This is a genomic window from Vibrio gigantis (assembly GCF_024347515.1).
GTDB classification, from domain to species: domain Bacteria; phylum Pseudomonadota; class Gammaproteobacteria; order Enterobacterales; family Vibrionaceae; genus Vibrio; species Vibrio gigantis.
This window is the reverse complement of record NZ_AP025493.1, coordinates 1672469-1730139: the sequence shown is the minus strand read 5'-3', so window position 1 is coordinate 1730139 and position 57671 is coordinate 1672469. Positions and strand designations below refer to the sequence as shown.

52 protein-coding genes (2 of these 52 running past the window's edge) are annotated in these 57671 nt (G+C 44.7%); 24 read left to right on the top strand and 28 right to left on the bottom strand.

The genetic code is table 11. From position 1 onward, the window contains the following. Together OCV56_RS23690 and OCV56_RS23685 are read left to right on the top strand one after the other, a co-directional pair. Positions 1-1261, top strand: the 3' portion of a protein-coding gene (locus OCV56_RS23690; RefSeq protein WP_086712837.1) for a YjiH family protein. It extends 110 nt beyond the left edge of the window; the window shows 1261 of its 1371 coding nt (coding positions 111-1371); its start codon lies off the left edge, out of view; it ends in the stop codon at positions 1259-1261. Positions 1262-1693: 432 nt separating this feature from the next. Then, positions 1694-3565 (top strand): methyl-accepting chemotaxis protein, encoded by a 1872-nt coding sequence (locus OCV56_RS23685; RefSeq protein ID WP_086712836.1) that lies wholly within the window; start codon positions 1694-1696, stop codon positions 3563-3565. Between the two features lie 97 nt (positions 3566-3662). Here the strand turns inward: OCV56_RS23685 and OCV56_RS23680 are convergent, their stop codons facing one another. Both OCV56_RS23680 and ppiC read right to left on the bottom strand, forming a co-directional pair. Next, entirely contained in the window at positions 3663-5069 is a 1407-nt protein-coding gene (locus OCV56_RS23680; protein ID WP_086712835.1) for an alpha-amylase family protein, read from the bottom strand. A gap of 283 nt (positions 5070-5352) precedes the next feature. Further along, positions 5353-5631: a peptidylprolyl isomerase PpiC gene (ppiC, locus tag OCV56_RS23675; protein WP_017109031.1), complete on the bottom strand. Its 279-nt coding sequence runs from the start codon at positions 5629-5631 to the stop codon at positions 5353-5355. Between the two features lie 284 nt (positions 5632-5915). Here ppiC and OCV56_RS23670 point away from each other — a divergent pair, with 284 nt between their 5' ends. Next, positions 5916-6830: a chemotaxis protein gene (locus OCV56_RS23670; protein ID WP_086712834.1), complete on the top strand. Its 915-nt coding sequence runs from the start codon at positions 5916-5918 to the stop codon at positions 6828-6830. Positions 6831-6916: 86 nt separating this feature from the next. Here OCV56_RS23670 and OCV56_RS23665 read toward each other — a convergent pair whose 3' ends face one another. From OCV56_RS23665 to hutW, 4 genes are all read right to left on the bottom strand, one after another. After that, complete coding sequence (locus tag OCV56_RS23665; RefSeq protein ID WP_086712898.1) at positions 6917-7483, bottom strand: ATP:cob(I)alamin adenosyltransferase; 567 nt, start codon at positions 7481-7483, stop codon at positions 6917-6919. Between the two features lie 159 nt (positions 7484-7642). Continuing rightward, complete coding sequence (gene hutZ, locus OCV56_RS23660) at positions 7643-8173, bottom strand: heme utilization protein HutZ (protein ID WP_086712833.1); 531 nt, start codon at positions 8171-8173, stop codon at positions 7643-7645. A gap of 119 nt (positions 8174-8292) precedes the next feature. Continuing rightward, a complete protein-coding gene (gene hutX, locus OCV56_RS23655; protein WP_008215687.1) occupies positions 8293-8814 on the bottom strand; it encodes a heme utilization cystosolic carrier protein HutX in 522 nt (173 codons plus the stop codon). Positions 8815-8872: 58 nt separating this feature from the next. Further along, entirely contained in the window at positions 8873-10282 is a 1410-nt protein-coding gene (hutW, locus tag OCV56_RS23650; RefSeq protein ID WP_086712832.1) for a heme anaerobic degradation radical SAM methyltransferase ChuW/HutW, read from the bottom strand. Positions 10283-10443: 161 nt separating this feature from the next. Between hutW and OCV56_RS23645 the strand changes: the two genes are divergently transcribed. The 6 genes from OCV56_RS23645 to OCV56_RS23620 all read left to right on the top strand — a co-directional run bounded on the left by OCV56_RS23645 (position 10444) and on the right by OCV56_RS23620 (position 15325). Beyond that, positions 10444-11247 (top strand): energy transducer TonB, encoded by an 804-nt coding sequence (locus tag OCV56_RS23645; protein WP_086712831.1) that lies wholly within the window; start codon positions 10444-10446, stop codon positions 11245-11247. A 2-nt stretch (positions 11248-11249) separates the two neighbouring features. Then, a complete protein-coding gene (locus OCV56_RS23640) occupies positions 11250-11951 on the top strand; it encodes a MotA/TolQ/ExbB proton channel family protein (protein WP_086712830.1) in 702 nt (233 codons plus the stop codon). After that, positions 11948-12361 (top strand): ExbD/TolR family protein, encoded by a 414-nt coding sequence (locus OCV56_RS23635; RefSeq protein ID WP_086712829.1) that lies wholly within the window; start codon positions 11948-11950, stop codon positions 12359-12361. The genes OCV56_RS23640 and OCV56_RS23635 overlap by 4 nt, the downstream gene beginning before the upstream one ends. 149 nt (positions 12362-12510) lie before the next feature. Continuing rightward, on the top strand, positions 12511-13401 hold the full coding sequence (locus OCV56_RS23630; protein WP_086712828.1) for a heme/hemin ABC transporter substrate-binding protein: 891 nt from the start codon (positions 12511-12513) through the stop codon (positions 13399-13401). A gap of 104 nt (positions 13402-13505) precedes the next feature. Continuing rightward, positions 13506-14543, top strand: a complete 1038-nt coding sequence (locus tag OCV56_RS23625; RefSeq protein WP_086712827.1) for a FecCD family ABC transporter permease — start codon at positions 13506-13508, stop codon at positions 14541-14543. Further along, positions 14543-15325, top strand: coding sequence for a heme ABC transporter ATP-binding protein (locus OCV56_RS23620; protein ID WP_086712826.1), 783 nt, complete (start codon positions 14543-14545; stop codon positions 15323-15325). Before OCV56_RS23625 ends, OCV56_RS23620 begins: the two co-directional genes overlap by 1 nt. A 401-nt stretch (positions 15326-15726) precedes the next feature. On the opposite strand, the gene OCV56_RS23615 is transcribed toward OCV56_RS23620, so the two are convergent. Then, positions 15727-16188, bottom strand: a complete 462-nt coding sequence (locus OCV56_RS23615) for a TetR/AcrR family transcriptional regulator (RefSeq protein WP_017105619.1) — start codon at positions 16186-16188, stop codon at positions 15727-15729. A 530-nt stretch (positions 16189-16718) separates the two neighbouring features. Here OCV56_RS23615 and OCV56_RS23610 point away from each other — a divergent pair. Beyond that, positions 16719-17018 carry a YfcZ/YiiS family protein gene (locus OCV56_RS23610; RefSeq protein ID WP_017062761.1) on the top strand — a complete coding sequence of 100 codons (300 nt, stop codon included), beginning with the start codon at positions 16719-16721 and terminating at the stop codon, positions 17016-17018. 37 nt (positions 17019-17055) lie between these two features. Here OCV56_RS23610 and OCV56_RS23605 read toward each other — a convergent pair whose 3' ends face one another. Then, positions 17056-17352, bottom strand: coding sequence for a YnjH family protein (locus OCV56_RS23605; protein WP_086712825.1), 297 nt, complete (start codon positions 17350-17352; stop codon positions 17056-17058). A 103-nt stretch (positions 17353-17455) separates the two neighbouring features. On the opposite strand from OCV56_RS23605, the gene OCV56_RS23600 reads away from it, so the two are divergent. Next, entirely contained in the window at positions 17456-18055 is a 600-nt protein-coding gene (locus tag OCV56_RS23600) for a hypothetical protein (protein WP_086712824.1), read from the top strand. Between the two features lie 117 nt (positions 18056-18172). On the opposite strand, the gene OCV56_RS23595 is transcribed toward OCV56_RS23600, so the two are convergent. Continuing rightward, complete coding sequence (locus OCV56_RS23595; RefSeq protein WP_086712823.1) at positions 18173-19279, bottom strand: 1-acyl-sn-glycerol-3-phosphate acyltransferase; 1107 nt, start codon at positions 19277-19279, stop codon at positions 18173-18175. A 175-nt stretch (positions 19280-19454) separates the two neighbouring features. Between OCV56_RS23595 and OCV56_RS23590 the strand changes: the two genes are divergently transcribed. Further along, positions 19455-20081: an AraC family transcriptional regulator gene (locus OCV56_RS23590; protein WP_086712822.1), complete on the top strand. Its 627-nt coding sequence runs from the start codon at positions 19455-19457 to the stop codon at positions 20079-20081. Positions 20082-20204: 123 nt separating this feature from the next. Here the strand turns inward: OCV56_RS23590 and OCV56_RS23585 are convergent, their stop codons facing one another. Both OCV56_RS23585 and OCV56_RS23580 read right to left on the bottom strand, forming a co-directional pair. Next, positions 20205-20696 carry a hypothetical protein gene (locus OCV56_RS23585; protein ID WP_086712821.1) on the bottom strand — a complete coding sequence of 164 codons (492 nt, stop codon included), beginning with the start codon at positions 20694-20696 and terminating at the stop codon, positions 20205-20207. A 22-nt stretch (positions 20697-20718) separates the two neighbouring features. Further along, positions 20719-21240: a nicotinate-nicotinamide nucleotide adenylyltransferase gene (locus OCV56_RS23580; protein ID WP_086712820.1), complete on the bottom strand. Its 522-nt coding sequence runs from the start codon at positions 21238-21240 to the stop codon at positions 20719-20721. Positions 21241-21349: 109 nt separating this feature from the next. Here OCV56_RS23580 and nadE point away from each other — a divergent pair, with 109 nt between their 5' ends. Next, complete coding sequence (nadE, locus tag OCV56_RS23575) at positions 21350-22180, top strand: ammonia-dependent NAD(+) synthetase (RefSeq protein WP_086712819.1); 831 nt, start codon at positions 21350-21352, stop codon at positions 22178-22180. 103 nt (positions 22181-22283) lie between these two features. Here nadE and OCV56_RS23570 read toward each other — a convergent pair whose 3' ends face one another. Continuing rightward, positions 22284-24140 carry a hybrid-cluster NAD(P)-dependent oxidoreductase gene (locus OCV56_RS23570; protein ID WP_086712818.1) on the bottom strand — a complete coding sequence of 619 codons (1857 nt, stop codon included), beginning with the start codon at positions 24138-24140 and terminating at the stop codon, positions 22284-22286. 219 nt (positions 24141-24359) lie between these two features. Here OCV56_RS23570 and OCV56_RS23565 point away from each other — a divergent pair, with 219 nt between their 5' ends. Together OCV56_RS23565 and pyrC are read left to right on the top strand one after the other, a co-directional pair. Beyond that, positions 24360-24518: a YqaE/Pmp3 family membrane protein gene (locus OCV56_RS23565; protein ID WP_008215717.1), complete on the top strand. Its 159-nt coding sequence runs from the start codon at positions 24360-24362 to the stop codon at positions 24516-24518. Positions 24519-24709: 191 nt separating this feature from the next. Then, positions 24710-25738 carry a dihydroorotase gene (gene pyrC / locus OCV56_RS23560; protein WP_086712817.1) on the top strand — a complete coding sequence of 343 codons (1029 nt, stop codon included), beginning with the start codon at positions 24710-24712 and terminating at the stop codon, positions 25736-25738. Between the two features lie 136 nt (positions 25739-25874). On the opposite strand, the gene OCV56_RS23555 is transcribed toward pyrC, so the two are convergent. Further along, positions 25875-26780: a DUF808 domain-containing protein gene (locus OCV56_RS23555; RefSeq protein WP_086712816.1), complete on the bottom strand. Its 906-nt coding sequence runs from the start codon at positions 26778-26780 to the stop codon at positions 25875-25877. 175 nt (positions 26781-26955) lie between these two features. Between OCV56_RS23555 and OCV56_RS23550 the strand changes: the two genes are divergently transcribed. Continuing rightward, a complete protein-coding gene (locus OCV56_RS23550) occupies positions 26956-27882 on the top strand; it encodes a M14 family metallopeptidase (protein WP_086712815.1) in 927 nt (308 codons plus the stop codon). A gap of 205 nt (positions 27883-28087) precedes the next feature. Here OCV56_RS23550 and OCV56_RS23545 read toward each other — a convergent pair whose 3' ends face one another. The 10 genes from OCV56_RS23545 to xsc form a co-directional block, all read right to left on the bottom strand. Further along, positions 28088-29695 carry a BCCT family transporter gene (locus tag OCV56_RS23545; protein WP_086712814.1) on the bottom strand — a complete coding sequence of 536 codons (1608 nt, stop codon included), beginning with the start codon at positions 29693-29695 and terminating at the stop codon, positions 28088-28090. A 486-nt stretch (positions 29696-30181) separates the two neighbouring features. Continuing rightward, on the bottom strand, positions 30182-30754 hold the full coding sequence (locus OCV56_RS23540; protein ID WP_017059967.1) for an aldolase/citrate lyase/malate synthase family protein: 573 nt from the start codon (positions 30752-30754) through the stop codon (positions 30182-30184). Between the two features lie 236 nt (positions 30755-30990). After that, positions 30991-31911: a cache domain-containing protein gene (locus OCV56_RS23535; RefSeq protein WP_086712813.1), complete on the bottom strand. Its 921-nt coding sequence runs from the start codon at positions 31909-31911 to the stop codon at positions 30991-30993. Positions 31912-31922: 11 nt separating this feature from the next. Further along, the gene (locus OCV56_RS23530; protein WP_017064290.1) at positions 31923-33263 is read right to left on the bottom strand and encodes a TRAP transporter large permease; all 1341 of its coding nucleotides are present in this window, start codon (positions 33261-33263) and stop codon (positions 31923-31925) included. A gap of 37 nt (positions 33264-33300) precedes the next feature. Next, positions 33301-33843 carry a TRAP transporter small permease gene (locus tag OCV56_RS23525; protein ID WP_017064289.1) on the bottom strand — a complete coding sequence of 181 codons (543 nt, stop codon included), beginning with the start codon at positions 33841-33843 and terminating at the stop codon, positions 33301-33303. Between the two features lie 164 nt (positions 33844-34007). Then, complete coding sequence (locus OCV56_RS23520; protein ID WP_086712812.1) at positions 34008-35009, bottom strand: TRAP transporter substrate-binding protein; 1002 nt, start codon at positions 35007-35009, stop codon at positions 34008-34010. Positions 35010-35126: 117 nt separating this feature from the next. Then, the gene (locus OCV56_RS23515) at positions 35127-36593 is read right to left on the bottom strand and encodes an NAD(P)/FAD-dependent oxidoreductase (protein ID WP_086712811.1); all 1467 of its coding nucleotides are present in this window, start codon (positions 36591-36593) and stop codon (positions 35127-35129) included. Positions 36594-36641: 48 nt separating this feature from the next. Continuing rightward, entirely contained in the window at positions 36642-37079 is a 438-nt protein-coding gene (locus OCV56_RS23510) for a nuclear transport factor 2 family protein (protein WP_017633372.1), read from the bottom strand. 262 nt (positions 37080-37341) lie between these two features. Beyond that, positions 37342-38148, bottom strand: coding sequence for an FRG domain-containing protein (locus OCV56_RS23505; protein ID WP_086712810.1), 807 nt, complete (start codon positions 38146-38148; stop codon positions 37342-37344). A 429-nt stretch (positions 38149-38577) separates the two neighbouring features. Beyond that, positions 38578-40389, bottom strand: a complete 1812-nt coding sequence (gene xsc, locus OCV56_RS23500) for a sulfoacetaldehyde acetyltransferase (protein ID WP_050643312.1) — start codon at positions 40387-40389, stop codon at positions 38578-38580. Positions 40390-40651: 262 nt separating this feature from the next. Here xsc and OCV56_RS23495 point away from each other — a divergent pair, with 262 nt between their 5' ends. Together OCV56_RS23495 and OCV56_RS23490 are read left to right on the top strand one after the other, a co-directional pair. Next, positions 40652-41635 (top strand): AAA family ATPase, encoded by a 984-nt coding sequence (locus tag OCV56_RS23495; RefSeq protein ID WP_167373159.1) that lies wholly within the window; start codon positions 40652-40654, stop codon positions 41633-41635. A 3-nt stretch (positions 41636-41638) separates the two neighbouring features. Then, positions 41639-43360, top strand: coding sequence for a cobaltochelatase CobT-related protein (locus tag OCV56_RS23490; RefSeq protein WP_086712809.1), 1722 nt, complete (start codon positions 41639-41641; stop codon positions 43358-43360). Between the two features lie 50 nt (positions 43361-43410). Here the strand turns inward: OCV56_RS23490 and OCV56_RS23485 are convergent, their stop codons facing one another. Continuing rightward, entirely contained in the window at positions 43411-44178 is a 768-nt protein-coding gene (locus OCV56_RS23485; RefSeq protein WP_086712808.1) for a sulfite exporter TauE/SafE family protein, read from the bottom strand. A gap of 57 nt (positions 44179-44235) precedes the next feature. Then, entirely contained in the window at positions 44236-45354 is a 1119-nt protein-coding gene (gene pta / locus OCV56_RS23480) for a phosphate acetyltransferase (RefSeq protein ID WP_086712807.1), read from the bottom strand. A 154-nt stretch (positions 45355-45508) separates the two neighbouring features. Between pta and OCV56_RS23475 the strand changes: the two genes are divergently transcribed. Beyond that, the gene (locus tag OCV56_RS23475; protein WP_086712806.1) at positions 45509-46297 is read left to right on the top strand and encodes an IclR family transcriptional regulator; all 789 of its coding nucleotides are present in this window, start codon (positions 45509-45511) and stop codon (positions 46295-46297) included. A gap of 94 nt (positions 46298-46391) precedes the next feature. Beyond that, positions 46392-47819 (top strand): NAD-dependent succinate-semialdehyde dehydrogenase, encoded by a 1428-nt coding sequence (locus OCV56_RS23470; protein WP_086712805.1) that lies wholly within the window; start codon positions 46392-46394, stop codon positions 47817-47819. 246 nt (positions 47820-48065) lie between these two features. Here OCV56_RS23470 and OCV56_RS23465 read toward each other — a convergent pair whose 3' ends face one another. Both OCV56_RS23465 and OCV56_RS23460 read right to left on the bottom strand, forming a co-directional pair. Next, complete coding sequence (locus OCV56_RS23465; protein WP_086712804.1) at positions 48066-50252, bottom strand: malate synthase G; 2187 nt, start codon at positions 50250-50252, stop codon at positions 48066-48068. Positions 50253-50369: 117 nt separating this feature from the next. After that, positions 50370-51323: a LysR family transcriptional regulator gene (locus OCV56_RS23460; protein WP_061038005.1), complete on the bottom strand. Its 954-nt coding sequence runs from the start codon at positions 51321-51323 to the stop codon at positions 50370-50372. 130 nt (positions 51324-51453) lie between these two features. On the opposite strand from OCV56_RS23460, the gene OCV56_RS23455 reads away from it, so the two are divergent. Together OCV56_RS23455 and OCV56_RS23450 are read left to right on the top strand one after the other, a co-directional pair. After that, complete coding sequence (locus tag OCV56_RS23455) at positions 51454-53052, top strand: isocitrate lyase (protein WP_086712803.1); 1599 nt, start codon at positions 51454-51456, stop codon at positions 53050-53052. 214 nt (positions 53053-53266) lie between these two features. Further along, positions 53267-53845 carry a hypothetical protein gene (locus tag OCV56_RS23450; RefSeq protein ID WP_086712802.1) on the top strand — a complete coding sequence of 193 codons (579 nt, stop codon included), beginning with the start codon at positions 53267-53269 and terminating at the stop codon, positions 53843-53845. A 95-nt stretch (positions 53846-53940) separates the two neighbouring features. Here OCV56_RS23450 and OCV56_RS23445 read toward each other — a convergent pair whose 3' ends face one another. After that, on the bottom strand, positions 53941-54315 hold the full coding sequence (locus tag OCV56_RS23445) for a cystatin family protein (protein WP_086712801.1): 375 nt from the start codon (positions 54313-54315) through the stop codon (positions 53941-53943). 667 nt (positions 54316-54982) lie between these two features. On the opposite strand from OCV56_RS23445, the gene OCV56_RS23440 reads away from it, so the two are divergent. Then, positions 54983-56218, top strand: coding sequence for an acyl-homoserine-lactone synthase (locus OCV56_RS23440; protein WP_086712800.1), 1236 nt, complete (start codon positions 54983-54985; stop codon positions 56216-56218). After that, a protein-coding gene (gene luxN, locus OCV56_RS23435) for a quorum-sensing autoinducer 1 sensor kinase/phosphatase LuxN (protein ID WP_086712799.1) crosses the window boundary here: on the top strand, positions 56211-57671 show its 5' portion. Its footprint extends 1152 nt past the window's final position; 1461 of the gene's 2613 nt are visible here — the first part of the coding sequence; the start codon lies at positions 56211-56213; the stop codon falls past the right edge of the window. Before OCV56_RS23440 ends, luxN begins: the two co-directional genes overlap by 8 nt.

Below are 57671 nucleotides of genomic sequence, written 5' to 3'. Positions count from 1 at the left end.
CCAAGGTGATCTAACGATCCCTGTCGCTATTCTAGCTAAATCAATCCAAGCGGTTTTCGGTGAATATCTAGTATCTATCATCACTGCAATCGTTGCCTTTATGTCTGTAGCTTCCGTTTTAAGCACCATTTTCAAGCCTACATTCATTACATCGAATTCATTTTTAAATGGCCTATTCAACCCATCTCCACTTTGGTTATTGGTTCGTCTAATTGGTGGTGCTGCAGCAGTTATGGCTTTCTTCCAAGTAGGCCCTGAGGTTATTTGGGAAGAGAATACTGGTGGCTTAGTGTTAGAAGGTCTGCTTCCAACACTGTTCTCAGTATTTATCTTTGCGGGTTTGCTACTGCCTCTTCTGCTTAACTTCGGTCTATTAGAGCTGTTTGGTACCTTACTAAGCAAAGTAATGCGTCCAATCTTCAACCTACCTGGTCGCAGTGCTATCGACTGTATGGCTTCTTGGTTAGGTGACGGCAGCGTTGGTATCCTGCTTACAAGCAAACAGTACGAGAAGAAGTTCTACACTCAACGTGAAGCGGCCGTTGTGGGCACCACTTTCTCAGCAGTCTCTATCACATTCAGCCTTGTGGTTATTGCTCAAGTAGAGCTAGAGCACCTATTCTTACCTTTCTATGCAGCAATCTGTTTAGCGGGTATTGTGGCAGCGGTAATCATCCCTCGCCTTCCACCACTAAGTATGAAAAAAGATACCTTTATTGATGGCAGTAAGCCGCACAAAGACGCTGACGCAATCCCAGCTGGTCACTCAACATTCTCATGGGGCCTTGAGCTAGCGGTAAATAAAGCATCTCAAGTGAAGTCGGCTAAGTCTGTATTTGGTGAAGGCGTTCGTAACGCAGTCGATATGGTATTTGGTGTACTACCTGTTGTTATGGGTCTAGGTACAATGGCGCTAGTTATTGCGGAATACACATCTGTGTTCTCAATCCTAGGTCAGCCTTTCATCCCATTCCTAGAGCTACTTGGTGTACCTGAAGCCGTTGCAGCATCTGAAACCATCGTTGTTGGTTTTGCGGATATGTTCATTCCTGCGATTCTTGCCGCTTCTATCGACAACGAGATGACTCGCTTTGTTATTGCAGCAATGTCAGTAACTCAGCTGATTTACATGTCTGAAGTAGGCGCTCTGCTTCTAGGCAGTAAGATCCCAGTGAACATCTTGGAACTGTTTATTATCTTTATTCTGCGTACTCTAATTACGCTTCCAGTTATCGCTGGTGTAGCTCACCTAATATTCTAAATTAGATGCTACTTATATAAATAAGCAGATATAATTATAAGCCTCACTTTTGTGGGGCTTTTTATTTGCACAAAATATATACACATTGTTATTTAAAGTGTAATCGACACATTAGTTCTGCATATCATTTAATTTCATATCTTTTATTCACCCTTCCTCTTTTTAATAGAAAACTTAGCGCATAAGCACCCAATTAATACATTCTTAACTCCTCCTTAAACTTCGTCTAGGCTCATTCCCCAACTCATTGAACCAAATAATAAAAGTAACAAATATGTGATTTAGTGAATTTTGTATTGTTTAGGTTGTTGTATTTTTGTAGTCTATTTTGTGAAATTACATTCAAGTAAATTTCAATCTTGTCGATATATATAATTACAAAAATACGATTAACTTTAGTCTTCGCAAAGCCTGTGAGAAGGGGGAAACTCAATGAAATTTAGCCATAAGGTGGTTGCTGCATCATCAGCCTTGCTGCTAGTAACAGTATCATTGCTTTCAATACAGCAACTGTACACCGTAAGAAGTGCTGTAGAAAACCACGTCAATTCGAGCCTGAAAGAGATGGTCTCTGGCGTGAAAAATACCGTCGAATCTGAGATGAACGCCAAGAAAGCGTTGGCTCAATCGACAACTGAAGTCATCGAGATCAACCCTGAAGATCGCGCTTACGTTAAAGAAATCTTAGAAAAGCCAAAGCTTAAAAATAGCTTCCTAGCGGTTGGTTTTGGTTATGAAGCAAACGGTTTCGTTATTGAAAATGATGACGGCTGGGATGCAGGTCCAGATTACGATCCGCGAATTCGCCCTTGGTACATTGATGCTAAATCCAAAAACAGTTTAGTTGTTACCGCTCCTTATGTGGATGCATCAAGTAAGAAAGTCATCATCTCAGTGGGAACACCAGTTAAAGAGAATGGACGCTTTACTGCAGGTATGTTCTACGACCTAGAACTGACTAACCTTGCTACTTTGGTCAACCAAGTGAACTTGTTTGATGCTGGTTACTTATTCCTTGTGACGGCAGACGGCACAACGATTGCTCACCCAAATGCTAAAAACAACGGTGAAACACTTTCAAGCTACATGCCACAAGCGACTATTCGTGAAGGCTCTCAAGAAATTGAAGTCGACGGAAAAATGTTCCTAGTTAACTTCACGCACATTCCAAGTGAAGATTGGTACATCGGCGCTATCCTAGATGAAGAGATCGCTTACCAAACAGTCGAAGACTTGAAACACAGCTCAATGATCTACTCGTTGATTGCGGTTATTCTCAGCATCATTGCTCTAACAGTTCTTATCCGCGTATTAATGCGCCCACTGGATGCGCTTAACCAAGCGATTCAAGATGTAGCGAGCGGACAAGGAGACCTAACTAAACGTCTAGATACCAACACAGACAAAGAGTTCTCTGACCTAGCGAAAGGTTTCAACACCTTTACTGAAAACCTACAAAATCAAATCATTCAATCGAAAGCGATTGGTGTTGAGATTAAGCGTGGTACTGAATTCACAGTGAAAGGCGCTGGTGAATCTGCGAATGCGATGAACACGCAACTGCAAGAACTTGAGCAGCTAGCGACCGCAATGAACGAGATGGCGGTTACCGCAACAGAAGTAGCAAACAATGCTCAAGGGGCAGCTGCGGCGGCCCGTGAAGCAGACGAAGCAACGCTAGACGGTACCTCTGTAGTAAGTGAAACCACTCAAGCGATTGATAACTTATCTGAGCGTATCGACCAAGCCGTTGCTGAAGTACAAGTACTGGAATCAGCAACAGCGAATATCGAAACGATTCTGAAAGTAATCAACGATATTGCAGACCAAACTAACCTGCTAGCATTAAACGCAGCAATCGAAGCGGCACGTGCTGGTGAATCAGGGCGTGGCTTTGCTGTCGTGGCTGATGAGGTTCGAACTCTGGCGCAGCGTACTCAAGAGTCAACGACTGAAATCCGCAACATGATCGAGCAACTTCAAGCTGGCGCAAGCTCAGTATCGAACGCGATGAACCAGAGTAAAGATACTGCCACTGACGCCGTAGAACGTGCGCAGCAAGCGAACTCTTCACTTGACCGTATCCGTGATGCAATTCAACGCATCTCTGATATGAACATTCAGATTGCATCAGCAGCAGAAGAGCAAAGCTTGGTAGCAGAAGAGATCAACAACAACACAGTTAAGATCAAAGACCTTTCAACACAAGTTTCTACTGCAGCTCAAGAGGCAAATGCCGCGATGCAAGTGCAAACTGACAATGTTCATCAACAAGACGAGTTACTGAACAAGTTCACTGTTTAGTCGCCTTTCGGTTTAGTTACCGGGCAATAGCTTAAAATAAAAAGCCCCGCTTACTGATTGCCAGTAAGCGGGGCTTCTCTTTTCTAGCCTATTCGAGTTAGCTCGTAACAGACTCCAACTCATTCGTCGTCAGCATCATGCATTGGTTAGATTCCACCTTAATGGTTAAATGCTTGCCGACACTGTCGAACACTTCTCCAGACAACAAATCGGTCACTGCCCCAGTCCAATTTAATGAAGCTGTTTTGCTTCGTTTCGACTTGTTGATCACCACAATGCCTTTATCACCACGGACAAATACCAGTAAATCATCATTCGCTTCAACCACACGCATCGCTTCGCCATGAACATGGTTATGGAATTGAATCATGTTTTTCATGTAAGGCGCTTGCCAGTCGTTGAGCCAACGAGGCTGACCGCTCTTATCAAGAATACCGCTGGTACTTAGCTCACTGTATACAAGCGGCACACCGCCATCTCGACCAAGAATAAAGGCATGAGCCAATCGTTCATCCACTTCATCCATCACATGCTCCAAAAACACCTCGTTGTTTGGAATGTCATGGGTCACGGCAAAAGTGATGGCTCGCATGTTCGATAGTGCTTGACCGAAACAGTAGGGGTTGATCAGTGATTTAAAACTACCCTGCGCCGCAAACGCTTTGAAGATAGTATTAAACAGCGGGAAATCATACGCCCCTAAACGAGTGTGTTTAAGGTAAGGCTCAAGAAACAGCTCGTACTCTTCTTCTGTCGCACCGCCATCGGTAATGATCTCACCAAAGATGTGCATTTCTTCACAGATATCGTCAGTCCAGACTTTGCGTAGGTGTGACAGTGTCATGTGCTTCGCAGCATCAATGCGGAAACCTTTCACACCAATCGCTTTCAAGGCTTTTAGGTACGCTCGCTGTTGTGCAACCACATTGTCGTTGTCTAACAGCGTTGGCAAACCAGGATCGCTAGCTCCGCCAGTAATACGCCCATTCTGCACTTCCCAAGTGTCTTTCCAGTTTTTGATACCAAACGCTTCTACAAAGTCGTTTTCATCAAACAAAGGCTTAGAAAGATCACCAAACAAGCGGATCGATTCGTAATAATCAGAATCTTTTTGGTAAGACGCCATATCTTGAAGGTTCGGATACGTTAAGTCACTGCGAATGCCAGATTCGTTTGCCATGTGGTTGAACACCACGTCCACATAGGTACGCAGCCCATATTGCTTTAACGTGTCGACCATCGCAATGAAGTCTTGGGTGTCGCCAAGCTGATTATCTATCACACGATAATCTTGTGGTTGATAGCGTTGCCACCATTGAGTACCAGAATCTCGGTCGCAACCTTTAGGCCCACGTAACGATTTCATTGCCGGTGATACTAAAACAGATTTATAACCCAACTCTTGGATCAGTGGGGCGTTCTTCATTACGTCAGCGTAGCACCAGTCAAAGGCATGCAATATGACATCTGTCGCTGGGTTGCTTAACATAGCTGAACTCTCCATGTTGTTCTCCTACCAAACTCGTTTACAGCTTTCTAGACAAACACAAAGGCTAAAAGGCAAAGCTGCATAAATTTCCTTAAGAATGGCATTTATTATATGAGTTACTCAGTAAATCCCCTCCTCCTCTCACCGATTAGTCACGGCGGATAGTTAAGGGCGTAGCGTCAATTATCGCATAACGTCTGGGATGAACACTCAACCATAGTGCTTGAAAGTGCTCAAAAAAGTCACAAAAAAGGAGCGTATATACGCTCCTTTTATTCAATCTAACACATATTTATGACTAAGTTCTGTAAAGAACCTTCACCACGTGCCAGCCAAATTTCGTTTTAACAAGATGTGGTACTAGCGTCTCGCCAGAGAAACAAACCTTATCAAACTGAGGCACCATTTGACCTTTTTTGAACTCACCTAGGTCACCGCCCTTTTTACCAGATGGACAGGTTGAGTGTTTCTTCGCTAGCGTTTGAAACTTAGCGCCCTTTTTAAGCTGCGTGATGATGTCTTCTGCTAGTTCTTTATGCTTCACCAAAATATGAAGCGCTGCTGCTGTTCTTGCCATGATAATTCTCAGTTTGTTGCTGCCAGTTTAGTTACGAAGTTTGCTTAGAACATCACTAATGCCCTGACTGTTGTAAATCTGTTTGCCGCTAACGACTTATCAACATAAATTCGTCGATAGCCTGCGTTTAGCGTGATTTTAACCCAAGAACAGCTATTCTTCACTCTATAACCGAAAACAACTGCCCTAAAGAGCGTTAAATACAGCATCGTGACTTGCTGCGGCTTCCATTTCCCTTTAAATTAATCCTTATAAATTAAGCGCGTATTAAGTAGGAGCCACTTATGGCCAAACCGATCAGTAAAGCGAGTCAGTCACAGGGAATGTTGATGTTCAAGTTATCCCTCACTCAAAGTTTTGCGATTGGCACGCTTAAGGTCAGAGAAATCGTCCCTTTTCAACCGATGACTCAGATCCCATACTCCCATCATCACGTGATTGGTACAGTGACCATCCGTGACCTAACGGTTCCAGTCATTGACATGTCTGCTGCGATTGGCTTCCGCCCGATAACACCCGCTGAATACCAAGATTGTGTGCTCATCGTCACCGATTGTTTAAGAACGGTAGTAGCGTTCTTGGTTCGTTCGATTGATAAGATCATTGAATGCGATTGGAAAAGCATTGAATCGCCACCAGCAAGCGTGGGTCGAAATGTGTTTGTTACAGGTATTACGCGCTTTGAAGATCGCATCGTACAGATGCTCGACGTAGAGTTGTTGCTTTCTAAGATCTACCCGGCTTATGAGAACGCGCATATTCCAATGCTAACTGATGTCGAAAGGGAACGCCTCAAAGCGCTAAACATCTTATTAGTTGATGATTCTTTGATTGCGCGTAAACAGCTATCTGATGCCTTAGACAGCATCAACATCCCTTACAGCATTTGTAATAACGGCTTAGATGCGATTGACCTGATGCGACGCCAAGCCAGCGCAGGCAATGCAGTTGACCTTCTAGTGAGTGATATCGAGATGCCTGGGTTAGATGGTTATGAGCTTGCATTTGAAGTGCAAAACGACAGTGCTCTAAGTCATGCTTACTGTATTTTGCATACCTCACTATCAAGTGAGATCTGTGTGGATCGTGCGAATCAGGTAGGTGCCCATGAAGCGCTTGAGAAGTTCAATGCGGGTGAATTAATCGAAGCCATGCTACGCGGCGCAAAAGTCTTAAACGACGCCTCTACGGCTGCTTAGGGCTATTCACGAAGCTAAACCAACATCAAGTTCAATGGTTTAGCTTCTTTCAATTCTTAGTTTTTCATCTCTTAACCCAAATAGAGCTAATCGTTAGCCTTTCTTTTCGGCATAGAGCTTTTTGGCATCGAATAGCTCTTACTCACGAATTCCACTTCCTCTACCTCATTGACATGATTGGTGAAAGACGCCAATGCATACAGTGTGTTCGCGACTAAGTTAGCGTATTTAAAAAGAATCGGATCCGGTGACTTTTTGCTTTCATGGTGTTCAATACTCACCAAAGCTCGCACCACTTTCTTAGCCTGACAACGACACAAGTGAAGTTCGCTCGACACGCGGTTCCCACCAGGTAATACGAACCCTTTGAAGCCACCTTCTAGGTGCTCACGGATACGGTGGTAATCTTGCTTAAGCTCGACCAGTTCGGATTCAGTGATCGCTAATTTCCCACGTACGGAGCCATTCAAATGATAGATATTCGGTTGCAGGCGTTGCAGGATCTCGCGAACTTGTGGTTCCAATTCCAATGAAAGAACCAATCCAACTCGGCAGCAAAGCTCGTCCGATAGAATCTCAAAATCACAGATAGGACTGTCTTCATAAATAAACGGGTAACAGAACTCATCCCAATCTCGACTTACTGGTTTCACGTAGCGATCCTTACACATAAATATTAATCAGACGCCAATATACCAAACTCTTTGATTTAGTCTGCTTTTTCTCACATCAATGTCCTGTGTTTACAACGGTTTTTAGACGTAAAAAAACCCTCACATTGGAGGGCTTCTTAAATAATCAGTTAAACGAGATTACTCGTTAGATACTTTTTTGTGGCCTTCTTGCAGGTGAACGAAATCGACTAGGTCGTCACCCGATACTTGGTATGCCTGACCAAAGCCTTTTACGAACAGGCCGTTTTCTGCTTTAAGGTTGAACAGAGAGAAATCTTGAAGCTGGCTCAAACCATCGATGATCTCGCCGAAACGATCTTGCATCTGGCCGATCACTTGAGTCCAAAGCTCCGTTTCACGTTCTACAACACTCGCTTGCGCATCAAACGTTAGACGCTTACGTGCGTAAAGCTGCTTCGAGCTCTCTTCGTCTTCAATCATCATCAAAGACACTTGAGGGTTTGCTTTCAAGTTACGAGCATGACGAGCAATATCAGAAATTAGAACAAAGTAACCTTCTTGGTTCTGAACAAAAGGTGCGTAACTTACGTTTGGGCGACCTTCTTCATCAACCGTTGCAAGTTGAAGGGTACGGCGCTCTTGGCGAAACTCTTTAATTTCTGGACCTAGGCGACCTTGTAGACGTTCTTGTTTTACTTGCTGTTCCATGGGTAATTCCTTTATTCACTTTCTCTGATTTATTATTTTTGCTCGAGGTTGAGCGATCATTAGCGAACTAAACGATCCTCGAGCATTGATGTCTTATTAACTGTTACTGCTGATTCTGTTTAAGCTTGTGCTTTTAGCGCTTTGAAGCGTTCTACTTGGTCGGCAATAAGCTCACGCTTTTCATTGCGGCCTAGGTAGATCTTAAAAATGTTCTCGCCTGTTTCACTGAAGAAACCGAAGTAATGACTTTCACGACCCATGAACGCCTTGCTCACCAAACCGATCTGTTTAACGTTGTCGAGTTTCAGGTGACCATGCAGCTCGCCTTCTTTACCCATCAGGTTGTAGTAACCACGCGCTACTTTACCTTTAGGGAACGGTGCTTTTACTTCAAAGATTGAGCCGAATGAATGTACGATTGTGGTCACAGGGCCCCAGCCAACTAAACCTTCTAGAATCTCTTGAGCACGGCTACCATCTAGCATTACTGCCATGTCGTTTGGAAAAGCAGCAACCACTTCAACCTCTGAAACACCTAGCTTCTCAGCAATCGCAGTAGGAAGCAGTTTTGGCTCTTCTTCTAGAATGCGAGCAACACGTTGTTCTAGAGTTTCTGTCATTTCTAATGTTGTATCTGTCATTGAATATGTTTCCGTATAAACGAGTAATTTACGTAAGTTTTAAATTAATAATTCGATATTAAGCGTGCTTCAAACTTGCATGAGGGTGAACGCCCGAACCTGGCGCTTTCGGCGCAGGGTGCATCGCTTGATATTCAGCGTTAAGCACTTGAATCACACTTTGAGCCAGACTTACAGCCCAGAAGCTGCCAGCAATAGTCAGGCTCAGGTAATCTTCCGAAAGCTCAACCAAGCCATTCTTTTCCCAATGTGAGAACAGAGGCTTCAAGTAATCGAACGTGTCTTGTCCCATAAAGGTCGGCAACGTACTTCTTCTAACAACACCAGAATCAAAGCCTGCCTTTAATGTCGAGAAGATTGGCTCTAATGAGCTTTGCTTCGTCATCATGGCAATCGGCACCTGACCTTGTTTTATAGACTCCATGTAGCTGTCTAAAGTTCGGTGTTGCATCACACCATGGCCGCCAATATTGCCACCAGCACCACAACCAATTGGAAGCACTTCGGCATAGGTTTTCGCTAAGCTGTTGTAAATGCTGCGTTCACGGTTATCACGAGTCCAGTGATTAACGCTCAGTTGCTTGACCTTGTGCTTAGCCATGAATTCAACACCCGTCAGGTACATGCTCGCCTTATCAGGCGTATTGGCCGGTGGTGGGATCTTTCCTTTCTCTACAAGATTAAGCATAGGTGCATTGCCCGCAACGATCAGTTGGTAGAGGTCAATACCGTGTGCCCCAGTAGACATGTAGTCTTCTAAATCTTGTTGGAACACTTCCATAGACTGGTGCGGTAGTCCGTATAACAAATCAATAACGATTGGCGCTTGCTCTGTACGACTTAGTGAGCTGATACGTTCTAGCACAACCTCTCGGTCATCTAAGCGCTTGGCGCTGCGTCGAACTTGAGTGTTGAAACTTTGAATACCAAAGGAGAAACGGTTGAAACCACCTTCAAGCGCACGATCAAACATCTCATCGCCAAAGCGATTGATGCGCCCTTCTAAGGTCATTTCAACATCGTTTGCTAACGGGAAGTATTGGCGAATAGCCTTACCTAATTGCTCTACTTGTTGAGGCGATAGGTCGGTAGGTGTTCCGCCACCAATGTAGACGGCGTGAAATAATCCAGACTGAGCCCAAGGCGTTTTGGCTTTTTGCTTCAACTCAACCATCAGAGCATCAAAGTACTCATCCACTAATTTGCGACTTGCGGCATTTTGGAAGAAGTTACAGAAGGTACAGCGCACTCGGCAGAAAGGAATATGGATATACAAGCAACGCTTATCCTGTTTCTTTCCTTCGCTTAGCATCAGTTCATCAAAGAGCTCCAACTTCTTGCTCGGGTCGACCGGAATTGAACTTCCTCCGGCATGTGCAGAATGCTTTTTCGCAAACGCAAAACGAAGCGGATCAGGGCTAGAAACACCCAAGATTGATTCGTCAAATTTATAAATATTAAGGCTCATATAATCTCTCTAAACACTTACATAGCAAAGTCTGGAAGACTATTCGCTAAAAACTGAGAGAATCATAAATAGAGCCAAATGATAATGCAATTGATAATTGATCTTATTTAGATTCTAAGCAATAATCCGATACAGAATTTTGATTTGGTAAAGGATTGATTGTGAACGTTCCTAGATATGTTATTGCAGGCGGTGCATCGTTGGTGATTCATGCGGCGCTATTGTTTGTCGCTCAAGAATCCAAAGTATTTGCGATGCCTGCAGGTAGCCAATCGAACACGGTATCGATCAACTTCACGCCTAAAAGTGCTCCTTCTCAAGCTCAACAAAAAACGGTTACAGAACCCGTTGAACCAAAACCAATTGAGGAAACTGTCTCACAAGCTGAACCTAAACCTGCTGAACCGAAAGCAGTTGAGCCAAAGCAAGCCAAACCGACACCAAAGAAAAAAGCGATCACCAATAAGCCTCAACCGAAGAAAGTAGAGAAAAAGGTTGTTGAAAAGAAAGTCGAGAAGAAGCCGGTTCAAAAAAAACCTGTGACTGAGAAAAAGGTCGTGAAGAAAGAACGCCCAGAACCAGCCACTAAACCAGAGAAGCTGGCCGACAAGAAAGTCGATAAGAATATGGACGAGTCTGCCAACCAACCTCAGGAAGTAAACCAAGGCGTGTCAAACCAAGAGCCGGTGCTAGTAACTAAGCCTTCTTTCTCTGCACGCCCTACACCGCCGAACTATCCTCGCCAAGCCAGACGTCGTGGCGTTGAAGGTGTTGCAACTTATGAGATCTGGTTAGACGCAGAAGGCAAACAAATTAAACAAGCATTAGTAAATTCATCAGGCGCACTAATACTCGATAACGCCGCTTTAGATGCCATTAAACAATGGAAATTCTCACCTCATACTGTCAATGGTCGAGCGATTGCTCACCGAGTACAAATACCTGTTCGTTTTAGGTTGGATTAATCATGCAACAAATCAGTTACTTACAAGAACAATTGGGCTTAATGACTTGGCCTCTTCTTATCTGCTCTGCACTCACCGCAATGATCATCGCAGAACGTGTCTTCCAAGTTATGTTAAGCATTGGCGTTGGCAAACGTGCCATTCGTCGTGAGCTCAATCAGATCTCACCAACTAATAGCAAAGAGATTGAAGCGCTCGCTCAGTCGATTTCAGGTAAAAGGCCATTGCTTTACAAAGGCGTGTCGATGTTGCTTGCTCACCACTCTTTCTCAAAAGGTTTGCGTGAAGATGCTGCGGGGATCTGGCTACAAGAGAAACGCCATCAATTACATGCAGGCCTAAGACTACTTGGTTTAATCGGTGTGATTAGCCCGCTGATTGGACTGCTTGGTACGGTACTTGGCCTTATTGAAATGTTCAAAGGTGTTGCCGCGACTACGGGCAGCATCACCCCGAACGACCTAGCAGACGGCCTTGGATTAGCAATGAGAACGACCGCAGCAGGCTTGATGATCGCACTTCCAGCAATTTCAGGTGCACAACTATTAGGCCTTTGGGCTGACCGAGTGCTTGCTCAGCTAGAACATACTCTGAACTATGTGAATGTGTGGTTAGAAGGTATGTCGATTCAAACGAGTCAGTCTGGCGATACTCAAGGTACACCTGCCAGCAAAGCCTCTATCGGTGATGTGAGCCAAGCATGATTAAAACACCCCACTCATCGAACACACAAAGTTTAGCGCCGGACTTAACGCCGCTACTCGACATCATTTTTATCGTGATGGTTTTTCTATTGCTCACTGCATCGGTAAAGCTAGAGTCACTAGAAGTTGAGCTGCCAAGTTCGGACGTCAAAAACGTTTCTGAAGTCCATAAAGACTCGATTAGCGTCAACATTCTAGACCATGAACCCTACTGGGCAATCAACGGCCAAGAATATATCGACTGGGAAAACTTCAAGATTGCCCTGTTAGAAGAGACAGGTTCAACGGATAAAAAGCCGATCATCATTGGCGCGGATAAAGCTGCCAACGTGGAGAACCTAGTGAAGCTGCTTTCGTTCCTTCAAGAGAACGGAATACCAGCGACTCAATTGCTCACTGACGATGGTTAAAACAATACGCAATTTTCACGAAGTTTGGCTTCTGACCGACAAGACTAAACAATCGGAACTAAGCCTCTCTATCGACTCGAACTCACAATGCGAACGGACTGCTCACTGAGTATCTTCGCGATACAAAAAGAAAATACAAAGAACTTATTATGAACAACTTAAACGTGCTCAATAAATTAAAGACCAAGACACATCTCCTTTCAGTAGCCGCTATGAGCTTGGCACTTAGCGCACCAACCGCTTTGGCCAACGACGTTGAAAAACCTCGAATCATCAGTGCTGGCAGTGCCGTAACAGAATTGGTTTTAGCGCTTGGCGCAGAAGAGCAATTGGTCGGTATTGATGTAACCAGTCGCTTACCTCAGTCTGAAAAGCTACCAAAGATTGGCTACCACAGAAACCTGTCGGCAGAAGGCTTGCTAGCCCTAGAACCAACCACACTGATTGGTTCTGATGAAATGGGACCAGACAACGCTATCTCTCAATTAAAATCGGCAGGCGTCGATGTGGAGATTGTTAACACTGAAGCAAACGTTGAAGGGTTATTGAAGCGTATCGACCAAATCGCAAAGATCACCCATACCGAAGACCACTCTCAGCAAGTGAAAGCTGAAGTGAATCAAAAGATTGCAGCACTTAAAGCGAATCAGGTTCCAAGCAACGAAGCGAAGAAAGTTTTATTCCTGTTACTGCATGAAGGTCGCCCTGCGAACGTTGCTGGCGGTGAAACATCACCAAACGCAATCATCGAGTTAGCTGGCGGTATCAACCCTGCAGCTCAGAGCCTAACATCTTACAAGCCACTTTCAATGGAATCACTCGTTGAGATGCAACCTGATGTCATTTTAGTAAGCGGCCGTAGTTACCAAAAAATGGGCGGTGCAGATGCCATCCTTAAATCACTGCCTATGCTAGCGGCAACGCCTGCAGGTATAAACAAGCAAATCATTACCGTAAATGGCAGTGCTTTGGTTGGCGGGCTTGGCCTAGAAAGCCTCTCTGAAGCTAAGCGCTTAAACGCACTTATTTACCCGCTATAACTCGACCACCCTATTTCTGCTATCGCTAATCCAGTTCCCTTCGCCAACAGACTCACGTTGTTGGTAAAAGGGATTAAAGTTAGCGATAGATATTGAGGCCCTTTATGTTGTTACGATCCGTCCCACTAAAAACATCGATGTTAGGCTTAGGTGCTACCCTAGCCTTTGTCGCGCTGTACTCGATCACTGTTGGGCCAATGAACATTAGCTTAGCAGACAGCGCTACGAGCTTAATTCAACCAAACAATGACTTAGCACCTCACATCAACTTGGTGATCCAAGAGATCCGCTTACCTAGAACCATCTTGTGTATGCTAATAGGTGCAATCCTCGCCTTGTGTGGCGCAGTGATGCAGGGTTTGTTTCGAAATCCACTTGCAGAGCCTGGCATCATCGGTGTCTCTGCGGGCGCTGCATTAGGTGCTGCATTGGCTATCGTTTTGTTCTCTGAGCTTTCACTTCAATACCCTGCATTCATGAACTTTGCAGCGGTACCTGTGTTTGCCTTTTTGGGCGGCGCCTTAACCACGCTGCTGGTTTACAAACTGGGTACTGGCAAATTCGGCACTTCTGTCACCATCATGTTGCTTGCAGGTGTGGCAATCAGTGCACTATCAGGCGCAGGTATTGGCTTCTTAAACTTCATTGCAGATGACCAAATGCTGCGTGATCTTTCACTGTGGTCGATGGGTTCACTGGCAGGAGCTAAGTGGTCGGGAATTTTGCTCGCTGCGGTTACGCTCGTTGGCCTGTTTGTTGTGTTCTACCGCCAAGCGATGTCTTTGAATGCGCTATTACTGGGTGAATCAGAAGCGCAACACCTTGGTATTCCTGTACAAAAGCTAAAGAGAAAGTTGATTCTACTGACAGCTGCGGGCGTTGGTATCACGGTTAGTTTATCTGGCATGATTGGCTTTATCGGGCTTGTGATCCCTCATTTAGGTCGCATGTTAGCGGGCCCGGATCATCGAGTTCTACTTCCCCTATCAGCGGTTCTAGGCGCATTACTACTAACGGCTGCAGACATGTTCTCTCGCGTGGCGTTGGCACCAGCTGAGTTGCCAGTAGGTATTGTCACTGCGATCATCGGCGCTCCATTCTTCTTGTATCTACTATTCCAACAGAAAGGGAGAATCCTTTAATGTTTCCTGCAGCGTTAAAAGCAACCGACATCGAAGTGAAGTTCGGCAGCAAAGTGATTTTAGATGGCGTTTCTATTGAGATTGAAGCAGGAAAGGTAACCACACTGCTTGGGCCAAACGGCGCAGGAAAAAGCACATTACTTAAAGCCTTATGTCAGGAGATATCGAGCACGGGTGATATCCAGTATTTTGGACACACTAAAGACAAGTGGCCTTCGCAGAAGCTGGCGAAACACTTGGCAATGCTCCCTCAACACAGCACATTGACCTTCCCATTCTTGGTACATGAAGTTGTCGAGCTTGGTGGAATCCCGTTGCAAGAATCCAACAAGAAGCTGACCAGCATTGCTAGCCAAAAAATGGATATAGCTGATGTTACTCACTTAAGTGAAAGGCTCTACCCTTCCCTATCTGGCGGTGAAAAACAGCGTGTTCACTTGGCTCGAGTGTTAACTCAGCTTCACCACTCTGGCGACCAATGTATTTTAATGCTCGATGAACCAACATCTGCACTGGATCTTGCCCACCAGCACAACACTTTAAAAATCGCGAGAGAGCTAGCCGACAACCACAATGCCGCCGTTATCGTGGTTCTGCACGACCTAAACCTAGCCGCTCAGTATTCTGACCGACTCGTAGTATTAAAAGACGGTAACTTGGTTTGCGATGGCAAGCCTTGGGATGCACTTGAACCTTCTATGATTGAGGATGTGTACGGCTATAAAAGTATTGTAGAAAAGCACCCAACCATGAGCTTCCCACAGGTTCACCCCGCCCAATAGACTCAATTTAGAACCTACTCATTTTTAGTATTCGTTTCTAATAACAATTAAGTCATTCTAAGCCTCGATTTTCTCGAGGCTTTTTATTCGCTCATAGTCTCCCTCTCGCTTTAAATTTAATTTTATTACCAACCATAGCAATCCCCCCTAAACGTCTAGCCCTGAGCGTTTGAGGCCCTATAAGTGAACATTATCAATTAGAGTTACTTAGCTTTTAACCGTGAGAGTGAAGGAAGGGTATAAATATAAGCATATAAAAAGAAAAGAAATAACTTCATTCAACACAGCAGCAAGACTGCGGCATCGGTATGGGATAGATAGAGGGAGGGAGAAGCGCAGAAATAAGAGAAACTGCAGACACAAAAAAAGCCCCCGCAGGAGCTTCTTTTATTGAGTGCTGATTATTGACTCATACGAATCAATGATTTACCAATCAACCACTCTAGTTCTTTACCGCTAGTATCGCCAAACTGAGTTTCAGTCAGCTTGTATAGACGATCAATACCGTTTGCAGCGAACTCATGTGCGCTCTCTGCAGTAACGATATGATGGAAAAGTAAACGTAAGATTGCTAGGAACTCAGCGTCTTCAAGTGCTGTAACCCAGCTAGCTGAAAATGCGTCAAGGCCATTTTCAAAGTCAATGTGTTCCATGAACATTTTGAAAATACGACCGTCTAGAGCAGCAGTAAAATCCGTTTTCTTTGGAAAGTGATGACTTATACCTGTACGAGAAACACCCGTTTGTTGACTCAACGTCGTGTATGACATCTTGTCGTAACCCAATCTTAGTAGCTGGTCTACAACGGCATCCATGATTTTCTGGATCGTGATTTCTGTATCTTCTTTACTACGCTTTGGCATATTCAGGCTCTTCTCTTTGTAAATCCATCTAACTCAATCAAATAAAGTCAGAATGAAAATCGTTATCAGCATTATGTGAGCAAGGTATTTTTTCGCAAGTATTTCCATTAAATACCGACAAATACTTTGTACGAACAACTTTACAGTGCTGCCTCTTTGGGCACTTTGTCTAATTATTCTTCGAAAGTCACCTTACCTCTCTAAGCGGTTAATCTAAAATAACAACTTAGAATATCAAATACCCAACAATAAATTCATTGTATAAATACCTATCAAGCAATAGATAGTCTTATAAAATTAGTTACGACGCAACTAACTGAATGATATTCTAACAAATTAATGACACTGCTTATCAACAAAACATGAGATAGATCACATACATATTTGGCGACGCGAATGTACACATTCATTTAACCCCTTCAACAAACAACATAGCATACCAGTGCAAATTAGTTCAAAGATTTTAATTTTTGTAGATACAGTTCAAATTGCTCGTTAGAATAACCTCAGACTTTGTAAGAGGATTATTTATGAGCCAAGATATTGGTAACAACGATGTATGTGAAGCTTGCGGCTGTGCAGGCGAAATCGGGTTCATCATCAAAGAAGGCGACGATGTTGCTGAAGTAACGGTCTACGGAAACTCAAAAGCACTTATTGAAGCCGAATTTGCTAAGTACGTTGAACTTGCTAAGCAAGTATCTAGCAACGTTGAGTTTGAAGCATCAGAGATGACTGAAGAAAGCACGGAATTGCACGCTCGCTTTAAATTTGAAGTTAGCGCTGAGAAGATTATTTTTGAACTTAAGACTCGCTCTCTAGCGCGTTAATATAAGCATTTATATTCTTATTAAAAGACGAGTTGAATTACTCGTCTTTTTTTATTTGAATCCAAGCAAGTGAACCATTTTGCTCAAAATCATTTTCTGCTGCGCACTGAATCACTACACCGCCCACTTCTAACACAGCCCCAATGCTATAAGCCTTGTCATCATAATAACAAACTCGTTGCGGTTGGCCGCCTTGTGTCACCACCACAGCAGTTTTGCCAGGTGTTGAAATTACTTTGTTGGCACTCGCAGACATTGAGCAAAACATTGAAGCTGCTATCAGAAAGACCTTAACAATTCGTAAATTTACTCTAATCATTGATTTGCCTACCATCTTTGCTCCACTCCTCGTTAATCTACCGCCATATGGGTAAAACACTATGCGAGATTAATTTTTCCATTATAGTATTAACGTCTATCGTAATAAGAAGCCTGTTATGCTCAGAATAATCGCACTTATTATTGGTTCATTAACCATAACAAATGTCAGTGCTGAACCACTCGATCACTATCAAATATTGAACCATCTCGATAATTACGGAAACTTATATCTACGAAATAAGCCTTATACATCACTTCCGACTGGCTTGGTAGTAGATGGTAATCTCAATATAGAGAACACTGCGATCACGCGCCTACCCAAAGGGTTGGAAGTAAACGGCAGCCTTAAGGGCTCCAACAGCCAACTCGCCCGAGTTCCCACTGGAGTCAAGATTAAAGGCTACGCAGACTTGATTGGTAGCCAAATTACCAGTTGGCCAAGAGGTGTAAAAGTGGGCGGTTTTATCAACCTCACTGATACTCCACTTGAAAGGCTACCGAATGGCTTTAAAGTGAAAGGCGATCTGAGCGTAATCCGCACTCCTTTGACTGAGCTGCCCAACGGGATCGTGGTTGATGGCGATCTATATATAGGCGGTTCTGGGATTACAACGTTCCCCGAAACCATGACCGTCAAAGGCAACATCTATCTAGGAGGCAACACTGTAACCACATGGCCAATCAATCTAGAACTCGGTGGCGCAGTCGCTCGCTAATTCAACTTAATACTTTATTGCAGCAGCAAGTAGTGATTCAGAAACAAAAAAGGAGCCCAAGGCTCCTTTTTCAATTCAATCAAGCTGCTAATCAACTAACAAGCTAACTAACGTTCATTAACCAATGTTCTTCACTGGGTTCGCATAGCTATCAATCAAGTACTGACGAGCACCTTTAGGCAGGCTCGATAGCTTTTCTTCAAATTCTTTCTTAACGACTTCCGTAATCGACTCGTCTTCTTTTTCCGCTGCCAGCAAATTGACAGGGAACAATTTGTAGTTATCGTGGATCTGACGATCAATCTCTTCAGCAAGCGCTTCAGGCGTCTCAAAATCTTGGTCGATAACCTGACCGAAACCAACGTGAACGCGTCCTTTGTTACCGATAATGCCTTGAATGATACTTTCGATATCTTCAAACTCACCCTTTTCGTAACTGCCGTTTACGTCTTTTTCGAAAAGCTCTATCGCTTTAGCCGTGTCACATGGGTCGTTCTCGTAAGAAATAGCCACAGGAACGATCTTCAATGACTTCACGTATTCAGGAAAAGCAATTTTTTGCTTACGTCCTTCAACGTGGAACATTTTCAAGATTGCTGGCTCGGTAAAATCGTTACCGTCTTTAGCTCGACCTTCCTTTTGAGCGATCCAGATAGAGTTACCCGTTTCTAGAGAGTGCTTAATGTAAGAAGACAACTGCCCTAGTGCTTTCATCATCTCTCGCGGTCCTTTCAAAGAACGCTTTACGATAAAGCTCTTGTTCAAACGCATCAATTCAGTCGCACATGGCTTCTTCAGCAGGTTGTCACCAATAGCTATACGACAAGTCTGATGATTATTTTGATGCAGAGCGTAGTTTACCAACGCAGGATCCATAGCAATGTCACGATGGTTTGATACAAACAAATAAGCTTGATTCGCATCCAGTGACTCGACACCAGTATACGTCACGCCATTGGTAGTTTTCGCTAACGTGTCGCGTAAGTACTTTTTCACTTCAATTTGAATGGATTCAACGCTAGTCAGCTTGCTCCATTTCATTTTTAAGTACACACGCAAAATCGGGCTCATTAATGCTTTGAACCAAGACGCATGGTTTGAAAAACGATAGTGCAAGATTGCACTGATAAATTCTTCATCATTAATAAGACGGTTTAGTGCCGCTGGAATTTCATCATCGCCGTAAGGACGAATATCAACATATGGATCGGTTGGAGAGGTCATTTTTTAATTCATATAATAAAAAGCTGGCTCATTCTACGCGTTGTTTTGACTTCTCGCAGCTACAGAGCCCATACTTTTGACAAGGTCAGACCAGAAACATTGAAAATCCCCTGTTATTGTTGGCATTCTTTAAGATTAACGGTAATCTTGACGCCCCAAAATTAAGGTACTATCTATGAACTTCGCTATTGAATATACATCGGCTTACTTTTCACACTTGGCGATCACACCACGCAAGAAAGTACTTAAACATAGCCTTGTATCAGTTCAAAGTGGCTTGGTTTTAATTAAGCTGGGTAAACAAGAGTATGCCGTTGAACCAGGACAAAGCGTCTGGATTCCCTACGATTGCCTAACGTCACTGACCTACTTTCCAAACACTCAGGTTAACCGTGTCGACTTTTCTGTACGTTTGACGGACTCATTCCCAAGACAAGCGGGTTACATTACACAAACTAACCTCTCTTCGGCGCTACTAGAAAAACTAGAGCAAACTAAAGCTCGCGCTTCCAAGGCCAATAATACTGAGCAAGCGTTTAAAGATATGCTTTCTGTATTGAAGCAAGAGGTGTTGTCGTTTAAACCACTGCTTTGCGAAAGTGCTCTTTCCCAACGATTCAATCAATGGAACATTGATGATTCAAATCTTCCACAAGAACACACTCTCGTTATGGTGATGCGAGAAGCAAAGAAACGCATGCAGTCAGGTCAGAAACGTTCACTTGTGATTGATGATTTATTTTCAGGCAAAGAAGAAGAGTTTGAACAGCTATGCATGCTTGTTTTTGGTGAAGATTTATAGCTTGGCGATAAGTTATAGCTAATATTTAAAGCCATAAGCCAGATACTAAAAAGCCGCAAAACTGAGTTTTTGCGGCTTTTTTAATTCTTAGTATTTAGACATAGGTAGAGGCTATCTGTGTATCTAGAATGGCAACTCAATCTGCATCATTAGGTCCGCCTCACGTGAATCATGCCAACGATAATCAAAGCGCATACGAGGTTGCCCGTCAACTTTCTCGCCAAAACCGATGCTTAATTGCAAACCGTGATTCATCAACCACTCTTCTGTGGACATATCGTACTGCTCATCTTCAAGATCTTCTGGAAACCACATTCCCAAACCAACATAGTTAGACTCGAGGCTTTGAGTTAAAAGTGGCGTATCCTTGGTTTGAAGTACCCAATCAGACCAATAGTCTGGTGTGCTCTCGGCTTCTTCTTCATTCAAACCAGTGATTTCCAGCATGCGCAGGCCAAACGACTCGATGCTCGTAGAAAAATCTAGACAGCTATTTTCATCATCAGAAGTCAGCATTATTGAGTCTAAGCTAAAAAAGTCACATTCAGCCTGTGCAGGTAAACTGCATGCCGCAATGATCATCGTCGCTGGTATCGCGCGCTTTAGCATAGTCATGAGACCTCTTAAATTAGTGAATCTACATTATTGTATACAGTCTACTATCTTGCAACATCTTTGTAACTGACTTTGTACTCAATTTTGATACATCGTTCCCACTTATCAACGCATTACGTATGTCTGTGCTACGAATTTTGACTTTTTCAGGGCAAGCCATTACAGACCACCGCTCGGTAATCTCATCTGACTTATAGAAAGATGAAAACTTGAAGAAGTTGTCCGGCCCGATCACAAACGTGAGTTCAGCGTCACCATGTAACTTTTGCAATTCACTGAGTACAGCATAAGTTGTCACACTTTCACCGGGGGTAAATAAGCTTTTCTCGATCAATGAAAGCTCAACTTGATCCAGTGAAAGATCGCTAATAAATGCGTTAACTAACTGACATCTCGTATCAAAGTCTAGCATCTCTTTTCCCCAAGCATGGGCAATGCTGGGAACGAGTAGAATTTTGTCAAAGTGAGCCAAGGAATCAATCACACTTTTATGCCCTAAGCTAGGCGGATTAAACGCACTACCGAAAATGGCTATTTTTTCCATTACTTATTACTGCCTTCTCTTTCTAAGCTTGTGCAAAGAGGTTTTTAAATCGAATGATTTAGGTATGATAACACTAGATTTTTAATTTGCTTGCAGGAAAGGAATACGAATGGAACAGTTAATTCGTGACGAAATGCGCGTACTACCTTCAATTGACCCTCACTTCGAAGTGACTCGTCGTGTGGACTTTATCAAAACGAAACTTCAGCAATCTGGCTGCAAGTCCCTGATCCTTGGTATCAGTGGTGGCGTAGACTCGACTACGTGTGGTCGTCTAGCACAACTGGCTGTTGACAGCTTGAATGAAAGCACAGGTAGCAATGACTACCAGTTCATCGCGGTTCGCCTACCTTACGGTGAGCAAAAAGATGAAGATGAAGCGCAACTTGCTCTCTCTTTTATCCAGCCTTCTCAATCGGTTTCTGTGAACATTAAAGCGGGTGTTGATGGACTTCACGCGGCTTCTCACGTTGCACTTGAAGGAACGGGTTTACTACCAACAGACTCGGCGAAAATCGACTTTGTAAAAGGTAACGTAAAAGCTCGAGCTCGCATGATCGCACAATACGAAATTGCAGGTTACGTAGGCGGCCTTGTAATTGGAACCGACCACTCAGCAGAAAACATCACTGGTTTCTACACCAAACACGGTGACGGTGCCTGTGATTTAGCACCTCTGTTCGGCCTGAACAAACGTCAGGTTCGCGAACTTGCTGCAACACTGGGTGCTCCGGAGCAACTGGTTAAGAAAGTGCCTACTGCCGACCTAGAAGAGCTTGACCCACAGAAAGCCGATGAAGCAGCATTGAACCTTTCTTACGATCAGATCGATGATTTCCTTGAAGGAAAAGAAGTACCTCAAGACGTATCAGACCGCTTAGTAAGTATCTACAAAGCGACACAACACAAGCGTCAACCGATCCCGACGATCTACGATTAATCTTATCTTAGTCTCAGACTTAGATTAAAAAGGCCGGAAGTTCAGATCATTGAACTTCCGGCCTTTTCTATTTTGCTGCTTTGCATTTCGATTTCGCGAGTCGTTAATCTACAACTTCGATATCGGTTTGAGGAACACTGCAACACGCCAGTATCTGACCCATGTTACGTTCGTGTTCTTGTAGCGCTGGAACATCCGGTTGGTGAACCTGCCCTGACTCAAGGGTCACCTTACAAGCACCACAGAAACCCGCGCGACAGCTTGATGCAATAGACACACCCGCCGACTCAGCTTGCTCTAGTAAGGTGGACTGGTTATTACCTTCGAATAGATAGCCATTAACACTTAGCTGTAGCTGCTTGACTGTCTCTTCCGTTGATTGTGCGACTCCAAATGCTTCTTGATGATAGTGCTGAGGATTCAGGCCCATTTGAATCAGTAATTTCTTTGCATTATCCATAAAGCCATCAGGACCACACACAAATGCTTGGCGCTTGTGTAACTCTTCAATTTTAGCGATATGAGAGACGCTTAAACGCCCAGATAAACCATCCCACTCTTTAGTTGGCTGACTTAGCGAATAGATAACACGCAGCCCAGCATGTTCGTTAGCGATCTTATCAATCTCAGCTTGATAAGGAATATCCTCTTCACTGCTGCACTGATGATAGAAAACCACATCATCAATCTGGTTATGGTCGGCTAAGTAACGCAACATCGACAACATTGGCGTAATGCCACTACCCGCAGACAACAACAATAACGGATGTGTTGGGTTTTCTTCTAAATAGAAAGCGCCATCTGGGTTTTGAGCCGCTAGCGTATCACCCACTTGGAAGTGATCATTGAGCCAGTTTGAGATTTGACCATCGTCCACTCGCTTCACTGAAATAGCTAAACGACCAGCCCGTGATGGGCTAGACGATAACGTGTAACGACGAGAAACCTTCTCGCCATTAATCATCATCTCAATAGGTAGATGTTGTCCAGGCTGGTAACTTGGTAGGGAGTGGCTCTCTTTCGCAGGCTCTAACCAAAACGTAGTGAAGTCGCGAGCGATCTCTTCGCGCTCAACACAGGTTAGATGCAGTAACTCAACCCAAGTGTCTTCATAGTGTTCTTTTTCTTTAGTTTCAAGTACTTCAACGACGTCACCCGCTTTGACTAAACCTTCATTTTTAGCCACAAGATTCTGACCAAAGAACACGCCACCGCGCTCATTGGCTCGGAATGTAGAGAAGGTATTAAGCGGCTCCTTTGTAGCTCTAAATTCGCCACTCTCAACATCGACTGTCGTTAGGATACAGCGTTCACAAGGCTTAACCGCCTCAAATTCAACCTCACCAATTCGGATACGCTTCCAGCCGTCCTCAGCAAAGGCTTCTGTGTTTGAGACGACGAAGTTGGTGCGGAACTGATCCATCGAATGCGTTTCAGGACTGCGGTGATTCAACTCATCAAGCGAAGCTTGGCTGATGATTAGCATTGGGTAGCCATCAGCAAAACTGACATTCTGACCCAGCTTTTCACGAACACGATTCGATTGTTCGCCAGAGAAAAGTAGCTCAACTCGCACACCCAACACATCACTAAACCAATCATCGGCTTCATCACACGTTGTGTAGGCCGTGAAGCTGTCTTTCCACACAGTAGCTGGAGCTTCCTGCATCTTGAAGTTTGCATACTTTAGGCGCAGCGGTTCTTTACCTTCACAAGTAAAAATCAAACCGTCTGGCTGCAAGCTTGAAGACACCTTGACCATTTTAGGATACTTACGTGCAGTAACCATTGAACCGTCAGCTAATGCCAGCATGAAACGTCTGTCAAAGGTAAGGCCTTGTTTTTCAACCCAAGCAGAAGAGAGCGCAATGCCGCCCACTGATTTAACCGGAAACACATTGATTTGAGATAAGGAAGGAGCTTGCTCTGAAGCCTTTCCATCTAGAGGTGACTGCGACATAACGATTCCAATGTTTTTGTAGTTTGTCCCAATGCTAACAAATGGTTATAAATAGATAAACTGGCAGCCATTAAACACTTGATACTAAGCTAATATCTTGAGATGTTTAAATCACTGTCTTGTATATATCAAGACAGTAATGCATTAACACTCTCCAGACCTTCTATAATCTGAATACCGTTGGTGCATTGAACTTTCATTGAATAAAAAGGATTTATCATGAACAAACTCGTCATTATCATTTTATGTGTACTACTTCCGCCAGTTGGTGTGTTCTTCGCTCGTGGTGCAGGCAAAGATTTGCTGATTAACATCGTCCTGACCTTCTTCTTCTGGGTACCAGGAATGATTCACGGGCTCTGGGTCGCGACTCGCTAACTCGAATCCAAGAAAAATACCAAATTAAAATCCCATAAAAATAAGCTCTTAACCCTGAAGAGTTAAAAATAGGATGAAATGAAAGTGCTTTTCCACTATCATCCTGTCGCCTAAACGTAAGCGATTGCTTTCACAGATTTCGCCGAGTTTAGGCTCCAACTACATAACACTTCAATTGGTGGGAGCCTTCAATGACACAACTTACGATTACTCGTCCTGACGACTGGCACGTTCATCTACGCGATGGCGAAGTATTAAAAGATACTGTGCGCGATATCAGCCGCTACAATGGTCGAGCGTTAATCATGCCAAACACCATCCCACCGGTAACCGATACCGAAATGGCTTTAGCTTACCGTGAGCGCATCATGGCGGAGCAACCAAGCGAGCAATTCCAGCCTCTAATGGCACTTTACCTGACAGACAACACAACACCTGATGAAATTCGTAAAGCGAAAGAGTCTGGTGCAGTAGTGGCTGCAAAACTTTACCCAGCAGGCGCAACAACTAACTCAGATTCAGGTGTAACGTCAGCGCAAAAGATTTACCACGTGTTAGAAGCAATGCAAGAAGTGGGTATGCTGCTACTGGTTCATGGTGAAGTAACCACTCACGATGTTGATATCTTCGACCGTGAGAAGCAGTTCCTAGATACAGTGCTAGCGCCGATTGTGAATGACTTCCCTAACCTGAAGATTGTTCTAGAGCACATCACAACTGCTGATGCTGCAAACTTCGTGAAGAACGCGAACGACAACGTTGCTGCAACCATCACCGCTCACCACTTGCTTTACAACCGCAACCACATGTTGGTTGGCGGCATTAAGCCACACTTCTACTGTCTTCCTATCCTAAAGCGTAACACTCACCAATTAGCGCTTATCGAAGCAGCAACAAGCGGCAGCAAGAAGTTCTTCTTGGGTACAGACTCGGCACCACACGCAAAAGGTGCAAAAGAGTCAGCATGTGGTTGTGCGGGTTCTTACACAGCACACGCTGCGGTTGAACTGTACGCAGAAGTATTCGACTTAGAAGGCAAGATTGAGAACTTGGAAGCGTTTGCAAGCCACAATGGCCCAGACTTCTACGGTATTCCACGCAACACGGACACCATCACTCTTGTTAAAGAAGAATGGAACGTTGCTGAAACGATGCCTTTCGGTTCTGACATCGTTGTGCCAATCCGTGGCGGCGAGACTATTGCTTGGTCTGTAAAATAAACGCTCGGAAGGCAAAGTAAATACGTTGTAGATACGTCGTAAATACTTCACCTCAACTAAAAAGGGTCACCCGATTATGGGTGACCCTTTTTGTTTAGTATTTAACAAACTCATTGCCGAAGACGTTGTTTAAGTCCTACTTACCACGAACGTTCTCTATCACACTCCAAACCGCAACAACAAGTAACCCTGCCACTACACCAATCACGCCATTCAACAAAGTGGGAACAACCGCTGTCGCTATCGTATGTCCACGAAAATCCATAATAATCGGCTCAATTAGGTGATGAATCGCAGGAACGTTATGCACCACAATACCACCACCAACCAAGAACATAGCAGCTGTGCCGACCACAGCAAGCATCTTCATTAGCTTTGGTGCAAAGGCTACAAGCCCAACCCCCAATTGAGTTTTAATAGCGCTCCCATTCGATGTTCGCTGCAGATAGAACCCTAAATCATCCAACTTAACGATACCCGCCACTAAGCCATAAACACCAATCGTCATCACAACCGCAATCAAACTCACGACGAGAATCTGGGTAAGGATACTTGTCCCCGTCACGGTACCCAGAGCTATCACTATGATTTCCGCAGACAATATGAAATCGGTTCGAATCGCGCCTGCGACCTTTCTCTTCTCATATTCCTCGATGGATTCTCCAGTACTGGTATCCTCTCCCTTTTCGTCATGTTGATGGGCATGAGGCAAGAGCTTCTCTAAAATTTTCTCCGCGCCTTCAAAACAAAGAAACAGACCACCAATCAAAAGCAAAGGCATGATCAGCCAAGGAATAAAGGCACTGATCAATAATGCTGCTGGCACTAAAATCAGCTTGTTCTTAAATGAGCCTTTTGCAACCGCCCACACCACTGGGATTTCTCTTTCAGCAGAAACACCTGATACTTGCTGAGCGTTCAGGGCTAAATCGTCACCCAATACGCCTGCGGTTTTTTTAGCTGCCACCTTAGACATCAGTGCGACATCATCCAACACAGTTGCAATGTCATCTAGCAGTGTTAGTAAACTTGCTCCAGCCATTTTGTTGTCTCTTTATAAAGAATTAAACCATCAATAAAATGTAACACCATCAATTCACTCATCAAAGTTATGAGTCTGTAAAAAATAAAGTCACAAGTTGTGTTTTCTATTGCTGTCTCTGTTAGACAGGAATAATCTGTCTTAATCTTTCACGAACATAAAAGAAAAAGTATAGATGAAAAGTGAATCTACCTACCCGATTGGTAATCCAGGACAAAAGTGGCAACAAGCAGAACGTGAAGCATGGTTAGCTCAAAGAACGGTTAAGCGTGAATACCAACAAGAAGTTGTACCAAAGATTAAAGCACTAGCAGATCGTTTTGACATCGAACAATATGGCGCGCTGAGCTACGACGAAAACCGCTACCCACTCTTCGCAATCAAGAGCAAAAACTGGGACGAGTCAAAGCCGACGATTCTGGTAACCGGTGGTGTTCACGGTTACGAAACCAGTGGTGTGCATGGCGCGATCAAATTCGCTGCAACTCAAGCAGAAAAATACACGGCGCACTTCAACATTGTTGTAGCACCTTGTGTGAGCCCTTGGGGTTACGAAGTGATCAACCGCTGGAACCCAAATGCTGTTGATCCAAATCGCTCTTTCTACGACGGTACGCCAGCAGAAGAATCAGCAAACCTACGTGCTTTAGTTGCGTCCCTACCAGGAGTATTGGTTCACGTTGACCTGCATGAGACGACAGACTCTGATGAAACTGAATTCCGACCGGCACTCGCAGCACGTGACGGCATTGAGTACATCGAAGGTATGATCCCAGACGGTTTCTACACGGTGGGTGATACTGAAAACCCACAGCCAGAATTCCAAGCAGCGGTAATTAAATCAGTAGAGCAAGTCACTCACATTGCGCCTGCGGATGACGAAGGCAAGATCATTGGTTCAGACGTCACTCAACACGGCGTGATCAACTACCCAATGAAGAAGCTTGGCTTATGTGGCGGCGTGACTGACTGTAAGTACGGTACAACCACAGAGGTTTACCCAGACAGCGACAAAGTAACAGACGAAGAGTGTAACGATGCTCAAGTTGCTGCGGTAGTCGGTGCTTTGGATTACGTTATTCAGCACGAACTGAACGCATAGGCGAATACCAGCTAGTAACTGGAACCTAGTGCCTAGAGCTGAGAACTGAGAAAGAGCCACAAGTGATGATTCATTCGTGGCTCTTTTTTATCTTATCTCTGATTTCTTCTACGGCATAAAAAAGCTCCCTTGCACGCGGTGCAAGGGAGCTTTGAATCTGCTGACTAGAGTAAGTCCCTATCTAAAAACTTACTTAGTTCGCGATTTACTTAGTTGCAGGAGTAACCGTTTCTTGCCCTTTACCGACTTCTGTCAGTAGGCCTTTCAACAAACTCACACAACCAATCAGAAGAATGATCGTAAATGGCAATGCAGCAATGATCGTGATCGATTGAAGTGCTTGGATAGATTGAGTACCACCAATCCACAACATCACCATTGCGATAACACCTGAGATAACCGCCCAAACCACTTTCTGTTTCACTGGAACTTCAAGCTTACCACCTGCTGTCATACCATCAATAACGATAGAACCCGAGTCTAGTGTAGTAACGAAGAACACAATGATCAGTGCTACAGCGATAACAGAAAGAATGCTACCAAACGAGTACGCATCTAGCATGTGGAACAAGCTTAGAGATACATCAGTGATGCCTTGGTCGAGGCCAAGTTGCCCTACATGATTAATCACTTGCTCAATAGCCACGCCACCGAAAATAGACATCCAAGCTGAAGTGACCAATGTTGGGATAATCAGTACGCAAAGCAGGAATTCACGAACCGTACGGCCTTTAGAAATACGCGCTACAAACATACCGAAGAATGGTGCATACGCAACCCACCAAGCCCAGTAAAACACAGTCCAACCATGCAGCCATGTTGTGTCTTCACGGCCTGAGCTTTGGCTCAATGCTACAATGTTTTTCACATAGCCAGTTGCAGCCGTCGCCACAGAATCAAGCACTGTTGTGAAGTTAAGAACAGCAATTAAACCAAGGAATACAAACGCAATCACCATGTTCAGGTTACTTAGGAACTTAACGCCACCGTCCATACCACGAAGAACAGATATGATCGCTAAGCCCATAATCAGAACAATAATAGATTGCTGAAGGAAGATGTTGTTTTCCCAGCCGAACACATGGCTGATACCACTTGCTGCTTGTGTGCCACCTAAACCCAATGAAGTCGCTAGGCCAAACAGAGTAACCAGTACCGTAAGTACATCAATTACATCACCGGTTTTGCCCCATACTCGTTCACCCAAAATTGGGTAGAACACAGAACGCATTGATAATGGTAAGCCTTTGTTGTAAACAAAGTACGCCAAGCAAAGTGCCGTCATGCCATAGATAGCCCATGCATGAAAACCCCAGTGGAATACTGTTGCACCCAGCGCTAACTCACGACCTGCTTCTGTAAAAGGTTCTGCGTTCAACGGAGTGCCAAACCAGTTGGTAAAGAACGCAGTTGGCTCAGCAACACCCCAGAAAATAAGTCCAATACCCATGCCTGCTGCGAATAGCATCGCAATCCAAGATGACATTGAATAGTCTGCCGTCGCGTCTTCGCCACCTAGGCGAATCTTACCCAACGGTGAAAATGCGAGAACAACAGCAAAAGCGAGCATGATGTTCGCTCCCCACATAAACAGGAAGTCAAACTTAGATAAAACAGCACCCTTAATAGAATCAATTGCAGCTTTAGCATCTGCAGGTGGAAGAACAAGAAGAGTGATGATGAAGAGAAGAGACAAGCCTACTGAGGCTACGAAGACGGTGTTATGGACATCCATGCCCCATTTACTGACGTTATCTTGACCAACTTGATAGTCAGTAGAATCGATACTGTATTTTTTTGATTTAAAACTCATAAATTATGATGTTCGCATATCCGAATCAACGAATATAAGGACGCTCTCCATATCCAACTACTACTTGATTGGCTCGCCATACCACTGAAATAAACGTGATAAAAACCACCTTGAGTGGTGATAAATGGACTTACTAGCTCAATCCCAGGCCGCGGATTATAGCACAGCACGAAGCATTTTGACTGAGTTTTTGCTCAATAGTCATCCAAACCACCGTCAATCGTGATAGTTAAGACAATAAAAACAGAACAAAATAAACAAATAAAAACCTTTAAATACAGCAAATTAAATTAAAATGACACACCGTAAAATCCTATTCAAACTTTCTAAAGATAAATTTAACAACAGCCTAATTTATTTATAGCTCTAATAAAAAAGCCCCGCTATAGGGGCGGGGAAAGTTACCAAAGGTAAAAGAGAAATCAGTGTTCAGATATCAGTGCTACGTCTAGCAGAGCAGCACTGCACATTTGCAAAGACAGCACATTAGATCGCAAAGCAAAAACCTAAGTTATAGTCTTCGCCATTCTTCGCCGTGAACTCTTTGTCTTCACTTGATGCGTTTGGACGGCCGCTTTCATCGCCTTTTACTAAGCTAACCCAGTGACGAATACCAGAAGAGCGGCTAGCCTCAGTTTGACCAAACGTGGTGCACGTCTCTAATTGGATATCTTGAATATCAACCAACTCCAGACGGCCTGTACCTTTACGAGCACCGATTGTCACTTCAACGTGTGTACCACTTTCATCACGGAATAGGATTGCTGAAGGCTTAGATTTATCACCAGTGTAAGCCACAAAGTGTTTAGCGCGTTTCAGACCTGTATGTTCACCATTTTTGAAGTAAACCTGAACGTGTCGGTAGTCAATCTCGTAGCTTACAACATCTTCGTGAGATCCCGACTCAAGAGGAAATAGAGTATCTAGCAACTGTTTCGCCATCTTCTGCTTTTCGAGTTGCTTGTCTGCTTTCACCATTTCGACGGCAAAGACAGCTTCAGCAATAAAAGTTGAATGGTTTCTGTGAAGTTCTGTTTTGTCTAGTGTCAGCATATTCATAATCTATCCCTCGTACGGCTCTGAATTTCAGGTAGGTCAAAAATCCTAATTGACCTTGTTCAAATTTGTTCTTTACTGTGTGTCTTCCATGTTTTTCATACTACTTGTATTTTTTAAACAATTTCACAACAAAAATTTTACAGTGTGAATTTTACTAAATTGCTTTTTTACACAAACAGGTAATTTTAGCCCCCAGCCCTTTATCTAACTGGGTTGAGAGCTGCGTAGAAACACTTTTACGTCTTGTTTGAATTTGTGTAATAACCGACCCCAACCAACTTATTGTCGATAACACGGTAGTAAGTGTGCTTGGTTTCGACTTTACTCGACAGCGGATTCAACCATCGATAGGTGTAAACACCTCGGCCGTTTTCCTTCGCGAGATTCAACATCTCAGTAAGAATCGGTTTATCGTCTGGACTTAGGATCTCGCTGTGTGATCGACCGATAAGTTCAGGAGAAACACCGTGTGCAAGCAGCTTTCCAGAGTTCATATCCATCACAAACACATATAAATCCCCTTCAACAAAGCTGCCTTCAGCGTCATTAAACTCGGCAAGGCTTTGTTGCTCTGACTCGACAATTGCAGTCATCGCTCTCGCCAGTAGGTTCTTAGCCTCGGCCGCACTGGAACGCTCTGGGTAATAACCGACAGCGACAATTACATCGCCCACACGCTCAAAGAAAGTCGTTTTCGGCTCACCCATGCGATCGGTCGGGTTCGTCCAGTGATACTTCACTTCACCAAAACCGTTGTGTACCGCTTTGGTGATCATTTCACGGAAAAAAGGATTACCGTAAACATCTTGCGTATCTAAAACACTGTCACCAACCAACACCATAGACGACCCGCCACTGGCAAGGAATTGACCATCAATGCCCAAAGCAAACACATATAGCTCCCCATCGATATATTCAGGGTCACTCATGAAATCTTTAACGCTATCGTCCCCCTCTTTTTGAACGTGGACTACTGCCTTCGCCAGCAAAGTTTTAGCTCTTCTTTCAGCCTTACTGACAACATGTGGTTCAGAAATATCGAGCACGTTTACAGGCTTGGCTTCTTTCTCTGTTTCAGAATGTTCGGCACGTAAACCAATGCCACTCACTACAGCAAACACGGCACATCCAATGAGGATTATTCTGGATAAATTCATGGTTATCTCTCCTAATAGCCGACTAAGGACGGTAGCCAAAGCGTGATTTGTGGGAAGAAAGCGATAACGAATACACCCACAACAGAAGCAAGAACAAAGGGATGGATCTTCGCGGTGATTTGCTCGACCGTGGAGCCCCCTATCCCTGAGGCGACAAAGATGTTTTCACCAAGTGGTGGCGTTGCAAAACCTATCGATAGGGTACACACCACCACAATGCCCACGTGAGTAGGATCAGCACCCAGCATGTACATAATTGGTAGCAGCACTGGCACAATGATCATGATCGCAGCTAAAGTTTCCATAAACATGCCTATGAACAACAGCAAGGTAATCGTCAGCGCCCAAACCATGTACATATTGTCGGTGAAGCTGAGCAGTGATTCAGCCACCACTACTGGGATTTTTTGCTCAATCAACAAGCGTCCAAACACGGTGGCAGCAAAGAGGATTAACAATACGCGTCCGGTGATCCACGTCGTGGTTGATAGAGATTTCATCACACTTTTGAACGACAATTCGCGGTGAATGAACACACCCACAAACAACGAATAGAATATCGCTACAACCGCAGATTCTGTTGGTGTGAACATGCCGCTGTAGATACCACCAAGAATCAAGAACGGCGCCAATATCGACCATAACCCGCGACGTAAGTAATGCCTCACATCGCCAAATGACCACGTTTCAGTTAACCCTTTATAGCCTTCGCGCTTAGCAATGAAGTAGTTGGTTACCACCAGCGTCGACGCCATGATAAAGCCCGGTACAACCCCAGCAACAAACAGCTTTGGAATCGATAAAGAAGCAAACTGGCCGTGTTGAGCGATGGCTTCCGGTGGCGCCATTAAGCCCATTGCAGAGATACCAAAGATAACCAAAGGAATAGATGGCGGGATGATAATTCCCAACCCACCGGATGCTGCCGTAACTGCCGATGCGTAGCTCTTATCGTAGTCACGCTTCACCATCGCAGGCACCATTAGCATGCCTACCGCGGCGGTGGTTGCAGGGCCTGAACCCGAAATAGCACCAAAGAAAAGACATGCCATTACCGTTGCCGCGCCAAGTCCGCCTGTTACGGGCCCAGCTAGGCTTTCGGCGATATCAACCAGACGTTTGGAGATACCTGCAGCCTCCATTAAGGCACCCGCAAGAACAAAGGCTGGCAGCGCCATTAATGGGAAGTTACCCACCGAGGTAAACGCGATTTGTACTAAAGCGATGGGGTTTTTATCGAGCAACATATAGGCCGCCATCGAAGCGCCAGCCAGTGATACTGTGATTGGTGCGCCTAGGATTAACAGCGTTAAAAAGCCACCAAATAAAATTAGAGTTAAATAGGATTCCATTATTACATCTCTCTATTACGACTATTCTCTGTGATGACTATTGCGCGGACTTTTGTGCCGTCATTTTGCGCAGCTCTTTGACTTCTGGATCTTCGTTGGTTGCGCCTTTGAATAAACGCTCATAGTTGTTCCAGATAATTCGAATCATCATCAGTGAAAACGCGATAGGTAAAATCATGTAGAAGTACTTCATCGGGATACCTGTGGTTTGAGACTTCCAAAACAGATTCATTTTGTTGAACACGAAGTCGTAGCTGAGGTAAACGAAGTAGCCGTTGAAACAGAGCCATAAGAAGTCAGCGATGGTTTCACTCACGGTCTGCACGATTGGCGGAAAGAATTTGAAGTGGAAGCTCACTCGGTTATGCGCCGACATCTTGGCAGCCACAACAGCTCCTAGATAGGCAAACCAAACGAACATGTAAGTAGCGACCTCATCCCCCCAAGGGATAGAGTAATCAAAGAACTGACGAGTAAGGATTTGTGTGAACAGCAATAGGACAAAGCTTGCGAGCAGCAGACAACATGTATATTCCTCAATGTTGTTTAAATGCTTTTTTATTGTTTTAGCGACTGACATATAACCTCCAATGTTGATTTCCACATGACAACCAGTCGCTCACGGTCCTAAAAAGATCAGGTACAGAACAGATCAACGAGTACAGCCATGTAAATGCCCTATCTCACTGTTCTATCGCTAGGTGATTAAGTAGCGCAGAACAGCAGATAGGGCGAATCTAATCGTTACTTTCTACCAAGTAACTCAAGAACGTCGTCTAACTTGTCTTTGCCTCCAATGCTTGAGTAGAACTTAGGCCAAACTGACTTAGTCACCTTGCTTATCCACTCTTGCTCGTTGTCTTCTGGGTCTGTGAATACCATGCCTTTCGCTTGTAGCTCTTCGCGAATCTTGTTTTCTGTGTTTTCTAGATAAGCAAAGCTGTGCTCTGTCGCTTCCTGACCGGCTTCAAGGATGATCTTTTGCATTTCAGGTGTCTGTTGTTGGAAGACCGTTTCACTCACGATTAGAGGTTCTAGAGAGAAAATGTAGCGAATGTTGGTCACGTACTTTTGTACTTCGTTGAACTTCATCGCGTGCACTGTGATGTAAGGGTTATCTTGTCCATCTACCACGCCTTGTTGCAGGCCAGTGAAAGTCTCAGACCACGCCATTGGTGTTGGGTTTACACCCCATGCTTGGTAAGACGCGATCATGATTTCGTTACGAGGAACACGAATCACTAGCCCTTTTAGATCTTCTGGTGAAGCAACTGGCTTTTTCGAGTTAGTCAAAACCCTAAATCCAGAATAAGCCCAACCGACAATACGAACACCAGCGTCACGAATCGTGTTATCGACTAAGTCTTGGCCTACCTGACCTTGAGTCAGTAGCACTGCTTCTTCTGCGCTTTGAATCACGTAAGGCATGGTCAATAGACCAACGGTTGGGGAGAAAGGCGTCACGTTGTTGATCGCCAGTACAGAGAAGTCTAGAAGACCGATTGCCGCATCGTTTACGGTGTCTTGCTCGTTGCCTAATTGGCCGTTGGGGAACAGATCGATTTTCACTTTACCGTCTGTTTTTTGCTCCATCAGTTCAGAGAATGAGGTCGCTAGTTCCCACTGCGTACCACCAGCAGCATCGCCGATAGCCATTTTAAAATTCGCTGCCGCCGCGGTATGAGATAACACCGCTGTTGCTACAATAGTGACACCAGCAATAATTTTGTTTTTAATCAATTTCATAGTCTTAACCTTTCCTATCATACAGACTTCCTGCCTGTACTTTGCTCACAAGGTGACCTGGTACAACTTTCCTGGTCGTAGTTCTATTTCCCTATTTTGGAAACAATGTTCGGGTAGTTACAGCCTTTCATCCTTTAACGAATACCACTGATAAAGGAACCGCTGCCCCATTCTTCGAAACGGTGCAAACATCTCTGATTCCACCACTTCCCTCACGTTGGGGAACGGAAGTTTTGATTCAAATATTGGTAGGTCGAGCTTGTGACCTTCACCTGCTATCCATTGAGCAAGGCGTTTACCTGCTTGAGCGGAATACATCACGCCATTGCCGCCATAACCCAGCGCGTAGAAGATGGATTGTTTTGGATTCGGCTGATAAATTCTCGGCATCATATCGTGACTGACATCCACCCAGCCCCACCATGAATAGTCGATTTTGATCTGATCGAGAGACGGGAACTTTCGAGTAAGATCGGCTCTCAACATGTCTTCATATTTCTTTTCGGGGGCGTTCTTGCCACTGATGGCACTGCGTGTACCAATTTGTACTCGGTTATCCGGTAACAAACGGTAGTAGTGGCGCAGAATTCGAGTATCAGTAATCACTTGATTGGTTTTGAAGTTACACTCGGCGATTTCGTCTTGAGTTAACGGACGTGTCACCATCGAGTTAGAAAGCACTGGTAACAAGCGGTTCTTAAGCTCGGAATGCAAACCTTGGCTGGTATACCCACCAGTACAAACACCAACAGAACGCGCCTTCACAACACCACCTGGCGTTTTCAGGTAATGCACACCGCCACGAGTTTCCCAACCCATAACTGGGCTAGATGGGTGAACTTTAACGCCGAGTGCTCGCGCCTTTCTTAGGTAACCAAACGCCAGTTTCCCTGCATGAATACCAATCCCTTCTGGTTCATGCATCGCGCCTGCCGCTTCTTGGTCACCAACGTAATCACGCTTTACAGTTTCCGCATCTAAGATCTGCGCATCGTAATCGAACGTGTCACGCAGCAACTTGGCTTCTTTCTCAAGCGTTGCCATCACTTTTGGACGGTGAGCCACATATAGGTGACCACCCGGTTGTGGGTCACAATCGATGTCTTTGATTAGTGACTTGAACGTTTCCATGCCATCCACACACTCGCGGTGCATTTTTAGCGCCGTTTCTAGGCCCCAGCGTTCAACCCACTGGGAACGCTTTAAACGCCCAGAAGCACACTGCGCCTGACCACCATTTCGGGTACTGCAGCCCCAACTCATACGGTTAGCTTCAATCACAGTCGCTTTAATGCCGTACATTTCAGCAAGGTGTATCGCGGTACTTAGGCCTGTGTAGCCTGAACCGATTATTGCCACATCGACATCCATGTCTGACGTGATTGGGCCATCATCTTCAGGTGGTGCGCCTGCGGTATCTACCCAATAAGTCGGGGCATATTCCTTACCGTGACCTGGGCTCTTGTCTTTAAGTGGATCGTATTTTGGATCGTATTTATCTTTTGCTTGGGTACTTTCTTTTGCTTGGGTGCTTTTCACCTTTGGCGGCACATCGGCTGCCGGTTGTTCCATTACTAAACTCATAATTCGACTCTCCTAGTCATAACACGTGAACGGGTTGTGGTTTCGTGTCTAGCTCTTGGGAGTGTTGTTAGGAGTTAAAAGAGGTCGTGTTTTACGGAAGGCATTTTTTACGCTGATTTTTCCATCTTTCAGGGTAAACACGTCGACCATGCGAGCTTCGATGACACTGCCATCCGGATTCGTCGCAGAAAACGTAGATTCACTCACAGCACGGTCACCACACACAAAGTGGACAGGATCGCTCCAGGCCGCATCTGGAAAGTTCTGCCAAACCAATTCAAAGCTATTTCGAACCGCTTCGTACCCTTCGATAGTGTTTCCAAGCAAGCCTTCTCCTGCCACTGTGTGGAATACACAGTCTTCTGTCATGAAAGACATCAGCGCTTCAATATCATGGTTATTCCACGCATCACTAAAAGACTGTAAAAAGGCGGTGTCGACTTGGTTTTCCAGCACGAATGTCGCTGCATTGGTTTGCATATTCATATTCCAGAATCCTTTATGTTTTCGTTATTGGTTTAAATTTCAGTAGCTTTGCGCCACTTTTTTATTAGAGTGTTTAAACTAGATCTGTGAAAATTTAACAACTTGATAACAAGATTCATCACTCTAACTTCGAGTTAGGTTATAAACAATCTCTAAGCTCACAGATTTCATCTTTTTATAAATTAATTAGTGTTCTAATTTTATTTACTCGAATTTTCACTCACGATATAAGAGGTATAATTAAATTAGAACGTGTTAGCCTTTAGTCGAAATCAAAGTCTTGATGATACTTTCGACCATACTGTTCAAGTTGACGATCATGAGTATTAACTTGCAATTCGATATTGCCGTCACCTTTATTTATCACTTGGTTATTATCTGCATGTGCTTCGTTTTTTAAATCCGTTAGTTTCTCTTCGACGTACTCTGTCGGTTCATTTAAAACATTCATGGATATTAACTCCTTTATCAGGTTTACTTTCACTGATGGAAGAATATGAACGGACACTAGACCGTTTGAATATTCTTTCTCATCGTACAAAGGCTGAATGGCATCATTGCCACCTTCCTTAAATGGGTGAATGGAATACCACTTGTCCTTGCGTGGCTCTTGCTGATCGCAATCCGCCACATTAAATATCTGAGTTTTGTTGATGTTACACGTCGAGCTAAAAACACTAACTCGCTGATAATCAATAGCTTTAATTATATTTATGCAGTCTTTACTTTGGCTATGACACACCGACCAAAGCGCATTTAACAGGTTATCGGTCCATTCCAGCAAACGGGTGGGAAAACCCTGCTTCTTGGCTAAACACATCAATAACCAGTCATTTATGTCGTGTGAGCTCAGCGAGTGACCACCGTAAACTCTCACAGTTGAAAGCAACTCTTGTTCGACACGACGTATGTTCTTACGATTGGAACGACCTAAACTTGGCATTAGGTTATTATTTTCATAATCACACACGTTATACATCAAACCACGTTGGTCACTGCATTCAGTCATTAATGAATCGATTATTTTATACAGTTCTTCGAGCGTGCTGATATAACATTTATTGTTCATATTTGGTTCCAACCACTCGACAATATAAATAACTAAATTAAAATTTATTCGTTAAAAACTGACATGTAATAAAACACACAGACTAAAGTCTAATAACTCTATCGACTTATCAGTAATTACTATTTAAAAGTAACTCATAATAATTATTGATAAGTCTCTATTACTGAAGCCGAGTACCTATTCATCTTGATTATTTCATTAGGCCTCTAATATTTAGATCGGAACAATAGAAATATATGACCCAATACTTAGATAGCAGCACTATTAAGAATCTTTAAAAACAACTCGGTCGTTGAGTCATTCTGTTTGATCATCTAATTTAAAACTAATGGCTAGTGTTAGAGCTTAATTTGTTTGCCCGACCACATTCTCGATAACTCTTTATCTAGCATTCACGAGACTGCTTTGGTCGGGCAAACTTCTTATGACTTATACGTAGTCTTTGTACTTATCTAGGAAACGAACCGGCGTTGATAGTGCATCTCGGCGGAACGGGTCGCCCAATTCCTGAGTACACATGATTTCAATGATGGTTGTTTTGCCTTCGTTCATTTGCATGTCGATGGCTTTCTGTAGAGTTGGACCTACATCTTCTAGCTTATCAACCGTGATACCTTCAGCGCCCATTGCTCGTGCGATTTCCGCAAAGCTCTGGTTATCCAATTCACCAGCAACAAAGCGTCGGTTGTAGAAGTCGACTTGGTTCTTCTTCTCTGCACCCCATTGACGGTTGTGGAATACCACGGCTGTCACTGGAATGTTATGACGAACACATGTCATGGTCTCCATCAAGCTCATGCCCCACGCACCGTCACCTGCATAAGAGATAGCAGGACGATGAGGTGCTGCCGCTTTCGCACCAATGATGGTCGGGAACGCGTAGCCACAGTTACCGAAACTCATTGCTGCAAAGAAGCTGCGTGGTTTTTCAAAGCGTAAGTAACTGTTTGCCACTGAGTTGATGTTCCCGATATCCGTCGAGACCATTACGTCTTCTGGCATCGCTTTTTCTAGTTCACGCAATACTTGGCGAGGGTGTAGATATTCGCCACCAGAGAACGGAGTCTCGTGCGAGTTTTCTTCAATCATATCCAAGCTGAACGAATCACGTTCGTGCGTCCACTCATCAAGCTCTTTTTCCCACAACGCTTTTTCTGTTGCCACTGTGTCTTGGCGAGCGCCTTTGTTGTCATCACACAACAGTGCACGACCTTCTAGTCTTTCAGCTAATGCCACAGCCGCTGCTTTTGCGTCGCCACAGATACCAACAGAGATCTTCTTAACGAGGCCAAGCATCTTGTTGTCAGCATCGATCTGAATGATTTTTGCGTCTTTCGGCCAGTAATCCATGCCATGTTGAGGCAAGGTACCGAATGGACCAAGACGTGTACCCAAAGCGATAACCACATCCGCTTGAGCCATCAACTTCATTGCTGCTTTCGAACCTTGGTAGCCTAAAGGACCACACCATAATGGGTGACTAGCAGGGAAAGAGTCATTGTGCAGGTAGCTGTTTACTACAGGTGCGCCTAGTCGTTCTGCCAGTGCCGCACACTCTTGGACTGCATCAGCCATTACCACACCGCCACCAGAAATGATGACTGGGAATTTCGCTTCAGCAATCAAATCTGCCGCTTCATTCAGAGACTTCTCACCACCTGGACCACGGTCTAAACGCGCTGGTTTAGGGATCTCGGTTTGAGTTTCACCGTAGAAGTAGTCACGTGGAATGTTCAGCTGAGTCGGGCCCATTTCGCTCATTGCGCGGTCAAAGCATCGGCCTGTGTATTCCGCCATACGGTCTGGGTGCGTTACATGTCCTTGATACTTAGTAAACTCTTGGAACATTGGAAGCTGGTTACACTCTTGGAAACCACCTAAGCCCATTGTTTTGGTACCTGTTTCTGGCGTCACAATCACGACCGGGCTGTGTGCCCAAAACGCGGCTGCAATCGCTGTTACACAGTTACTAATACCTGGGCCATTCTGCCCGATAACCACACCATGGCGACCAGATACACGAGAGTAACCATCTGCCATGTGAGCAGCACCTTGCTCGTGAACCACTGGGACCAATCGAATGCCAGCAGGAGCAAAGATATCCATTGCGTCCATAAATGCTGACCCCATGATGCCGAACATGTCGGTAACATCATTAGCAACCATAGTTTCAACGAACGCTTCTGATGGTGTCATTGTTACTGTGCCGGAAACAACCGTACGTTTTTCTTGCTCACTCATTCTTCCATTCTCCTTGAGTTAACCAAAATTTCATTTTTCGGAATGAATTGTCTCTTTTTCGAATTCAATTTCACCTTAGTAGTAGATTTTTTGCGCGTCAACTTTTTATGCTAAATTGGAACAATTCATTCTAATTAATAAAACTGGATCACATTATTGGTAGTTTTTCGTACAAAAAGTGCCATTAACGTAAGAGGAGCTGTTAATAATCGATGACATATCGCGATAGCAGCGACAAGTGATGAGCTATATAGAGGGAAATATGATGAAAGAGGCGCAATTGATACCAACACAGCCTGTAAGTGTGAGAGAGTGTTTTGGGATCGACAGCAACCTAACCGTGATGGCATTTGAACATGTGGGCGAATATGTACCCAAGGTCGATCCTAACTACTGTTTTGACCCCGAAGTAACGCTAGCGATATTGGCGGGGTTCACCTCCAATCGACGCACGCTGATACAAGGTACACACGGAACGGGCAAGTCTTCTCACATTGAACAAATCGCCGCGAGATTGAACTGGCCATGTTTGAGGATCAACCTAGACGGGCACTTAAGCCGATTGGATTTCATAGGAAAAGACAGCATCGTCATTAAAGATGGCATGCAGGTGACAGAGTTTAAAGAAGGCATTCTTCCGCAAAGTATCCAGCAACCCATAGCTCTGGTCTTAGATGAATACGATGCAGGACGACCAGATGTGATGTTTGTGATCCAACAACTCTTAGAGCAAGACGGCAAATACACCTCTTTAGAGCAAAACCGAGTGATCACGCCTCACCCCTCTTTCCGCCTATTTGCTACCTGTAACACGTTGGGGTTGGGCAATTTCTCGGGGTTGTATTCCGGTACTCAGGTACTTAACCATAGCCAACTTGACCGATGGAACATCATCGCCACGCTTAACTATTTAGATCCGCAACATGAAACCAAGATCGTGTTATCAAAGCGCCCAGAGCTGAACAGTGAAAGTGGTCAGCAGTTAGTAGAGAAAATGATCGCAACCGCTAGTTTAACTCGAAATGGTTTTAGAGCAGGCGATCTGTCGACGGTAATGTCTCCGAGAACCGTGATCACATGGGCCGAAAATATCCGAATATTCGATAACGTAGCCACGGCATTTAGGCTTTCATTCCTAAACCGTTGTGAAGATGAAGAGAAAGAGTTGGTAAGCGAATATTACTTCCGCTGCTTTGGTGAGGCCCTAGAAACGCCTACTCAGAGTTATGCGCAGTCGGAGTCGTAAACCATGGCCAATGTTTCTTCTCAGCAGAAAAAGATCCTCGACCTTGGTGTGTCTGTCGCTAGAGCGATCAGTGGTGAATTGAACCTGAATTATCGGGGAGAGCGTCTCTATAACGGTAATAGACCCTGCTATTATCAGTCTGCACACACCAACGATCTCACCTTTGTTTCTCGCCATGATTTAACAAACAGCAAGCTCTCAATGCAAGGCAAGATCGATTCATCGGCACTGAGACTATTGTTGTCAGATACTGATCTTCACTATTCATTACGACCAAAAAACGAAGTCGAACGTCTGTTATATGATTTCTGCGAACAAGTACGAATCGAATCGCAAGTTCCGCTTTATCTAAAAGGCGTGATTAAGAGCATTCAGTTCAACTTTACGTATTGGAGCGATCAATATCATCAGAATGGCTTTACCGAATCACGAATCGGCATGTTGCTGTTCACGCTGATGCAGGTCATCCATACTCGGTTAACCGGTGTTCCCGTTTCTGAACCGATTGCTGAAACCATTGAATCAACTCGTGCGGGCATCGTGCCTATTTTCGGAAGCAGTCTGAAGCGCTTGAAGGAACATCGAGCAAACCAACAGCAATTTGCTCACTGCGCCAATGAACTGGCCTTTTTAGCGCAAGAGCTCATCAACCAAGAGCAAGAGAGTAATAGCTCAACCACGCCAACGGTTGAAGAAGACATCAAGATCCTCGCGCAGCTTGCCCTTATCGTTGATGGCGACATTCAAGATGAAGACGTCGATACCGATATCACGGGTAGTAGTAAGGTGTTTGAACTGTCGGGCGCCAATTATCAGGTCTTTAATTCAGAATTTGACCAAGTGGTTGCCGCAGATAAACTCGTCAGGCGCGCCCTGTTACTCGAGCTTAGGCAAAAGCTCACCGATGACATTATGGCGAGACAAGTGAACACCCGCCGTTTAGCCGCTATGCTCACCAGCTTTGTTGCGACGCCCCAAAGGAATCGACGTCAGGATCATTTGGAAGAAGGCATCGTCAACGCCACCACTATCACCAAACTCATCACATCACCGTTGGATCGTGCTGTCTTCTATCAACCTGACATTGGCGCATCTCATCAATGTGCCATCACATTTCTAATGGACTGCTCAGGCTCAATGCAAAAACACAGTCACAAGCTCAGTCTACTGATGGATACGATTCTCAAATCCGTCGGGCTAGCCAACATCCCTTTCGAGATTATCGGCTTCACCACCAACAACTGGAATGGTGGCAAGGTTTATCGACAGTGGCTCAAGCAAGGTCAACCGGAACACCCAGGCCGTTTAAACGAGGTTCGACACATAGTGTTTAAGGATTTTGATACCCATTGGAGGCGCTCTCGTCTTGGCATTGCGAGCCTTCGCAAAGCAGACATCTTTAAAGAAGGGATTGATGGTGAAGCGGTTCAGTTCGCTAGCCAGCGCTTGCAGCAACATAGCGCACAGCGAAAGGTTTTGATTGTGTTCTCAGACGGCTGCCCGATGGATACCGCCACCAGCACAGCCAATGATCAGTTCTATTTGGATAACCACCTCAAACAAGTGATTGAGCGCGAGTCGATCAAAAACAGTATCGAAATTCATGGAGTGGGGATGGGCGTCGATTTAAGCCCGTACTACCGAAGTAACATCACTTTAGATGTGCAGGAGAGCTGCTTATTTGGGTTGTCTAGGAGTATCTTTGAGATGCTAAAGCGTGTTTAAACAGAAAGGCTTAGGCTAGCGAATCACTAGCCTCCTTTGTCGAGAATGGTTTAGGAAGAGCCAAGCAACGACCATGCAGAAACAGCCATCAAATACCCACCAATCAACATCAACACCATAAATACCAACTTCCTGAGTTGGTCATTCGACAACGGCGGCGGAAAGCGCCGAGCAAACATAGTCACAAGCGCCACCAAGGGAACAGCAATAGCAGACAACCACAGTATGCTCGCATCCATGTCACCTGCTGCGTAGACATTGACGGTACGAGACATCGACGTACAAGCGAACACCATCAACAGTGTGCTCCGCACCAGATCGAGCGTAAAAGGCTGTCGATAGAGATGATAAACAATCGGTGGGCCCGCCATCCCAAACAGCCCTCCTGCGAGCCCAGAACTAAAGCCAGACAACAAGAAAGACACGGTTGCCGAGCGGTCTTTTCTGGTTTTTGGTTTGAACATAAAGCTCAGACCTGCGAATAACACCATTGCCCCCAATAACCCTCGCAGGATATGCGTTGCCGACTCAGTCAACTCATCCAGTAAAAACACTCCCAACGACACACCGGGGATAATACCAATCACTAACACCACCAGAATTTTGAGTTCCCCAAGCAGTGGCTTGCCCATCAACGCGACCAAACAATTAAACAAGGTCACGATACTGACCACGGCGGCAATCACGGGCAACGAAACCAGATTAAGGCTGACCGTAAGACCAATCACGATAATGCCGAGTCCAAACCCCGTGACTGTTTGGAAATAGGTACCTACCGCAATGGTGGCAAGAATGGCGAGTAAAACAGGTAACTCCATTAGCAATCCTAATTAGGTGTTTTTACTTAGTATGAGTGCGAGCTTTAAGTGTGAGCCTTAGTATCTAAACTCAAATTCTGATTCTTCTCTTTCTTCAGCTTTTTGATCTTCTGAAGCGTTTTGATCTTCTGGAACTTCTTTAGCATCAGATTCAACATCCGCCGTTGGATTTGCCGTTTTACATTGTTGTGCTTGCACGGCAGTCACCGCGATTACATTGAAGATATCTTCGGCGCTGCACCCTCTGGATAAGTCATTGGCAGGTTGATTCAGCCCTTGCAACAACGGACCAATTGCGACCGCGCCACCTAACCTTTCAGCAAGCTTGTAACCGATATTGCCTGATTCTAAGTTGGGGAATATCAACACGTTTGATTCGCCCTTAACCTCTGAATCGGGCAACTTTTTCGCCGCAATTTCAGTGACAATCGCAGCATCGAGTTGAACGTCCTGATCGACGGCTATTCCGGGACAACGCTGTTTCACTAACTGAGCGGCATTGCGAACCTTATCGACCGATTCGTGTTTAGCACTACCGTTGGTAGAAAATGACAACATTGCCACTTTCGGCTCTTCCATAAGCAACGTTTGAGCACTGTTTGATGCCGCTACCGCAATGGAGGCCAGTTCAGTTTCATTGGGGTTAATCACCAAGCCACAATCACTGAAAATCATGCCGCCTTTAAGATTATGGAAAGGCTCGCACAACATCATCAGAAAGAAGCTCGATACCAATTCACTGTCTGGTGCCGGGCCGATGATCTGCAGCGCAGCTCGCACCACATCTGAAGTGGTATAAACCGCACCGTTTACTGTGCCATCGACCAGCCCTGCTCTCACCATCAAGTTGGAACAAATCAGTGGATCTTTGACCTTCTCCAATGCATCTTCATAAGTCATGCCTTTCGTTTTTCTTAACTCATAGAGCCGTTCAGCCAACACGGCTTTAAGTGCAGATGTTTGTGGTGAAACAATATGAATGCCTGCAAGGTTAATATGATGCAGCTGCGCGGCTTCGATAATCGCCTTTTCATCGCCCACCAGCGTGATATAAGCGAGCTGTTTATCTATCGCTAATCGTGCCGCTTTGAGTACACGAGGGTCTTCAGCTTCACTCAACACCACACGCTTACGATCTAGGTGCGCCTTATCAATAATCCGTTCAATTGCTTTCATTTTAAAATTCCATTTATTGAGATTAATTGTTCCATAATTTATATTTATATAATTGAAATAATAAAAAAGGTCAAATTTTATTCAGATAATTGAAGAATATTGATTTGGTATGTACACTCTTACACATAGACATATCGCAAGGATGAATCACTTTATGCAAACAGAAACACCACAAGTTCAAGGAGATACGCCCACTCTCCGACTTTTTGCACTATTAGAGGTGATAGCGCAAAAAGACGAGTTTATTTCCCTTCAAGGGCTCGTCGAAGAAACCGGATTACCGAAACCTACTCTGCACCGTATGCTGCAACAATTAGAATCCGCAGGCATCATTCAAAGAGACGGTGATGAAAAGCATTACAGCTCTGGCATTCGACTCAGGAAGCTCGCTGAAAACCTTCTGTTCAACAGCACCATGCACAGTGCTAGACGCACGATTCTCGAAAACCTTCGAGCGGAAGTCGGCGAAAGCTGCAACCTAACCGCACTATCGAGCGGTGAGATCATCTACCTTGACCGTGCAGAGACCGAAGCGCCACTTCGCTTCCACCTGCAACCCGGCTCTCGTGTTCCTGTTCACTGCTCTGCGACAGGTAAACTGTTTTTGGCTCACATGTCGAAATCACAGCGCAGAAGACTGATTGAAAACGTGCCACTGACTCAGTACACAGTCAAAACCATCACCGACTACTCTGTGTTAGAGCAAGACATCGAAGAAGCGAAGATCCAAGGCTTTGCGATTGATGACGAAGAGTTTCTGCCGGGTTTGGTGTGTATTGCGGTACTCATTCCATCGCCTACGGGCCAATCCAATCTCGGCTTAGCAATTCAAGCACCTGTGATTCGAGTAAAGCCGGACGAGGCGATCAAGTTCCTACCTGCTCTACAAAAAGCTGCGAAAGCACTGGCGAAGATAGAAGCAGACAACTGGACGCAAGAATAACCTTGGCAGGCTCAAGCGAATCATCAGCACTGCCATAGACATCAACTCAATAACAGCACCAACACGTGTTAAGTAATCATCGAGAAGGAATCACATGCTAGAAATTAATAACCAGCGCTTACTCTCTTTTATGGTGACAGAAGCGAATAACGCGGTTGCCGTGACCAATCCAGCAACGGGTGAGCTTATTGGACATGCGCCTATCTCATCTGAGGCAGAATTGGACAGTGCTATCGAGCGAGCTCATATTGCGCAAAAAGAGTGGGCGAAAATTCCGGCTAAATCTCGCGCTGCGATACTAAAAGCTTGGCATCAACTGCTCATTGAAAACAAGGACGACCTTGCTCACTTAATGACGATTGAACAAGGCAAGCCATTGGCAGAAGCTGCAGGCGAAGTAGTTTATGGTGCAAGCTTTATTGAATGGTTCGCCGAAGAAGCCAAGCGCACTTATGGTGACTCGATTCCAAGTACCGCTGGGGATAAGCGTTTAGTGACAATCAAGCAGCCGATTGGCGTAGCATGTGCCATCACACCGTGGAATTTCCCGATTGCGATGATCACTCGTAAGGCTGCACCTGCTCTAGCGGCTGGGTGTAGTTTTATTGTGAAGCCCTCTGACGAAACGCCACTTTCTGCTTTTGCTGTTGTTGAGCTGGCTTACCAAGCGGGTGTTCCTAAAGATCTGCTTCAAGTGGTATTGGGTGACAGCCCAGAACAAATTGGCGAGCTATTCACATCACACCCATTAATCAAGAAGATCTCTTTTACAGGCTCTACCCGTGTTGGCAGTATCTTGATGGCTCAAGCGGCAAAAGGCATCAAACGTACCTCGATGGAGCTTGGCGGCAATGCTCCGTTTATCGTGTTTGACGATGCGGACATCGATGCTGCAGTTCAAGGCGCAATGGCTTCGAAATTCCGTAATGCAGGCCAAACCTGTGTTTGTGCTAACCGATTCTATATTCATAGCAAAGTACACGATGAGTTTGTGGCTAAATTCGACCAAGCGGTGCAGCAACTCAAAATTGGCAACGGCTTGGACGCGGACGTCAACATTGGCCCTGTGATCAGTGAAAGAGCAAAACAGAACATCCAAGGTTTGATTGATCGCGCCATTGAACAAGGTGCCCAACCTGTCACCCCAACGCAAGAGCTTGCGGGTTTGTTCATTCAGCCTGTCATTCTCAAGGACGTGAAGCACGATATGGACATCGTTCAACAAGAGATCTTTGGCCCTGTCGCCCCGGTTATGAAATTCGACAGCGATGAAGAGCTAATCGAAATGGCTAACGACACTATTTATGGTTTGGCGTCTTACTTCTACAGCCAGAATATCCACCAAGTGTGGAAGGTAGCAGAAGCACTTGAGTACGGTATGGTTGGTATTAACGACGGCATGATCTCAACTGAGGTTGCACCTTTCGGTGGGGTTAAACAGTCAGGCATTGGCCGTGAAGGCGCTAAAGAAGGCATCGATGAGTACATGGATATTAAGTATCTATGTTTCGGTGGCAACTAAGGTTTTGGCGAAAATTAAGCTTCGGTGGGAAATAATATAGCTGCTTTTCACTTCCAATCTCAGATCCAGCATCTAACTAACAGCTAAAAAAAAGCCGCGCTATAAAGCGCGGCACCTTGGGCTCGGTTAAAGGGGGTTTCTTTTTTAGTATTTTTCTTTCTCTGTTTTTATTATTAGATCACTTTTCTATTTCAGTGATTTGGGCTTTTTGTGCTTCCGCTTATCTGCGGCTCAGCACTTTCCGACTCAAGCACTCTGAGCTTTCAGCTTTAGACGCATCGCGTGTAACACTGGCTCGGTATAACCACTCGGCTGAGCACAGCCTTCAAATACCAACTGACACGCTGCTGAAAACGCAATGCTGTTTTCAAAATCAGGCGCCATGTTTTGGTAGCTTGGATCTCCTGCATTTTGCTCATCAACCACTGCTGCCATACGCTTCATGGTTTTCATTACTTGGGCTTCCTCACAAATACCATGACGTAACCAGTTAGCGATGTGTTGGCTTGAAATACGCAGCGTCGCACGGTCTTCCATTAACCCTACATCGTTAATATCAGGCACTTTCGAACAACCTACGCCTTGGTCTATCCAACGAACTACGTAACCAAGAATACCTTGAGTATTGTTGTCCAGTTCATTTTGGATATCTTGAGCAGTAAGCTTTTGGTTGCCTAGCAGCGGGATAGTAAGAATATCGTCAACATTTGCTCTCACACGCTCACGAAGCTCTTTCTGGCGACTAGGAACACTCACCTTGTGATAGTGCAAGGCATGCAGAGTAGCCGCAGTTGGAGAAGGAACCCAAGCGGTATTGGCACCGGCTTGTGGGTGTCCAATTTTCGCGTCCATCATCTTGGCCATGTTATCTGGCTCTGGCCACATACCTTTACCAATCTGGGCTTTACCTTGCAGGCCACAAGCTAAGCCAAGATCAACGTTTTGATCTTCGTATGCGCCAATCCATGTCATGGTTTTCAGCTGTGTTTTAGGAGCAAAAGGACCCGCCTCCATACTGGTGTGGATCTCATCACCCGTTCGGTCTAGGAAACCTGTGTTGATAAATACGACACGGTCTTTGGCTGCGCGAATACACTCTTTCAAGTTCACAGAGGTACGACGCTCTTCGTCCATGATGCCAACTTTGATCGTGAAGCGATCTAAACCTAATGCATCCTCAATGCGACCAAACAGTTCATTGGTGAAAGCCACTTCTTCAGGGCCATGCATCTTAGGTTTAACAATATTGATGCTGTTCGCGGTCGAGTTTTGGTAAGGGCTATTCCCCTTTAAATCGTGCATTGCGATAAGCGAGGTAACCATGCCATCCATGATACCTTCAGGCACTTCATTACCTTCAGCATCAATAATTGCAGGGTTAGTCATTAGGTGGCCCACATTGCGTATGAACAACATGCTGCGACCTTTAAGTGAGATTTCACCCCCCGTCACACTGGTGTATTGACGATCGGGGTTTAGATTACGAACGATGGTTTTGCCGTTTTTCTCTAGCGACTCTTGTAGGTCACCCTTCATTAAGCCTAACCAGTTGCGGTAAGCCAATGCTTTGTCTTCGCCGTCAACGGCAGCGACAGAATCTTCGCAATCCATAATCGTAGTCAGTGCCGATTCCACCAGCACATCTTTAATACCTGCAACATCGACGCTACCGATTGGCGCGCTCGGGTCGATTTGAATTTCGATATGGAGATTATTGTGTTTAAGCAGGATACAAGAAGGCGCGCTTGCGTCTCCTTGGTAACCAATAAACTGGTTGCGATCAATGAGAGTGACTTCTTCGCCATTATCTAGCGTTGCTGTCAGCGTGTTGCCAATGCTCACATTGCTGATGCTGTATTTGGTCACGTCTTTATGAGAAACACCATTCAGCGGCGCGGCGTCATCAAGGAAGCCGCGAGCATAGCTCACTACTTTAGCGCCACGAACAGGGTTAAAGCTTCCACCTTTCTCTGCGCCGTCGCTTTCGCTGATCACATCAGTGCCGTAGAGCGCATCATATAAACTGCCCCAGCGCGCGTTTGCTGCGTTAAGTGCAAAACGTGCATTCATGATAGGTACCACAAGCTGCGGCCCAGCTTGTGTTGCGATTTCAGGCTCTACGCTTGCGGTAGTAACTTGAAAGTCTTCGCCTTCAGGTACTAGGTAGCCGATCTGCTGTAGGAACTGTTTGTACTCTGCAGCATCTAATGTTTGACCAGCACGCTCTTGGTGCCACACATCGATTTGATGTTGAAGATCTTCACGCTTGATAAGCAGTGCACGATTCTTTGGTGCCAGATCTTTAAGGATGGCTGCGAAAGATTGCCAAAAGTCCTCTGCGACTATGCCTGTTCCAGGAATGACCTGCTCATTAATTAATTGGTAGAGGGTGCTATCAATGCTCAAGCTTCCCTGTTGAATACGACTGCTCATAAAATCTCTCTCAAATTAACCGCTGACTACTAAATAAATTTACGTAACTGACGAAAATTTAGCTAATTTATGCCGTTTATATTGGATATTCACAAAAGAAATACCACAAAAACTGTGTTATCCCGTCACACCACTTTCGATTTCATTGGCGACACTTTTGATCAAGCGACGCATCCACTGGTGGTCTGGATTGGTTTGTAACAATGGGCTCCACGCCATCTTTACCTCAAAGGGTTCAATCGCAAATGGGGCTGGTTTGATTAACAAATTAGGGTTGTTGCGCTGCAATTGCGCGGCTTTGGTTGGAATAGTAAGGATAAGGTTTTTCTGCTGAGCGAAGAGAATCGCAGATAGGTAATGTCGGGTAAACACCGTGATATTGCGGGTTTTACCAATGCGCATTAACGCTTCATCTATCCAACCGAGCTTTTGCGCTTCACTTGGGTTGATCCCCACTCCGGTTCCCATCCCCGTCTTACTTACCCAGATATGTTGCGCTTTTAAATAGGACAAAATATCAAAGTTATCGGCTATTGGATTATCACAGCTGAATAGACAAGAAAACCCGTCGTGCCAAAGGCTCATCTGGTGAAAGGACTGTGGGATGTCATCAAAACGGTTGATGATAATATCCACGGTGCCTTGTTCTACATCCTGATAACTCACGTCACTTGGCGTCATTATATCCAGTCGTATTTTCGGCGCTATCTCGCTCAGTTTTTTCAATAGCGGCTGAATAATGGTCGACTCAGCATAGTCACTCGCCATGATACGAAACACGCGCTCACTGTCTTCTGCATTAAACTCTGTGGTCGGCTGTAGTGTCTTTTCTACATTCGCCAAGATGTTGCGGATCAGCGGTTGCAACTTTTGCGCGCGCTCGGTCGGCACCATCCCTTCACTGGTTCTCACCAATAGCGGATCTTCAAACAGATCGCGTAGTCGGCGCAGTCCATTACTCATGGCTGGTTGAGTTATTCCTAATTGATTTGCCGCTCGTGTAACGTTTCTTTCACGTAGCAACATGTCTAAATACACAAGTAAATTAAGGTCTATACGAGCAATATTCATAAGAAAAATACCGAATATAATAACTATAAATTAACAAAATTATCACATGCGTGGTTATTCTTTGTCCATAGCAAAGTTTTAATCCAAGCCAATTTGGCAACCATACCCCACGTGAAACTAAGGAATAGTTATGTCGCAAATTACACAAGATATCGAAATGATAGAAGTTGCAAAAAGCGCTGCAGGTGCTCCATGGGATGCAATCAATGCTGAATCTGCTGCTCGTATGCGAGCTCAAAACAAATTCAAAACAGGTCTAGATATCGCGCAATACACGGCAGATATCATGCGTGCGGATATGGAGGCTTACGACAAAGACAGCTCTCAATACACTCAATCTTTAGGTTGCTGGCATGGTTTTATCGGTCAACAAAAACTGATTTCTATTAAGAAGCACTTTGATGGCAAGACAGATCGCCGCTACCTATACCTTTCAGGTTGGATGGTTGCAGCACTTCGCTCAGACTTTGGTCCACTTCCAGACCAATCAATGCATGAGAAAACATCGGTTGCAGGCCTAGTAGAAGAACTATACACATTCCTGCGCCAAGCTGATGCTCGTGAACTAGGTGGCTTATTCCGTGAACTGGATGCAGCCCGTGAAGCAGGCGATGTAAACCTACAAGATCGTATTCAAGACAAAATTGACAACCACGTAACACATGTAGTGCCAATCATTGCCGATATCGATGCAGGTTTCGGTAACGCAGAAGCGACTTACCTAATGGCTAAACAGATGATTGAAGCGGGCGCATGTTGTCTACAAATTGAAAACCAAGTTGCCGATGAGAAGCAATGTGGTCACCAAGACGGCAAAGTAACGGTTCCACACGCTGACTTCCACGCAAAACTTCGCGCACTTCGTTACGCTTTCCTTGAACTAGGCATCGACAACGGCGTTATTGTTGCTCGTACCGATTCTCAAGGCGCTGGTCTAACAAAAGAAATCGCAGTAGTGAAAGAGCCGGGCGACCAAGGCGATATCTACAACTCATACCTAGATGTTGAAGAGATCGATGTTGCAGATATGGCAGAAGGCGACGTTTGCTTTAACCGTGACGGCAAGCTAGTTCGACCTAAGCGTCTACCTTCAGGCTTATACCAATTCCGCCAAGGTACGGGCGAAGACCGTTGTGTATTCGACTGTATTGAAGCAATCAACGCAGGTGCTGACCTACTTTGGATTGAGACTGAGAAACCACACATCGGCCAAATCAAAGAGATGATGGATGGCGTTCGCGAAGTTCACCCTAACGCGAAACTGGTTTACAACAACTCTCCATCATTCAACTGGACGCTAAACTTCCGTCAACAAGCTTACGATGCATTGGTTGCTGAAGGTAAAGATGTATCAGCTTACGACCGTGCAAACCTAATGAGCGCGGAATACGATGGAACTGAACTGTCTGCAAGTGCTGACGAGAAGATTCGTACATTCCAAGCGGACGCATCTCGTGAAGCGGGTATCTTCCACCACTTGATTACTCTACCTACTTACCACACTGCAGCGCTGTCTACCGACAACCTTGCGAAAGAGTACTTCGGCGACCAAGGCATGTTGGGTTACGTTGCTAATGTTCAACGTAAAGAGATCCGCCAAGGTATCGCATGTGTTAAACACCAAAACATGTCTGGTTCAGACATCGGTGATGACCACAAAGAGTACTTCGCTGGTGAGAATGCACTAAAAGCAGCAGGCGAAGCGAATACGTCTAACCAATTTGATTAATCGCTAAAACTAAAGCCTCCCCCCGCCCTTCTCTCTTACTTAGGTAAGATCCGGGGGAAGGCTTTGAGATAAAGCTTCTACTGCCGGCTTTATCTCAAAGTCTGAGAATTGTGTTCTACACCACGGTCAGCTAAGCAACATCTGTTTAAGCTAACTGTATTCATGTTTTTTGAGATTCCTGTTTGTTAATGTTTCTTTTTGATTGAGAGTGCCTATGACTTCAATACCTAAACACCTACAAGATGCAAAAACGCTGCTATCAGAAAATGGTTTCGCAACGGGTGATACTTGGTATCACGGCACATCTTCAGCCTTGCTTGCTTCAATTAAAGGGCAAGGCCTGAAACGTTCTGGAGACAAAGCACTCAATGAGGCCGCTTCAAAAACCATGGCAACGATTGGCAATAACTACACCGAGTCGGTTGAACCAGTATTCCTGACTCAGAGTAAAGAGCTGGCGTATTACTGGGCGCAACAAACCGTTCGTGAGCGCAGTGTTCGTTTCGAAGGAGAAGAACAGCCTATCGTATTAGCGGTAAACCTATTTGAAAAGCAACGTGCCAAAGTAAGACCGGACGTGGGAGCAATGAGCTTGTTGATGATGAGTGTTGGCGAACAGTTCATGGTTCACATGGCTAAGGTTTATCAAGAGAACAACATAGCAGGCCCTGACATTGAACTTCGCACTGCTGATCGTATGGATTACTTAAACAAGCTGGGAATGGCCTATATTGATGAAGACATCAGCCGCGCTTGTATACAAGAGTTAGCTGAACCCGAACTGGCCGATTAAAACGTTCTATAAATCTATCTTCTTAAAAACAAAAATGGCTCCCGATACGGAGCCATTTTTCATTTGCTGTCTAACAAGTTACAGACGCCTCTAAACTATGAACACAAACGGCCTTTCTGTGCAGGCTGCGTCATTTCGATGTCACCTTGTAGAGAGCGATAGACGATGGTATTCCACACTTCACCATTATCCATTTCAAACTCAATAGCGTAATTCAAACCCGCGACAACCTGAGTTCGAACACTCAAGATCTGCTTGAGCCCAGCTGAAGTGTTCATTTGGGCAAGAACCACGTCTAAAGCTTGCTTAGCTTCTGGTGTTATATCGCTTTGCGACCAACCACCAGTCAGATCTTTTGTGCTACAGATAGGGTTCGTATTCTCTTGCGGTTGAGTTGGAACCTCAGATTTTTGACTACACCCTGCTAGCGCCGCAACACTAAACAAGCTTACCAATAGTACTTTCTTCATAAATTCTCTCTACCTCAATCATTCACGAGGGATTACTCGCCATAATGTTTCATATGCAGGCAAGCTTAAACCTCGAATGTCATCACTTCATCAGAGATTATGGTGTAACTACTCTATAAACACAGAAGATTGTCAGAAAAACAAAGCCGGACACTAATGCCCTGCTTTTACTCCTCTGATATTTAAATCGTTAAAATGATAGCGATGTAATAAGCGAGTATAAGACAAATACAACCAATCATTTAACCAAATGCTTTGAGTTACTGATATTCCCCCTCATGATTAATAAGATGGGCTCACCTTGATATGGATTATGATGTTGGTTCAAAAAATAGATATTTAAGATTATTTTATAAACTCAAAAGTTTATGCTCGGCTTGATCATGTCTGGTTTAAAAACGTCAATTCAACCTACAAGCTGTTGATAATATTATATTTTATTCATCCTTGATTTCATTCAGATATGGTAAATCTTTATTGTTAAGAGTGAGCGCAAGTAGTAAAATCTCGCCCGATTATGCAACTTACCTCGCACACTATAGACACAAGTAAAGTTACGATTAGCTCGCTCAAAGTAACCTAACTTCAAATACATACCTAAAATCAGTGTCCTGTAGATAGTGCAGAGCGAATAAAAATAATTATATAAACCTAGGCTAGGTTAAACATGAAATTAATGTCGTCTTTAGGCTCACTGTTGGCTAGCAGTCTGTCTATCGAAATAAAACAGCGAGCGCTGATAGAGCTCGTCATCAACACTTATCAGTCACAAGAGCGCACTGAGCTTTTCCAAAACGTGACTGAATATCGTAGAAGCCAATTAGAATTACTTTTCCCTGAGCATCAAAACAAAAGCTATTCGGTACTGTTTGAATTAATGGACTATCGAGATCTGATTCAACGCTATCCAAATGCATTATCAGCAGAGATCGTGCGCCTTGAGGAAGCGGTAGGACAGTGCTATATGCATTGGTTAGATTTTTGGTGTGAGTGCGAAATTGCTGCGATAAAAGCAAAATCACCATTAAATTCAGGCCCTCTTTATCATGTCGACCTCCCCATCAATGACAGTGCTTATTATGGTGCGATCATTGAGCAGATCGAGCATGACCCACTTTTGGTACAAACACCGAGTCACCCACAAGGAATGCCAATCTGCGATGCCATTGCTTTAAGCAATCTTGAGGTATTCATCAAGGGTGAGAAATGGTTTGAGATGTTGCCTTTATTGCACCTTTCTCAGGCAGGTAAGCATTTTATTTTGCTCAAACATCCTGTCAACGAAGCAACTCCGACGCTGGTTTCCTCCGCGCTGATTCAAGACTGGTCCAAGAATGATACTTGGCTAAGTTACGCACCGCCGTTCAGCAATGAGCAATGGCAATACTGTTTACCCAATTACGGCTATGATGAACTAGCGAAGCTACAACTTCTCACACCGCCTACATTGCCAAAGTGTTACTCTCTCCCAGAATTTGACCAACAATTCCAGCTACAATTGTCTGCTAAACACGCTCTGTGTGAAGTGTTGCGTCTGACAGTCAGTGGCAATACCCAACAAAAGCTCTATTTCCTCTACCTTGCTCAAAAAGAGCTGATGAGTGTATTACATCAAATAGGCTATAAGATCGGCTTCACTATCATTGAGCAACCTTTCATGCTTCAGTTTTATCAAACCATTAATGCCCATGCGTACTTCCACTCTGGGTATTGCGAATTAAATGGTGATGGCACAACAATTTATCGTGGTTTTTGGAATTTTGAGATGATGGTAGAAGCATTCAATGATGTCGATTTTCGGAACTACAAACGTGCGGTACGTGAAAGCAGAAAGCTAGGTTCATCAGAAAAACTAAGTTCGGTAGAAAAACCAAGTTCGCTAAGAAAGGATGAACATGTTTGATTTCGGCCTCGAGGCGATCATTTATGCAAAAGCAATCACACTACTTGCAACCGTGGCTGTGGTTGTTATGTGGTTGTTCTATTACTGCTATCGCTTGAAACACAAGAACGAAGTGATCGCGGGGACACACCATGCCCCTTACATCGCGTATTCGATCTGCATTGTTGCGTGGATCAGCAGCAACGCTTATTTCCATACCGATTTATTACCGGAACTTGGGGCCTCCGCCGCCGTGTTCGCGGCAAAGTTTGCCAACCTCGCCTCTTTCTTTGCGTTTGCCTTTGCCTATTACTTCTCGTGTAAGCTCGCAGCCGAACAACGTAATGGGAAGGTTCATGCATGGCAAAAAGCCATTTTCGTCACCCTAACCGTCTACTCCTTCTTTATCAATTTAAGTCCGGGGTTAACCGTTGAGCATGTCACCATCGCTGGTCCAAGCCTGTTCGTGATTGAGTTTGGCCCACACACGCCGTATTTCTTCATTGGGATGATAAGCTTTGTTATCCTGACACTAATCAACCTGGTGGCCATGCGTGCCAACAGCAGCAAGCTTACCTTAGCCAAAACCAACTACATGATCGCAGGCATTTTAGTCTTCATGCTATCTACTGCGACAATCCACCTAGGCATGACCTACTTCTTGCGCGATTTCTCGCTCACTTGGTTGCCACCAGCCTTGTCGATCAGTGAAATGTTGTTCGTTGGCTATGCCCTACTGACCTCGCGCTTTTACAGCGTCAAGTACCTTGCGTACATGAGCCTAAATGCGCTGTTGGTATGCGCTATTTTAGTTGTTCCTTTTGGTGCGATATTTATTCCGCTGACAGACGATAGTCAATGGCTCGTTGCTATCCCAATCTGTGCGATTATCGGCATCACTTGGCATGTTCTCTACAAGCGAGTAAGCCACTACGCTTCCTTCTTTGTTTACGGAAACAAGAAGACGCCAGTACAACAAATCCTATCGCTAGAAGACGATTTCAAGCTGTCGATTGATGATGCAATGCGTCGATTAGGTAGCCTACTACAAATTCCAGAAGACAAGCTGCGTCTGGTGAACAGCAACTACAACGAAACCTTCTACGAAGATTATCTGTCTACCAACAAGTCTGTATTAGTATTTGACGAACTGTCCCAAGAGCTTGATTACACCGCACCATCCAAGCGCTCAATAAAAGCCCTTTATGACAAAATGAGTTCAAACGACACCGCCTTGGTGATGCCTTTGTTTGGTCAGGGTAAATCGGTGACGCACTTATTGGTGTCGTCACACAAGAGCAACGATCAGATGTTTTCTAACGAAGAGATCTCCGCCCTGCAAACCTTGTTAACTCGAGTACAAAGCACCATCGAAGCTGATAGACGTATCCGTCAAAGTCGCGCCCTTGCTAACTCTATCGCCCATGAAATGCGTAACCCATTGGCTCAAGTACAACTGCATTTTGAGGTGTTA

Bases quoted from the DNA above. Each gene is read 5' to 3' on its own strand.
- OCV56_RS23685 (WP_086712836.1), top strand. From the start codon at position 1,694: ATGAAATTTAGCCATAAGGTGGTTGCTGCATCATCAGCCTTGCTGCTA.
- OCV56_RS23680 (WP_086712835.1), bottom strand. From the start codon at position 5,069: ATGGAGAGTTCAGCTATGTTAAGCAACCCAGCGACAGATGTCATATTG.
- ppiC (WP_017109031.1), bottom strand. From the start codon at position 5,631: ATGGCAAGAACAGCAGCAGCGCTTCATATTTTGGTGAAGCATAAAGAA.
- OCV56_RS23670 (WP_086712834.1), top strand. From the start codon at position 5,916: ATGGCCAAACCGATCAGTAAAGCGAGTCAGTCACAGGGAATGTTGATG.
- hutZ (WP_086712833.1), bottom strand. From the start codon at position 8,173: ATGGAACAGCAAGTAAAACAAGAACGTCTACAAGGTCGCCTAGGTCCA.
- hutX (WP_008215687.1), bottom strand. From the start codon at position 8,814: ATGACAGATACAACATTAGAAATGACAGAAACTCTAGAACAACGTGTT.
- hutW (WP_086712832.1), bottom strand. From the start codon at position 10,282: ATGAGCCTTAATATTTATAAATTTGACGAATCAATCTTGGGTGTTTCT.
- OCV56_RS23640 (WP_086712830.1), top strand. From the start codon at position 11,250: ATGCAACAAATCAGTTACTTACAAGAACAATTGGGCTTAATGACTTGG.
- OCV56_RS23635 (WP_086712829.1), top strand. From the start codon at position 11,948: ATGATTAAAACACCCCACTCATCGAACACACAAAGTTTAGCGCCGGAC.
- OCV56_RS23630 (WP_086712828.1), top strand. From the start codon at position 12,511: ATGAACAACTTAAACGTGCTCAATAAATTAAAGACCAAGACACATCTC.
- OCV56_RS23625 (WP_086712827.1), top strand. From the start codon at position 13,506: ATGTTGTTACGATCCGTCCCACTAAAAACATCGATGTTAGGCTTAGGT.
- OCV56_RS23620 (WP_086712826.1), top strand. From the start codon at position 14,543: ATGTTTCCTGCAGCGTTAAAAGCAACCGACATCGAAGTGAAGTTCGGC.
- OCV56_RS23615 (WP_017105619.1), bottom strand. From the start codon at position 16,188: ATGCCAAAGCGTAGTAAAGAAGATACAGAAATCACGATCCAGAAAATC.
- OCV56_RS23610 (WP_017062761.1), top strand. From the start codon at position 16,719: ATGAGCCAAGATATTGGTAACAACGATGTATGTGAAGCTTGCGGCTGT.
- OCV56_RS23605 (WP_086712825.1), bottom strand. From the start codon at position 17,352: ATGGTAGGCAAATCAATGATTAGAGTAAATTTACGAATTGTTAAGGTC.
- OCV56_RS23600 (WP_086712824.1), top strand. From the start codon at position 17,456: ATGCTCAGAATAATCGCACTTATTATTGGTTCATTAACCATAACAAAT.
- OCV56_RS23595 (WP_086712823.1), bottom strand. From the start codon at position 19,279: ATGACCTCTCCAACCGATCCATATGTTGATATTCGTCCTTACGGCGAT.
- OCV56_RS23590 (WP_086712822.1), top strand. From the start codon at position 19,455: ATGAACTTCGCTATTGAATATACATCGGCTTACTTTTCACACTTGGCG.
- OCV56_RS23585 (WP_086712821.1), bottom strand. From the start codon at position 20,696: ATGACTATGCTAAAGCGCGCGATACCAGCGACGATGATCATTGCGGCA.
- OCV56_RS23580 (WP_086712820.1), bottom strand. From the start codon at position 21,240: ATGGAAAAAATAGCCATTTTCGGTAGTGCGTTTAATCCGCCTAGCTTA.
- nadE (WP_086712819.1), top strand. From the start codon at position 21,350: ATGGAACAGTTAATTCGTGACGAAATGCGCGTACTACCTTCAATTGAC.
- OCV56_RS23570 (WP_086712818.1), bottom strand. From the start codon at position 24,140: ATGTCGCAGTCACCTCTAGATGGAAAGGCTTCAGAGCAAGCTCCTTCC.
- OCV56_RS23565 (WP_008215717.1), top strand. From the start codon at position 24,360: ATGAACAAACTCGTCATTATCATTTTATGTGTACTACTTCCGCCAGTT.
- pyrC (WP_086712817.1), top strand. From the start codon at position 24,710: ATGACACAACTTACGATTACTCGTCCTGACGACTGGCACGTTCATCTA.
- OCV56_RS23555 (WP_086712816.1), bottom strand. From the start codon at position 26,780: ATGGCTGGAGCAAGTTTACTAACACTGCTAGATGACATTGCAACTGTG.
- OCV56_RS23550 (WP_086712815.1), top strand. From the start codon at position 26,956: ATGAAAAGTGAATCTACCTACCCGATTGGTAATCCAGGACAAAAGTGG.
- OCV56_RS23545 (WP_086712814.1), bottom strand. From the start codon at position 29,695: ATGAGTTTTAAATCAAAAAAATACAGTATCGATTCTACTGACTATCAA.
- OCV56_RS23540 (WP_017059967.1), bottom strand. From the start codon at position 30,754: ATGAATATGCTGACACTAGACAAAACAGAACTTCACAGAAACCATTCA.
- OCV56_RS23535 (WP_086712813.1), bottom strand. From the start codon at position 31,911: ATGAATTTATCCAGAATAATCCTCATTGGATGTGCCGTGTTTGCTGTA.
- OCV56_RS23530 (WP_017064290.1), bottom strand. From the start codon at position 33,263: ATGGAATCCTATTTAACTCTAATTTTATTTGGTGGCTTTTTAACGCTG.
- OCV56_RS23525 (WP_017064289.1), bottom strand. From the start codon at position 33,843: ATGTCAGTCGCTAAAACAATAAAAAAGCATTTAAACAACATTGAGGAA.
- OCV56_RS23520 (WP_086712812.1), bottom strand. From the start codon at position 35,009: ATGAAATTGATTAAAAACAAAATTATTGCTGGTGTCACTATTGTAGCA.
- OCV56_RS23515 (WP_086712811.1), bottom strand. From the start codon at position 36,593: ATGAGTTTAGTAATGGAACAACCGGCAGCCGATGTGCCGCCAAAGGTG.
- OCV56_RS23510 (WP_017633372.1), bottom strand. From the start codon at position 37,079: ATGAATATGCAAACCAATGCAGCGACATTCGTGCTGGAAAACCAAGTC.
- OCV56_RS23505 (WP_086712810.1), bottom strand. From the start codon at position 38,148: ATGAACAATAAATGTTATATCAGCACGCTCGAAGAACTGTATAAAATA.
- xsc (WP_050643312.1), bottom strand. From the start codon at position 40,389: ATGAGTGAGCAAGAAAAACGTACGGTTGTTTCCGGCACAGTAACAATG.
- OCV56_RS23495 (WP_167373159.1), top strand. From the start codon at position 40,652: ATGATGAAAGAGGCGCAATTGATACCAACACAGCCTGTAAGTGTGAGA.
- OCV56_RS23490 (WP_086712809.1), top strand. From the start codon at position 41,639: ATGGCCAATGTTTCTTCTCAGCAGAAAAAGATCCTCGACCTTGGTGTG.
- OCV56_RS23485 (WP_086712808.1), bottom strand. From the start codon at position 44,178: ATGGAGTTACCTGTTTTACTCGCCATTCTTGCCACCATTGCGGTAGGT.
- pta (WP_086712807.1), bottom strand. From the start codon at position 45,354: ATGAAAGCAATTGAACGGATTATTGATAAGGCGCACCTAGATCGTAAG.
- OCV56_RS23475 (WP_086712806.1), top strand. From the start codon at position 45,509: ATGCAAACAGAAACACCACAAGTTCAAGGAGATACGCCCACTCTCCGA.
- OCV56_RS23470 (WP_086712805.1), top strand. From the start codon at position 46,392: ATGCTAGAAATTAATAACCAGCGCTTACTCTCTTTTATGGTGACAGAA.
- OCV56_RS23465 (WP_086712804.1), bottom strand. From the start codon at position 50,252: ATGAGCAGTCGTATTCAACAGGGAAGCTTGAGCATTGATAGCACCCTC.
- OCV56_RS23460 (WP_061038005.1), bottom strand. From the start codon at position 51,323: ATGAATATTGCTCGTATAGACCTTAATTTACTTGTGTATTTAGACATG.
- OCV56_RS23455 (WP_086712803.1), top strand. From the start codon at position 51,454: ATGTCGCAAATTACACAAGATATCGAAATGATAGAAGTTGCAAAAAGC.
- OCV56_RS23450 (WP_086712802.1), top strand. From the start codon at position 53,267: ATGACTTCAATACCTAAACACCTACAAGATGCAAAAACGCTGCTATCA.
- OCV56_RS23445 (WP_086712801.1), bottom strand. From the start codon at position 54,315: ATGAAGAAAGTACTATTGGTAAGCTTGTTTAGTGTTGCGGCGCTAGCA.
- OCV56_RS23440 (WP_086712800.1), top strand. From the start codon at position 54,983: ATGAAATTAATGTCGTCTTTAGGCTCACTGTTGGCTAGCAGTCTGTCT.